This is a genomic window from Vibrio sp. G-C-1 (genome assembly GCF_021728015.1).
Lineage (GTDB): Bacteria > Pseudomonadota > Gammaproteobacteria > Enterobacterales > Vibrionaceae > Vibrio > Vibrio splendidus.
Window position 1 is genome coordinate 1 of record NZ_JAKKCR010000004.1, and the last position, 57,382, is coordinate 57,382.

Below are 57,382 nucleotides of genomic sequence, written 5' to 3' on the forward strand. Positions count from 1 at the left end.
TTATTCACGGCAAAGACGATCGCACCCGTCGTTACCGCGGCAATTCCGGCGACAATCGCCACATTTTTCACGTTCAATCTCATGGGAGTTCCTTTAGAGTGATTGATGCTGATAACGTGGTGTATAGAGATGAAAATGACCAGTGCCTTTAACCTGTTAGGTTAAGAGTTAAACCTATTAGGTTACCCGTCATCGCTTGGGGTAGATTTTTCCTTGTTCCCACTTGCCCAAACCCGGTGATTTGAGGATGTAATCCGCGAACTTTTTGCGCCCTAGATGCTCCCTATCGACGCAGCTTTGCAGCCCCAAAATGGCCTCTATGGGGATATCGAAATAGTCCGCAATGTACTTGGCATTACGCCGTGAGCTGACCGCACCGACGTACACATATTTGGATTCATCGAGTACTGTTTTAGGCACTTCTTGCCCACGCTGAAACGTCGCGTGCATCACCAAGCCAAAGCCGCGGCCACCCGTCCAGAGCTCACCGGCTAATCCATCGAGCTTTGAGGGCGTGTTGGTGAATTTGGCCAACTCTTCGATCACGCAATGCAGCTTTTTCGGATGCTGGCCATCGCCTAATGACCAGACCATGTTGGCAAACAGCTCGAGGTTCTCACGGGTTCGCTCTTGCTCGACCAGGGCCAATCGAAACGCGGTCTTTTTCTTACGGGCAAACCACGCTTTCTGGTAGAACTCATCAAAGCTGTGGCACGCGTGCACGCGGCCGCCTTTGAGCGGCGCCTCGATGTGCTCACTGTACGGATCGAACATCACCACTTGAGACTGACGCTCGATGAAATTGAGCTGACGAATGGCGGTGGTCTTGCAGCTGCCCGTAGTGCCCATGTAACAAACGTGCTCCGCATTGTGGGCGTTATTCTTGTTCACTGGATTGGGGAGCTTCACTGTCCACCTCCTGAGGAGTATCAGGCTCAGTTGTCTCCTGAGCCTGTTTGAGTTGGCGCACTTGTTTGGCGCAGCCGCCAATCAAGGTCATAGAAGCCATGGCAAACACAAACTCGCCTTGGTACTGGCCGAACCATTTCAATCCGGCGGGACCGTACTTCTGCAGCATGGGTGATGCAGCGTCTAACCACTGGTTACCGGCTCGGGTGTCGATTTCAAATGGCACATCAAACACACTGCCGACGGTCATCTCCACCACACCTAAGCCGTAAGAAAGCATCATGCGCGCGTCTTCTTCCCCGAAACCCAATGGCTCCGGCGAAGCGTCTTGCGTCTCTGACGGCTCGGCCTCGTCTTGCTCTCGGGCTTCACGTAAGGTTTCTACGGCTTCAACGGCTTGTTGGTCGCGTTCATCCAGTTCGTTCTCCACGGGCGTGAATGGGGCTTCATTGCTCATGAGTGACTCCTTTTTTCTTCGTTAAACCAAACCACAACAACGCGCAGGTGCTTAACAGCAACAAGAATGACCAGCCTAACCGGGTGTTAACCGGCACGGGTTGGTTCTCGTTGGGTTTGTCGGGATTGCTTGAGCCCTTATCGGGCTTGGTTTCGTTCGGTTTTAAAGGGGTGTTTGGATCGGGTTTCTTATTGGCACTGTCTTTATAATCAGTAGTGGCTTTATCTGGACTCGACACCATGTGGTTGTGCAACCAGTCTTGAAACGGTTTACCCGCACTTTGATTGGTTTTGCAACTGGGGCAAATGGTATAGAGCTGACCGAGACGGCGCTTATTCTTAGGCGGCTCGCCCCCTTCGATGAGCTTGTGCTCGCCGACGGCGTGCACGGTACAGATCTCATCGCACCCATGCGTTGGGCAGGCGATGTAACCTTTGACGGGATTCTTACTGGCCATGCTTGGCCTCCAGTTCGCTCAAACGAAGATGGAAATTGTTCATGAGGGATTTCAGCAAGTGGATGGTCGTCGCCACCTGTTGGCTGGCTTCTTCGGCCGCTTGGATCGCGACAAGGGGTTTCTTAAAGGTGGGAACGGTGCTCCAGTCTGGCGCCGCTTGGGTCAGCGTTTGTTCAACGAGCTCAAGCTCGCTGACCAATTGTTGGTAGCGCGGTTGATGCATTGTCATTGTGTTATCCTCTGTCTCTCGACGTTGGTGTGTCCCTGTCTCTCGACGTTAACTAATAGATTATAACAATTAAAATGTAAAACTTAATAGGTTTAAGTAATTAAAATGTGCACTTCGATTTCGCCTTGGCTTTCCTAACAGGCCGTCGCGCAGCGACTCACTGGCCGTTGCTGTGCCAGCATTTTCGGTGTTTATCGCCATGCTACAACACCTCTCGCGCCTCTAGGCTCCAGCTCGCTGGCGAGCTCGATGAGCCGCTTCCTTATAAGTTATCCCCGTTTTTCACGGGGTAACAGTAACTCTCCCTTACATCTATCTTTAGATAGATCATTAGTCTTTAGACTATGCGTTGTGATCTCAAAGACTGAATTCATGGAGTAGTTAACGCCATAAAACACCGGTTAATGAAACGGTTATCCACAACGAGGAATTCACGGTCTTAAATCGATGAGATTGGATAGGAATAGAGACGAAAAACCCCGAAAAATCGGGGTTCAGGCGGATCGAGGGACAGTTTGAGCTTTGATCTTAAGGCACAGGGCTGTAATGACGTTGAGTGCTACGACGGGCAAACTTACGCAGTAACGTGATCGGTGTGAGGAGGTAACGGATGTGTACGCCAGTTGAGGCGGCCATTTTCTTGAGGTTCTTAGTCGCAGCTTGTTTGGCATTCGCGTAGGCCACGTTTAAACCGAGATCGCGAAAATACTTGTCGGTGATGCGCTTGATGGACGCCAAGCCGTACCAATCGCCATTGATGTTCTCTCGTGGCTGCTTTGAAGTGATCCAACCTCGGTCTTTCGCGTAACTCACGCACTGTTTGACGCGCCATTCCGGTAAGCCAGTGCCTTTGGCCACATTCGCCCACGTACGCAATAAGAATCCTTTCGCCGTCACTACACCCACTTTACAGGTGCGAAACTCCAACTCACTCACCAAGTAGTCCATCACTCGGCCTATATCGGTTAAGTATTGGCGCTGTGTTGATTTGCCCGAACGAGACAACAGATAGTCATATTGTGAGGGGTTCTCCAACAGCTTTCTCCAGCGATCACGATTGAGCGCGGCCAATGGCCGCGCACTTCGTTTGTGTGGGGAACGTTGATGCTGATTCGTCTTCATCACTCTTTGACGCGCTTTAGGGTCTATTGTTATGGTTTTTGAACAACGGTTTTTGACGTTCAACGATTTGTCTCAGCGACACAATCACCAATCTGACACTCGACGTTAGCTTGCCTTGTTTGGCCGCTTGCTCAGCTGCCGCTAATGTCTCATCCAGTTTCGATTCTTGGTTATTCATCCCACCTCCAAACATTGATATCTCTGCTCTACCTCACCCTATATGAAACTATTTCGTATTTAAAATGCGTTTTAGGGATGGAAATAGGGAGAGTTCTAGCTTTTAATCATCTCAAAGGACGTGGACGAACATGCAAGTTATTAACTACACAAATGCACTTTTGAATCGAGTCAAAGCCAAGTACGAACTGACCTCAGAGTACCAATTGGCGAAGAAACTCAAGGTTAGTGATACTAGACTCTATAACTGGAGAAGAGGTATCGCGGGGATGGATTGGGACGTGGCGTTCCACATCGCTGATATCTTGGGTGAAAGTGATCAAAATGTCGTGTTTGGCTTGCTGCCTAACAAACAGAAAAATAGAAGAGTAATCAAGGTGTTAAGAGATAACACACCCGATTGAAAAGGTACGTTTTTACTTTAACCCCACGTACATAATACGCACTGAGATTGTAAGCCCCAGATAGTAATGTCACTATTTTCCAAAGTTATTCTTGTCATCGTTTCCTCTTAAACCCTTAATACAACTGGTGCCTCAAGCATATTGAGTTCACCAGCATTCTCTAAATGCTCTTTTAACCCAATCATTATATGTGTCGCCAACATCTACATGATTCGTTTATATAAAGCCGATTAACGAGAACATTTGTTCCGTCTGTCTGCTTACATCTTTTTTGTACTAATGATTCACCGCGCTGTGTGTAAACCTTGTGGGCAATTGCTGTCGTTTCTTTTTCAGATTTTACACACGCCACCGTGTTTCTTGTTGGCTGCTCACGTTGAATTCTGTTTTGTGTTATCCAGTAAGCCAGTTAAGTTTTATCACACGAGCTCACCTGTAAGTTTTAACGCTGAGTTTTTAAACCCAATTTACAGCTCGCTCTAAGTTTGTGCTTGTTGGTTAGATTATTGGATTACTCCGTGTGTTTCTCAGATCCACGTTATGTCATGAACAGACTTGTTCACACACTCTTAAGCAAATTGTTATGCTTAAATTTGGTTTAGCTCGGCACGCATCTGCTGCATTAATTTTTGAGCTGTATTTTTAGTTTGGTCCCCTAAAGCTTTTAGCTCACCTTGATACTGTTGGGACAATTCATTATTTTGAGAAAGAACTATTTCTGTAAACTTACCCATAAACTCATTAGCTTTATCCATAGACAATTTAGTGAGAGCTTCAAGCCTAGTAAAAGTCTCGATCATTTCATCAGTAGCCGTTAACTTAAGTTTATTCGACTCACTCTGCAGCTTTAACACATCTGAAAGTCCTTCTTGCATGAATGATGAGATTTGAGAACTAAACCTTGTGATCACCTCACGCTCTTGGTCTTTATCACCGCGCTGAGTTGCCGCTAGATAATCATTCAGGTACTTATCAAAAACTGGCTGCATTCGTGCAGGCATATCGACTTGATGCTTTTTACCAAATTCATCGAGGTTTTCGACATAGGCTTCATATTGAGTGGCTTTAAGTTCAAAAACCTTCTTTCTTCTATCTGCATCCAAAGTTAACTCATGCTTTAACTTCGCCAATGCTTTGTCATGGCTTTGCTTATTAAAATACGCAAACAGCCCCCAAAAGACATTAACAACACCAAACACCCATGCGAAGTAATCTGGATTATCTTGAATGATGCTATAAATTGTTTCCATACTTCCTCTTTAGGCATAACAGTTACTAGACAGAAAACTCTGGATTTCAATACAAAACTTTCTGTCTAGTTAATTTTTTGAGAAAGAATTATATCCATTAACCCCCCTTATAACAGTGGTTTAAATCATTAACAGTAAAACAGGGGGCTTAAAATGTAGAAAGGACTACTTTCCGAAGAAAATAGCGCTTTATCTGTGAATTATCGCACCATGGCGCGCATGCCTAGCGTGTCGACCACAACAGAACCGACTACAATCCAATAAGTGTTAGGGATGTTCTGCAGTGCATTGAAGCCTTGTTCTACATATGGCGCGTAATTGGGAATAAAAGACAAAATGAATGGAACGAACGCTCTCATAGACAACAAAGTGTTTCGATAAAACGAGCTCAAAAAAGTGACACTGCAACATAACTGCCCTCCACTTTAATTGATGAACAGTAACAGTGGCCTCGTGACTAGTTGTCACAGCAAGCCAGAAAACTTGCACACACCACTCTGATGACAACAAACCGAGCCTCTTTAAATTTAACTGTATAAATATACAGTTAAATTATTACCCCCGTAAAAACAGTACTTATTGAGCAAATAACATTCAGAATCAAGGCTCTGCGTTCAGATTTTAAACTTACATTTGGTTAAATGAATCTCTTTACTGTATAACCTGAGCTCTGCGTTAGTTTTAGGTATACCGATTCCACCTAGGGTAATACTCAAAGAGAATCTTCGACTGCGCCAACTCTAAGGCATTGCGCATTACATTAGAATCACGTGTACGGGTTAGTATCATGAGTGACAAAGCATTCCGAAAACTCAACATATTCCTTTCGATTTTTTGCCTAGCAATCACGCTAGTGTCGTTGATCTCTTTTAATACGCTCATGAATAAGAGCTACGTTATTACACCCGACAAATACCCTACACGCGTTAACACAGACAGAGACCACGATGGTGGCACCGTAGGCTCATTACATAAGTTAGAAGATGGAATTGAGTTACAGTGTGACTTTGAACGGACCTATAGCTTACCCTTCTGTGAAATTGAATTCGTTATATCGACACAAGGTAAAGGGCTCGATCTCTCAACGTTCGATTCGGTCACCATTAATATGGATTACCAAGGCCAAGAAGACCCAAGGTTTCGCTTCTACATTCGTAATTACGACAAGAATTACAGCGTGAAAGGTGATGCTATGTCGAATAAGTTCAATCGCTTAGACTTCTCGTTACCAGATAAAAACCACATCGACTTAAATTACTTCAACGTACCTTTTTGGTGGATTGATCATTACAACCAACCTATTACTAGTAGCGCGGTAGACATCACAAACGCGGTGTCTGTTGAGCTCGGGCTTGGAGCCAGCACGCTAGATGGACACCATTCACTTAAGATCTCGAGCATTGTTTTCCACGGTAAAATCATCAGCAAAGCTTTGTTAGGTGAACTCTTAATTGGATTATGGGTGACCTATGCCATCTGTTATGTAGGTTGTGCGTTACACATCGCACAGCGAAGCAAAACGCGTGCAGCAGAGCAACAACGCTATTTAACCCAAGAAATTGAAGAGTTAAAGGTAAAAGCAACAACCGATCCGTTGACCGGATGTAGAAACCGAACCGAAGCGTTAGATACCTTCTATGATTTCGAATGGTTGGCGCAACAAGGAAAAACGATTCACATCGCGTTGTTTGATTTGGACCATTTTAAGCAGATCAATGATCAACATGGCCATGAAGTGGGTGACAAAGTACTTATTCAGTTTGTCGCAACTGCGAACGAGAGCCTTGGTGAGCAGTATTTACTTTATCGCTGGGGTGGTGAGGAGTTTCTACTCGTTTGCCTGGAACAAACTGCGCTACAGTGTAACGAATCTATCGATAATTTTTACCTAGCAATGGACCAAAGACCTTGGCCTAAAGCGCTTAAAGTAACGACTTCGACTGGAGTAACGCAGCTTAAGGAGCATGAATCGATACGTACGGCCATCAAACGTGCAGACAAAGCGCTCTACCAAGCGAAAGACAACGGACGAAACCAAGTCGTTACGTTTGATTAAGGCTCGCTAGACCGGACTGCAGCTACACATTCAACTCTCAGCCACTACTCAATCAACACGCCATTAATATCCTGTCGATATCTACTCTCCACTTAAGCACCCGTTAAATTTTTAACCGCAGACCAAACAACCTCATAAGCTTTAGTGTCTCATCAGCATTCTAATCGATTCGTATGCCTATAAGCGCGCTCTCGCCATCTGCTATAACACCATCTGTAATAAGACCGTTTGCTATAACACCATCGATAGCATTCTCAGGTTGATACGTATCGTTCCTGAATCGCTCTATAAACCGCTCCCTACGCCTCTAAGCTTCCTAAACACTTGTTCTTAAAGACGCGTATTTGGCTAGTAAAGCGTGCTCTAACCTGTGGTCAGTCACTCGTGGTATCGGTTTTAAACATTACCGTCGTCACTTATCTCGCACTGTTTTTAGATGAAATCCTCATTTATCTGCTTCTGAACATTCATGCACTCGTATCCGCTAAAAATAGAAGTCACAACGTCACTAGCCTTAAAAAACACCATATATTTAAGCACTTAGATGTGGTGACATAAATGCTGACACCTAAAATGGCGATTGTTTTACTTTCAGACCTTGCTGTAATTTAATTACAACTCAAAGCCAAGGAAAGCCTGAAACGTGGATTACTCCGACATAACTCACTGAATAAAAGGAATTTAATGGTTTTGGATAGGTCGGGAATTTAGGGTAGCTAAAGAGTTGGTATGTACGAGATAATATACTAGAGGGTAATATATTTAGTTATAGTGCACTAAGGGGTTAAAAAAGAAGGGCTGATGCCCTACTCTTCTTTATTACTCATTTCTTCACGAATTTGCTCAGCAACAATTTTAATCGCTTGTCCTGTGCTGATGCCCTGAGTCATCATTTCTTGAATTCGTTCAACAGCTTTCTGTTGTTCTTCGTGAGAAAGGGTTGGTAAGTCGTTTAGCATGCTCTGCTCCTTTATTTAGGAGCAGCACTATATAAGGACTGTTAGTAACTAGCAAGGAAATTGATTGATGCACCCATTGCATTTTCGTTTGTGTAGTTTGCACTTAGATCTAACTGGAACAAGTTGAGTGGCGAGATACCAATACCGGCTGTGACTGTTCCTTCTGAATCAGAGTAAGCCAGGTTCTTGTAGTACCCTCCCCTTAACTTAAGCTGACGCAGAAGATCGACTTCGGTACCAACACGAATCATCTGTTCGTTATCAGCAAACGAAGTAAACTTCTCAGCTTCATTCAAATCATAATCAACACTCAACGTAAAGTAGTCAGAAACGATACCCGCCCCAACAGTGTAAACAGGCTCTAATTTGTAGGCGTATTTGCCCCCAACTGAATGTCCGGGAACGATTTCTTTTGTAGAGTCTTTTGTCTCGATGTCTCGAGAGATTAAGTTAGTCGCTGCGAATCCAACTCTAAACGGGCCAAAAAACCACAGTGCGCCAGCATCAACGTTAAACGTCGTGTCACCATCACCATTTTCTCTTACGTCAGATAAGTCATAGTCGTTTACTGACGCAACATAGTTGTACGTGTAGATACGCTGGAGTTTTGGAGAGATGCCAAATGATAAGTGCTGCCCCATAAAAGTTTGATACTTCGCTAAGGATATACCAACTTCAGCGACTCCAATTGAAACCGCTTCTACTGCCGAACGCTGCAAATTGTCCGTGTCACTGCCTGCCGTATACACGTCTGGTGTTACAAAACTTTCAGTGTACGCTTTGCCAAATATATTCGCAGCGACAAATTGATTTGGCAGCGCAAAAGCTACAACGCCACCTAAGTCAAAGTTCGCTTGATTACCATCAAGTTTCTTCAATCCATCTGTAATATCACTGCCTGAAGCATCAAGCACTGCATCGATGTTCGATTTCATGTCATCTGGGTCGTTATAGCTACCACCAAAACTTGGCGTGATCATACCCATATCATCGTTACGACGATAAATGGCAACAAGTGCAGGGTTATAGAATGGAGCGGTTAGGAAGTTTGCTGAAACAACACCAACACCACCCATCGCATCACCACGCGCTTCAATGGCGTAGTTTGCTGCTGAAAGAGGAAGACTGGCGAATGCAATTGATGCTGCGAGTAGTTTAGTCGTATTTTTCATGCCGTTTATCTTTGTTAGATCCCTTACATAGTTAACGGCTCAATTCTAAATTACTTTAACTCTTCTTCGCTAGAAATATCATAAGTTTTACTGATAGTTTGTGCTTGTTCTATCGCTATGTCACCTTGCCAGCGTGAATGCACCATTGAAACCGCCAAAACGTAGCGATCATTGGGAAGTTCTTCGCCAGTGAGGTTCATTGGATAATCAGATTCATAGCTCTTGCCCCACACCTGCTCATAGTGTTCATCGACGTAATCGTACAAACCAATTTCGAGCTTAGGAAGCGGACAATAAGGATTCAGCAGTTCTTTTTTATCGATGCGCCACGTGTCTTTTGATGCCCAACGAACTTGCTGTCGAAAAGCAACGTCAGCAAGAATAATCCAAGTACTCCATGAATTACCGCCATCGCCTTTCACACTTAAACGATACAGGCCTGACTCAAGTTGAGATGCTAAATTGTAACGCTTGCGGTATAGGCTCACCGATGCGTTGTTTACCACTTCACTGTCTTTGGTCAGTTCACTGTCCGATGAAACAATCTTATCGACCCATTTCTCGAAGGTAATATCTTGAATGTTGTTTTCGGATTCAACATCAATCGATACGCGAAAAGTATCTCGGCCAGGGCTTTGAATGATGTGTCTTTTAACGACGACTGAACTGATCCAATCTGGGAGTGTTTTTCTGGTGAGGGTTTTACCACAATCTTTGTTCAATGCTTGATCGAACAGCTCATTGAGGTGATCTTCTCGTGATTGAGAAGAGTTGATTTGCCAAACTTCCACTAGTGAATCAAACATCTGAGGTAAGTCATTATCCAACAGGTGTTTATGAACTTGAGTTAGAGTATCGCTACTCTTAAACCAATCTGCAGCTTGCGCGGTATTCACCACGCAAGACAACATTAATAGTGGAAGTAAGGCTTTTTTCATTACGCTTTCATCTTGTAACCAACGCCACGTAGCGTTTCGATTTCTAGACCCGGCAGTTTCTGTCTTAGTTGCAGAACGTGCGTGTCTACCGTACGTGTTGTTGGGAAATGGTTGTAACCCCATACATGGTCAAGCAGCTCATCACGAGTGAATACACGGCCAAGGTTGCTTGCCAAAAATAGCAGTAGGTCGAACTCAGTGCGCGTTAACGTGACTTCCAGTTCATTGAAAAACACTTCACGTGTCGCTTTATCGATAACCAGATTTTGAGCCATCACTTTTGATGCGTCTTGATCTTCAGCATCAGGCAGGCGTAACTGCGCGCGAATTCGAGCAAACAATTCAGCTTCTGCGAAAGGCTTAGTTAGGTAGTCGTTTGCACCTGAGTCTAGGCCCGCAACTTTGTCTTTTACTGTGACGAGAGCCGTTAGCAAAATAACTGGGATGTCTTTCTTTTTCTTCCAACCTGGAAGTGAATCTACTGAGTCACCATCAGGAAGCTGACGGTCTAGAATCACTAGGTCCGCTTGTTCCCAGTAGCCTTCAACTTCAGAGATCAGTTCTGCATGCAAACATTCATATCCAGCTTGCTCAAGGCTAACTAATAAACCGTCAGCTAAATTTTTATCATCTTCAACGAGAAGCAATGTCTGTTTCACAAGGTATCTCCAAAATAAATGTTGTTGGGGGGCCGATAAGCGTCATGTGACCGCCCATTTTTCCGACCATAGATTCCACTATCGTCAGACCTAAACCGAGTCCACTCTTACTTACGAATGGCTTTCTTAGTTGCCCCCAATCTTTGCGGGACAAGTCTCCATTATCTATAACTTTGAATGTCAGCTTCTTGTCAGAAGTATTCAGTTCTAGTATCACTGGTGCGACACCGTATTTAACGGCGTTTCTGATCAGGTTGTCGATGCACGTTCCTAACCAATATACGTTTATTTTTGCAGCAATGTCTTTGTTTACACGGAGTTCAATACCCGGTGCAAATTCTTCTTCAACTTTGTATTGAAGCCACTCTTCAACGCTTGGTACCCACTCTGTTGCGAGCGGTTGGTTGTCTGATTGCAAATAGTCTTTACTTGCTTCTGCCAACTGTCTTAAACGGCGAGTATCTTCACACAACCTACGAAACTCATCATATACCGATTCTGGTAAGTGTTCGAACTCGCGTCTGAACCCTTCAACCGTCAATGACAAACTTGCAATCGGCGTTCTTAATTCGTGCGTTAGGATTTGAAGCACCAGCATGCGGCTCTTCATCTCTTGTTTCTTACTGTTCCAACGGTAAACTGCCCACCCCAAAACAAGCATGATGTTGGCGAGCACCAAGATAAACATGGCGACTTGCAGAAGCTCTGAATGATCTTCTATTTCCCAACATACATTACCGCGCTGAACAAAACAGCTTTTGCCTTCTGAAGATAAACTGAACGATAATCCAGAAAGTGTCGCGTTTTCATTCCAGTCTGATTCTTTGTACAGGTAATATCTGTCGCCGCGTTTTACCCACATTTCGTCAAGCTCGACAAACATGCTCGCACCAGCTAACAGTGCCGTGATGGCCTCACTGTCCATGTTTTGTAAACGAGATAACAGTTCATCATGCTCAGTATTTGGACGCTCTTGAATATGCATAAAGCGTTTCAAAGAGTCGAACTTGTCAGGATACTTCTCTACGTATCGCGCCGCATAAGAACCACCACCTGGGTGAATCAAGCCACTACGGCTGAACCAACGATCAGAAAGCTTGGTTCCTTTACACATTGCACGAGTAAAGACCAAAGGCTCGGTGATCAACGGGCTTAGCGGTAATTTCCCGCTACAGGTTTTTGATAACTGGTATAAGCGCTGTATGTCTTTTAATGGGTACTCTGCGGTTTGTGGCAGCATAGAAGACGGCATGATCAAACGTGTTGGATAATCAGCCTGCAACAATCGAATATCATAAGATTCGATTGCGGTTTCATGATCAAAGAGTTTGGTGAAATTATCGATACGCTCAGGTAAAGAGTCAGCAAGCGCGTTTGCAGACACAGATAATGTAGCGATAAAAAGAGTAAATGTTCTTTTGATGATCACAAACCAACGCAAATTCATATAGATCAAACAAATATATACCATTCGCTATCAAAGATAAATTTTTAACCGCATGAAAAACAGTGGGAATGGTGAGTTATAGCGATAAATCCCATCATATTAGGATTGTGTTGCACAGGCGCACTCGCAAGCTGATTGATGAATCCAGCCATCATTCGAATGGGTTTTCTTGCCCTGTTTGTTGTGAATTTTGGTTAAAACACGTTCTGAGGATCAAAAAAAGGAGCTCAAATGAGCTCCTTATCGAGTTATTACAGATTTCTTAGAGGTGATCTCTATAGATGTTCTAGAATGCCTAGACAGCTCTGTTTAGCATCACCAAACAGCATCTGCGTATTCTCTTTGAAGAACAGTGGGTTTTGCACACCAGCGTAACCTGTGTTCATCGAACGTTTGAATACGATAACATTCTGAGCATTCCAAACTTCAAGTACTGGCATACCAGCAATTGGGCTGTTTGGATCTTCAAGTGCTGCAGGGTTCACGGTGTCATTTGCACCAATAACCAATACAGTATCTGTCTCATCGAAGTCGTCATTGATTTCGTCCATTTCAAGAACGATATCGTAAGGCACTTTTGCTTCAGCAAGCAGTACATTCATGTGACCCGGTAACCTACCAGCCACTGGGTGGATACCAAATCGAACTTTGATGCCCTGCGCTCTTAGCTTGTCAGTGATTTCATGCACTGGGTATTGAGCTTGAGCTACTGCCATGCCGTACCCTGGAGTGATGATGACTGACTTTGAGTTTTTCAGCATGTCTGCCACATCTTCAGCTGATGTTTCGCGGTGTTCACCCTGCTCTTCATCGCCGTCAGACACAACGACGTCTTGGCCGAATCCACCAGCGATAACACTAATGAACGAACGGTTCATCGCCTTACACATGATGTAAGACAGAATCGCACCTGATGAACCTACCAACGCACCCGTTACGATAAGCAGATCGTTCGCAAGCATGAAACCTGCTGCCGCTGCTGCCCAACCAGAGTACGAGTTCAGCATAGAAACAACCACTGGCATATCTGCGCCGCCAATCGATGCCACTAGGTGGTAACCGAATGCGAATGCGATAAGAGTCATCACCATTAATGCGAACATGCTGCCGTCAGCTTTAACGAACATGATCATGAGCAATGTAGAAGCAACGATAGCCGCTAGGTTCCACTTATGCTTATGAGGGATGTTCAGTGCCGACGAAGAGATAACGCCGCGAAGCTTACCAAATGCAACAATAGAACCGGTGAAGGTTACCGCACCGATAAACACGCCTAGGAACACTTCCACTAAGTGGATAACGTGCTCTGCATGCGTTGCCGCTTCTGGTGCATCAATGTAGCTGTTGTAACCAACAAGTACCGCCGCCATACCTACGAAGCTGTGCAGAATTGCCACCAGCTCTGGCATTTCTGTCATTTCTACTTTCTTCGCGAAGTGGATACCAATACCACCACCGATCACCATAGCAATGATGATCCACACAATTCCAGCAGAATGAGGGCCAAAGATCGTCGCGATCAGCGCGATTGCCATACCAGTGATACCGTAATAGTTACCTGCACGTGCAGATTCCTGTTTCGATAACCCGGCCAAGCTCATTATAAAGAATACAGCAGCAACAATATAAGCTGCTTGTACTAATCCTTCAGACATCTGTTACTCCTTAGTCTTTACGGAACATTTCAAGCATACGTTTGGTCACGGTAAAGCCACCAAAGATATTGATACTTGCAATTAATACGGCAATAAATGATAAGAATGTGACGACGCCACTTCCTTGTCCTATCTGTAACAGTGCACCTACTACAATGATCCCTGAAATCGCGTTAGTTACGGACATCAGAGGTGTATGCAGTGAATGGCTTACATTCCAAACTACGTAATAACCCACCACACAAGCGAGAACAAAAACGGTAAAGTGAGATAAGAACGCAGCAGGAGCAACCGAAGCTATCCAAGCGAAAGCACCTACAGCAACTGCCATACCCGCCGCTTTCTTAATTGGAGAGACAGGTTCTTGAACTTTTGGTTCAGGTCTCACCGCTTTAGGCTTAGCTTGTTGTTGTGGTTGAGCAGAAACTTGAATTGGTGGAGCTGGCCAAGTCACTTCGCCCTCTTTAACCACCGTTACGCCACGTAAGACGACATCTTCAAAGTCGATATTGATGTTGCCATCTTTCTCTTTGCAAAGCAGTTTCAGCAGGTTAACTAAGTTAGTCGCATATAGCTGAGATGATTGAGTCGGCAGTCGACCAACCATATCGGTGTAACCAACCACTTTCACACCATTAGCGGTTGTGATCACTTGATCTGCAACCGTGTATTCACAGTTACCGCCATTCGCAGCGGCAAGATCCACAATGACGCTACCTGCACTCATGCTGTCTACCATCTCTTTGGTAATCAGCTTAGGTGCCGGGCGACCTGGGATAAGTGCCGTTGTAATAATGATATCGACGTCTTTTGCTTGAGCCGCATAAAGCTCTTCCGCTTTCTTGTTGAATGCTTCAGACATCTCTTTTGCGTAGCCATCACCCGCGCTGGTATCTTCCTTGAAATCGACTTCCAAGAATTCAGCGCCCATAGATTCGACTTGCTCTTTTACTTCAGGACGAACATCGAATGAACGAACGATCGCACCCAAGCTACCTGCAGCGCCAATCGCCGCTAGGCCAGCAACACCCGCACCAGCAACCAATACTTTCGCTGGTGGAACTTTACCTGCCGCCGTAATTTGACCCGTGAAGAATCGACCAAACTCATGCGCGGCTTCAACAACGGCACGATAACCGGCAATGTTTGCCATAGAACTCAATGCATCTAGCGCCTGAGCTCTCGAAATTCGTGGAACAGAATCCATGGCCATCACGTTGATGCTACGAGTAGACAATTGTTCCATTAATTCAGGATTTTGAGCAGGCCAAATAAAGCTGACCAATGTTGCGCCATCTTTAAGTAGATCGATTTCGTTTTTAGACTCGTCAACGATCGGAGCGTTAACTTTAAAGATAATATCGGATTTCCAAGCTTCATCTGCGGTAACAACTTTTGCTCCAGCTTGTTCATAAGCTGCATCTTCAAAACTTGCTAACGCACCTGCTTGTGATTCAACACAAACTTCAAACCCTAATTTTAGAAGCTGTTCTACCGATTTCGGCGAAGCAGCGACTCGCGTTTCACCTGCGAGTGTTTCTCTTGGTACACCAATTTGCATAGCTATTCCTTGACTATTGGCACGAATGACTTATTCGTTTGTATCTAACGACAACTAATACTTCAAGCGTTTTGTTCAAAGAACAGGAAAAGTTATTACTTATAACGATTTGGATGGAATTTGAGCGCTTCATTTGAAGAAATGACGACCGTCTCGAACTAAGAGGTCAAACCACTTGCAAATAATCCTTTAAATAACAACTTACTAGCTGTTCTTTGTCCCTAAAACTAAAAAGAGCTTTCAGCATATACACTGAAAGCTCTCTAAATTATGACCAACATCAATTCTAACCCTATTTGGTTAGCTAAATATATTGTCGCCCATTTGGTCGATGAACATCTGCGATTTTTTTAGCATCAATTCATCGGCATCTTGTTTGTTTGAAACAACATCTGAACGAATAAAACGATGAGTTTTGATTTCACCGTCGAATTCTTTCTCGATTCGCCCAGCAACACGGTATTGACCAGATTCTGCAATGGCATCTTGATAGATATTGAAACCTTTATATTCGACTGGCTCAATCTCTACTTTTTGTTCGGTTTTTTCTTTGCCACCAAATAATCTAGAAAAGAATCCCACGTTTTTTACTCCTTAAATGACCGTATTAACCCTAAACTATCACGACTGTTTACGGTTCAACAATGGCTTTTCATACCATTGCAATTCTACGTCATCATCAAAATTGTGTTGACTAAATATAACGGGCACATTGTCGTCACGTTCGCGTCTTCTATCGTCAATAATCATACTTTCAGCATTCTTGACCGCGATCTCACTATTTCGTTTATAGAGTACCAATTTGTCTTCTGGCAATGCCGAAAGAAAATCGATATCGAAACGAATATAGATGGGCTTAAGTTGACCTAAAGCCAAACACGCGAGATCAGCCAACTGTTCGTTGTTATAACTAGACACATATTCCTCGGTAGCCAAAACCTGACCCACCAGAGTTTCCATATAGTTGTGAACATCAACACTAATTTGCATACCACACCTCCATTTGTAGCTATCACGACAGATCGAGTTCTAACCTGATTGGCAACGACCTACATATTGTTACCTTACTATACCCTACTCATTACTACAGATTTACTAACTGCATGTTAACTAACTATAACGACTAATTAATTTCTCATATATACTGTGTAGTTGGTTCTATGGTTAATAGCAACTCAAATACATATAAAAATGGTTGCATCATTAGCGACCTATGACTATGTTTTTGCTCTGATTTAAGCAAAAAGCTTGGCATTCGCTTGTTTAACCGTATCCTACGTATAAAATTAAATTACAAGATCATCAGTATAATTAGGCTCACCACGTAAATGGCATCTTCTTTTGTAACGTCGAGCATGTTTCGATTTTGCTTCCCTCTATTTTTATTGGCAATTTTATTCGCTGGTATGAACAACGTCATTCTCGTGACGGATTCAAACCTAGGGTTTGCTAGCAACCTTCCATATATCTTATTGAGCGTTGCCGTTTTGCTATGCCATACATTCAGACAAGGACGCATGGCCATGGTGTCATTAACCATGCTAGTAGCCTACCTGATCATCCAAGTTCGCTTGCAAACCCCTTTGAACACTGGAACCACCTTATTAGAGCTGTCGTTACTTGCGGCATTAGTACCGGTCACTTGCTTATTGGTGTATGCCTTCCCAGATAACGGTGTCAATTCAAAGTCGATGCTCCTCTACGCCATCGTTCTCGTGCTGTTTATGGTTTGGGCGCAATTGATCGTTTCTCATTTCCATGCTGGCGGTTTTGAATCATGGAGTGAAGGCCTACTGTTCATTGTTAGAGACTTCTCCAAACTGCCTTTTGTTTTGGTGTTGTATAGCCTTTGCTTGCTTGGCCTTACAGCCATCCTAGTGCTGGTGTACAACCGTTCTATTGATGTTGTCGTTTATAGCACTATCTTGCTGTCCTCTTGTACGTTCATCTTCTTTGACGTGCAGTACATCTCTAGCACTATGTTCTCCTTATCAGGCACGCTGATCATCGTCTATGTGATGTCTGCTAGCCACGATATGGCTTTTAATGACCAACTGACTAACATCCCAGGTCGACACGCCTTAGAAGTCGATATGAAGCACTTAGGCCGTAAATATTCGATGGCGATGGTTGATATCGACCACTTCAAGACATTTAACGATACCTATGGCCATGACATTGGCGACGATGTGCTGAAACTGGTGGCTCGTATTCTTAGAGAAACCACCGGTGGTGCGAAAGCGTATCGCTATGGTGGAGAAGAGTTCACGATTATTTTTAAAGGCAAATACAAGGAACAGGCTAAAGAGCACCTTCAAGTTCTGATTTCAGAGATCCAAAACTACGACATGACCATTCGTAATAGCCACGAGCGTCCTGATGACCATGAAGTGGGTATCAAAAATCGTGGTCAGAACGGGAAACCATCGGAAATGGTGAATGTGACGGTGAGTATTGGGCTGTCTGATAGTACAACCACCAAGCATCCTGAAGAAGTATTGAAGCTTGCTGACAAGGCACTCTACAAAGCGAAAGAAACCGGCCGAAACAAGCTGTGTGTTAATAGCTAAACGTAAGTGTCGATAGCTTAAGTGTCGATAACTCGACTAGAGGGAGCTTAATCTTGGTTAAAGAAAATAACTAAGCTCCCGCCTTTCAAACTGCTTCCGTAATTGATCGTAAACCCTATTCCCACATTATCGACCCAGTCATTAAACAGATTTGGGTTAAGCAACCAACCTACGCTGCCCTCGTAGTAAGATGTTGTCCCCATAGAAGCCACGGTGTCACCACCTATATCAATTCTTCTTATACTCGAGTACATCGATGTGATGTTTTTATCCCAACGAACTAGATCATAGAAAATCTTGGCTTCATTGGCGATATACCAACCTTCAGGGTGACCAATATCGCCGTTATTGGCTTCTCCCCATCCGAAGCCATTAAAGTAATGCCAACTGGTACTGAGTTTGTATCTTCCCCAATCATTTTTGTCTTCAAAGGTCAGCTTGATCTTGGGCTCAATTATGTATGCCCATGCATCGGTATTGTAATAGACCCCGTCCAACTGTTCTTGAATAGGCTCAAGTAATGGAGATCGATATTCGAAGTCATTGCGGTAATAAGAAATATGATTACCAATTGCAGAGCTGAAACTCCAATATTCGTCTAACTGAGATACATTCGCGAATTCCACGTAGCCAGACACTACCGACTCTTTTTGCAAATCAGATTTTGTTGTTGAAGCATATTCAACATCTTTCTCGATCCGTAATGCCGACAACCGTAGAGTGACTTCTTGATGGTTATCTTCAATATATTCAGGAAGCTCGAATGTGTACGGAAGGCTGATTGAAGCAATATCTTTTCTTCGACTCACCGAATCGTTCGAACCAATCTCTTCATTATCTAAACGAAAAACTTTGTTTGGGTCAAAGTTATTAATACCAAACGTAAACACGTCAGTATCATTGAGCAGAACGCTTGTTGCGAAGGTTTGCTCTAGTTCCTTTCTGAAAAGATCAGACACGGAGTTGGCATTAGCGGTGGTTGGCACTACCGTTAAAAATAGAGGAGCCGCGGTTAAAAATAGAGGAACCGCTAGCGTCCAACATGTGCTAGTCACATAAAATGACTTTGAATCTGGCATTTCTCTTATCACTTAAAGTACTTCCTAGCTAAAACGCCAGTAAAGTATAAATTCAAATATTTCAAAGAGCTCACCAACTAACGAGCAAGCTCCAAAATGTTGCGTTGTATGAAGGTATTTCTGCCACTTTGTTTCGCTTGGTAAAGCGCTTGATCGACCTTTTCGTAAATAGAGGCGGTAGATTCTCCCCCATCAGGCACGAATGAGAGCACACCTTGTGACGCTGTCACTCTATCGGAAGCCGTTGAGTGATCATGGGCGTAATTCATTTCATGTAGAGCTTCTTTGACTCGAGTCGCATGTACCTTAGCGGCTTCACTGTCTGTATCGCTAAGAATCAAAACAAACTCTTCACCGCCATAGCGACCGACAAACTCTCCCGCACGCACAAAAAGCTGCTTCAAGGTACTGGCAAGCCCTTGCAAACACTTATCCCCTTGAATATGACCGTAATTATCGTTGTAAGGCTTAAAGAAGTCTACATCAAGAAGTATGACAGTCATGGGTATATTACGTCTTCCGTGCCACGCAATGCTCTCTTCAAGTTTAGTATCCATATATCGACGGTTATACAATTTAGTCAGACCATCTTCATTGGCTTGTTGCTGCAGGAGAATATTCAGTTCTTCGAGCTTGGCGGTACTCTGTTTTAACTCTCGTCTCATGTGCGCAATACGCTGCATCGCAATCAACTTAGAGTTCAAAACAACTTTGTTTACCGGTTTGATTAGATAATCATCACCACCAGCATCAATCGCTTTCGCGATCATCTCCGGCTCTTCATGACCACTCAAAAAGATGATGGGAACCCATTCTGGGAATTGGCCACGAACCTCATTAGCCACTTCAAATCCATCCATGTCTGGCATGCTAATATCAAGTAACACGAGTTCAGGATCAAAATCAGAATAAACATTCAGGGCTTCTTTTCCGCTACCAACAGCTTCTACAACATGACCCAATTGCTTGAGTCGAATAGCGAGTTGCATCCTGTCTAGTTGAACGTCATCAACCAGCAATATGCGCATCGAAGATCCCTTTTCTATCATCACATCACCTTTATCTAGTGTTGAATATTCAAAGTAGCTCAAATTTGGGCTTAAATCATGCCCTAATCTCTATATTATATTGACTTTTTTACAGATCTTTTTAGCATTGTTTCTTTTTAAAGAGAAATACTATGTCAGACGCTACAAACAACGAAGTACAAGAAATCGATTTAACCACTATCTCACCAGAGCTTCGCCAAGTTATCGAATTTGATGAAGTGCCTAAAGAGATGCACAACATGGTTACTTCTATTCATGAGGTGTCTGAAGAAGCAGTGCGTGAAACTTGGAGCAGTCTTCCAGCAAGCGCACAAAATGTTTTGGACAACTTTGAGCAATTCCACGCTCTAATCTCTGTTAGCCAAGCTTTCGCTGGCGTAAACATGATGGAGGAGTTCCCTACTCTTAAACTTCCAGAAGGCATGTCTGATGAAGAAAAAGAAGAGTACCGAGCTCAACTGCTTGACCAAATTTTACATAACTGTGTAAAAGACATGGCTAAGCAAATCAAGAAAGCGCGCCGTGATGCTATCTTGAAGCGTGATTTCAAAGAAGTTTTCATCCGCTAAGCTATTCATCGCACCTAAATTTAGGTTGAATGCTTAACGAAAAATTAATGATTAAGCCGTATGTTATTTAAAACATGCGGCTTTTTTGTACCTGCAGCTTTTTCTGTTCGTTGCTTGAGAGCTTCGCTCACAATATGTTTGTGTTTTTGCCACTGAAGCTCTTGTCAGTGTCGCTTTTGACATTCGACAAATAAGCAATATGCCTTAACACTCATACAGTGTGGCGCAAAACTGGCAGTTATACCGTAAAAAAAATGACGCATGTATCCATTCATGGAATCAAGATCAATATTCATGTCGCGGAGAAGTATTCATATTGCAGACAAGCAGTAAGCATCACTGACAAACGTTAAACTCGCTGACAAGCAGTAAGCATCGCTGACAAACGTTAAATTCGCAGACAAGCAGTAAGCATCGCTGACAAACGTCAAACTCGCTGAAAAGCAGTAAACATAGAAAAGACAATGATCGAACTTATCTCACTCATTGCCTCAAAGGTCGTGCTTGAATCAGTGCGTGACGGCAATATCTCGCTGGGCGACACTCACGCCTTTAATTTGAGCGTAGACTTGCTGACCGATTTCCAAACTCAACTCGTCCAGAGCCCACAAGGTTATAGTGGCCCACAAGTAACAACCAGGCTCTAGCTCCAGTTCTACTGCAACACTCTGCTTGTTTGAGCCTTGCTGGTGCGTCTCTACGCTTTTAATGGTCACAGGGAGGATATTACGTATAGAAGTGCCTTGCGGCTGTTCTAGCGTGATAGAGACATCATTTGCCCTAACTTGTAACCTTACCGCAGCTCCAATGTCGCTCGACACCTTCTGAACCCACAACGATGTCGATTTACCAAGCTTCAGTCGAGACAACGCGTAATCGTCATTGTGCTCAGCCAACGTCCCCTCAAACAATGAACTTTGTTCTGAGAATGATTGCCACGGCTGCATGGCTCTTGAAGCCCACACTTCTTCCGTCACACCCGACGAAATGACTTTGCCTTGCTCTATGATCACAAGGTGATTCGCTAAGCGTAGGATCTCATTAAGGCTGTGCGTCACGTAGATGATTGGAATATTCACTGTTTCAGAGAGGTTTTCCAGAAACGGCATCACTTCACGCTTACGAGGTAAGTCGAGAGAGGCCAATGGCTCATCCATCAACAAAATACTCGGCTTAGACAACAAAGCACGTCCAATTGCCACACGTTGCTTCTCACCGCCAGACAGGCGAGCTGGATAGCGATCAAGCAATGAGTCCAAAGACAACAGCGAGACTATTTGCTCAAAGTGCGCTTTGTCAGCACCTTTCATGCCGTACTTAAGATTCGCCGCGACTTTCATGTGCGGGAACAATCGCGATTCTTGGAACACATAACCAACGTTGCGTTTGTGGGTTGGCAAATTAATGCCATTACGACTATCAAACAGAGTGGTTCCAGATACGCTGATCAAGCCTTTGTCTGGCTGTTTAAGGCCACTAATCGCATTGATTAGGGAGGTTTTCCCCGCACCAGAACGACCAAAAATCGCTGTAATTCCGCTGCTAGGGAGTTCTAAGTCGATATCGAAAAAGGTTTCACCAAGCTGCTGTTGATATTGAAGGATCAAAGCACTCATGCGTTCCCTCCCAAGCGTTTTGCTGACTTTTTGTTGAGCCACTCAGATAGCATTAATGAACCAAGCGCTATCACAATTGAAATGACACACAAACGCGCCGCTTCCATTTCTGCGCCAGGGGTTTCAATAAAGGTATACATGGCCAATGGAATGGTTTGAGTTTCACCGGGAATATTTGAAACGAAGCTGATGGTCGCACCAAACTCACCTAGGCTTCTTGCGAATGAAAGCATGGTGCCGGTAATGATCCCAGGGATCATCAAAGGTAAAGTGATGGTGAAAAACACACGAAGAGGTGAAGCGCCCAATGTGGCTGCGGCCTCTTCCAGTTTACTGTCTACGGTTTCTAGGCTCAGACGAATAGAGCGAACCATCAATGGCAGCGCGACAACAACACACGCGAGTGCCGCGCCCTTCCAGCTAAAACTGAATACGATACCAAACACGTCATTAAGCCAAGAGCCAATAACGCCTTGTCTGCCCATCATCACTAGCAACAAGTAACCGATGACCACAGGTGGAAGCACCAAAGGCAAATGGACAATACTTTCTACAATGCTTTTGCCCACAAATTGTTTCTTAGCAAGCAACCATGCCAAGCCGATGCCGATAGGAATAAGCCACAAGATGGCAAACCCAGCGACTTTCAAGCTCAGCATTAAGGCTTGGTATTCGTATTCCGATAAATACATCATTTAACGCACTTCAAATCCAAAACTGTTCAAGGTGTTCTTCGCTTTTTCGCTATTTAGGAAAGTATAAAACTCTTCTGCGACGACTTTATCGCTCAATTTCGCTACAGGGTAACGTATTGGCGTATGTAAATTTGATGGGAACGTCGACACGAGGTTCACTTCTTTAGAAAGCAACGCATCTGTTTTGTAGACAATACCAAGCTTAGCTTCACTACGCTCTACCAAAGCCAATGCCATTCGAACATTGTTACTTGGTGCCAATCGAGTCTTCACGTCGTCCCAGACACCTAACGTTTCTAGCGCTTCTTTCGCATAGATACCTGCAGGAACCGACATAGTGTTGCCAACCGCAAGTCTTTCATTCGTTAGTAGTTTAGCCCATTGGTCACCGTTTGCTAGATCCAAAGATATTGGTGTCTCTTTCGGGGAAATCAACACCAATTCGTTTTCGCACAAGTTTGTGACATTGTCACTAGAAACCAATTGACGATCGACTAAATGCGTCATCCATTTTTCGTTTGCCGAGATAAAGATGTCTGCTGGCGCGCCTCTTTCGATTTGGCGCACCAAAGATGACGTGCTCGCATAAACTGGAATAACATCGACAGAATGATCTTTCTCAAACTCTTCGACCAACAAGTTAACCGCATTCGTCATCGACGATGCAGCGTAAACTCGTAGCTTTTCCGCAGCCAAAAGATGACTAGAACTCAATGCCGAAGTTAAGGCGATGGTTAAAAGGATGACTCGCTTTTTCATTGTGATCACTTATCTATTGTTCGTTTCAGTTCTTGAGATCGCTTTTAAGTCAGACTCAACGGTTTAACGAAAGCTAAAGCTATTAACTCAGCTAAAGCTTTTAACTCTGACTGAAGCTATTAAGTCAGACATAAACTTTTGAATTCAGGCTAAAGCTTTTAAATTCAGACCTAAATGGTTAATTCCGGCCAAAGCAAGTCAAGATTTAAATGCTCTTCGATGGCATCAGCGATTCGATTGATACCCAGCTCTTTAAGCTGTTCATGGTCAATCGCTGTTACATCGTCGGCTCCTGCCCATTCGCAAATAAGCGACAACGCATCGCTGTTATCGAATACGCCATGCAGGTAAGTACCAAAAATCGAGTTATCTTGATTCACAGCGCCATCAAGGCTGCCTGATTCTAACTGAACCGGTAATGCTATTTCTTTGACATCAGTCCTACCTACGTGGATCTCATACCCTTTTACTTGTGCTGTTTTGCCATCAAGTGTCATGGTGCCACGCACGTTTGTTAAGGTTTTCTGTTGTGTTAGCGTCGTTTCAGTATCGAGATACCCTAACCCTTCGCTGCTTCCTGGCTCACCTTCAACGCCATCTGGATCGTGGATGATATTTCCTAGCATTTGGTAACCACCACAAATACCCATCACTTTGCCGCCCAAGCGTAAATGACGCTGAATATCTTTATCCCAGCCTTGTTGTTTTAGGTAATCCAAATCTGCTCTTACCGATTTTGTACCCGGCAAGATAATCAAATCTGCATTGTTTACACGTTCACCTTTACCGACATAACGTAAATCAATGGAAGGATTAAGTCTTAACGCGTCGAAGTCCGTATGGTTGCTGATTCGGGTTAGCACTGGCACCACGACTTTAAGTTTAGCTTCTCCGTCAGACTCTTGGGCTGAGGTAATGGCATCTTCCGCTTCTAGGTTAAAACCATGCAGATATGGCAATACACCAATCACAGGCTTGCCGGTTTTCTCTTCTAACCAATCAAGTCCAGATTGAAGTAACGCGATATCGCCTCTAAAGCGGTTTATCACAAAGCCTTTTACGCGAGCTTGTTCGGACTCAGATAACAACTCTAATGTGCCGTAGAGGTGCGCAAAAACGCCACCACGGTCAATATCGGCAACAATGATCACCGGGATGTCCGCTTTCTCAGCAAATCCCATGTTAGCGATATCATTTTCGCGAAGATTGATTTCGGCTGGGCTACCCGCACCTTCAATCATCACGCTTTCGTATTCTTCAGAAAGTCGGTCAAACGAATCAATAACGGTATCCATCGCCACTTTCTTGTAATCATGATAGCCCGTAGCTTCCATATTACTGATCGCTCGGCCTTGCAGAATAACTTGTGCGCCAGTATCTGAATTGGGTTTTAGCAATACCGGATTCATGTGAACAGTAGGTTCAATGTTACAAGCTTGCGCCTGAACCGCTTGAGCGCGACCAATTTCGCCGCCATCTTTTGTCACCGCACTGTTTAACGCCATGTTTTGTGGCTTAAAAGGTGCCACTTTGATTCCTTTCCTTGCCAAAACACGGCATAAACCTGCCACCAAAACACTTTTTCCGGCATCTGACGTTGTTCCTTGAACCATAAGGGCGTTTAACGGTGATCGCATCTGTACTTAAATCCTTAATTTCTTAATTTCTTAATTTTCAATTTATAGCTGTAGGCAATATTTCTCTGCCTCCATCTTAACGTCATTGCCGAGTAGATGCTCAATAAAATGAATGGAAAATGAATGTGTTACTCAGTCTGGATTCAACCCCAGTGTTGTTTAATAGCTCCATCGAAACGAAGCTTATGAACGATAAGCAGCGCATCAGCAAATAAAACGTACTAACGAAAAGAAACGTTTCAAATTCAGAAAAACGTTTCTACTAAAAACAACATTAAGGGATTCACCATGAAAACAACTGTATTAGCTATCGCATCTACTATTATCCTTGCCCCTACTTTTGCAATGGCTAGTGACCACCACAGCAGCAATAACAACAACAGCAATAGCAAGCACGAGAGCGCTATCGCTTACACAGGGCCGATTGAAACCGTTTCTGTTGCTACACTACTTGCAGACACAAGCATGTTCGCAGAGCAAGAAGCGATTGTAGATGGCAAGATTGTTCGTCAGCTAAAGAATGATACATTTGTCTTCTCTGATGGACAGAGTGAAATTCAAATCGAATTGGATGATGATATCCGCCTAGCACAACCGCTAACTGCTGATACTAAAGTACGTATCTTCGGCGAATACGAAGGCGGCAAGACACCGGAAATCGAAGTGGATCATATCCAAGTTCTATAAGCGATAAATATAAAACATACTGACTTCAAATAATTGGCCTGCATATTGCAGGCTTTTTTGTATTATACTGCCGAAAAATACAATTTATATGGAGTCACCATGCTAGGTTGCACGAATAAGACTGTCCTTTTAGGACTAGCTGCACTGTGTTCATTCTCTGCGTCTGCAAACAACTTTAACTACAACACATTCGAGCTACGCATGGGGGCTAGCCCTAGTACGTTTGGTGGTGAGTTCACAACACTATTTACTCAAAATGCTCATTTTATCGGTCGTATTGATAGTGGTTTCGAAAGTGACTGGGATGCTGCAGCTGGTGTTGGCTTTAATGGTCCGATTGGACAGTTTGCCGATATCTATGGCCAGATGCTGTTACACAACATCGAGCGAAACGATGAAAACGACATTAAAACGGAAGTAAACATCGGCGTAAAAGCCTGGATCATTGCAAATGTTGAAGTCAACGCACGCCTTGGTCAACTGATTGATAACGATAACAGCAACTCAATTGTTGGTTTTGGTGCTCGTTTTCACTCAACCGATCAACTTTCTGTTGGTGTAGATCTGCGAAACAACGGTACTTATGGTCATCAAATCTTAATGTCTGCTCGATTCGGCTTCTAAACTGAATCAGCTGCCTAGGTTTTATTGATAAGCTAAGGTTTCGTCACTAAGTAATAAATAGCTGTACAAATTACATAGAAAAGCCCCGAACACATTAATGTTCGGGGCTTTTTTGTTTGTTAGTTTCGCTGGCTTTTAGTCGTTCACGCCCTAAGCCAGCGACTTACTTTATAAATTAACCATCAGCATCTTTTTCTGATGATCTAAGTACTCTTCATAAGTACCTTGGAAACTAACCAGTTGCTTGTCTTTCACATCAATAACGTGTGTCGCCAAAGAAGAAACGAACTCACGGTCATGGCTTACGAAGATAAGTGTGCCAGTGTAAACCTTCAACGCATCGTTAAGCGCTTGAATTGCTTCCATGTCCATGTGGTTCGTTGGTTCGTCCATTACAAGCACGTTGATGTCTTGCATCATTAGCTTGCCGAATAACAGACGGTTCTTCTCACCACCTGAACAGTTACGCGCTTTCTTGTTCGCGTCATCAGCAGTAAACAATAGACGACCTAGAATGCCACGTACCATAAGGTCATCGTGCTTCACTGTGCGCCATTGAGAGATCCAATCGAAGATGCTCAGGTCGTTGTCAAAGTCAGTCGTGCTATCTTGTGGGCAGTAGCCTACCGATGCGTTTTCAGACCATTTAACGATACCTTCGTTTTGCTCTAGTTCTTGAACTAGGCAACGTAGCAGCGTGGTTTTACCCACACCGTTCTCACCGATAACAGCAAGACGTGTGCCCGCTTCAAGCAGCAAGTTCCCACCAGCAAACAGTGTTTCGCCATCGAAGCCGTGACTAAGCTCTTTAAGTTCAAGCGCTTGACGGTGCAATTTCTTGCCTTCACCAAAATCAATTGATGGGCTCATACGGCTCGATGATTTCACTTCATCAAGCGTGATTTTGTCCATTTTCTTAGCACGTGAACTTGCTTGCTTCGCTTTAGATGCGTTTGCACCAAAACGGTTAACGAAATCTTGAAGTTCGCTAATTTCAGCGGCTTTCTTAGCGTTGTTTGCTAGAAGTTGGTCACGAATCAAACCAGAAGCTTCTAGGAAGTACTCGTAGTTACCAGGGTAAACACGTAGCTCACCGTAGTCGATATCAGCCATGTGCGTACACACAGAGTTCAGGAAGTGTCTATCATGCGAAATGATGATCATTGTACATTTACGCTGGTTTAGCTCTTCAGCAAGCCAGTTGATCGTGTGAATGTCCAAGTTGTTGGTTGGTTCATCAAGAAGCAGAATATCTGGGTTTGCAAATAGAGCTTGCGCCAGAAGCACACGCAGTTTCCAACCTGGAGCAACTTGCTGCATTAGGCCGAAATGGAACTCTTCTTCGATACCCGCTTGAATTAGGATATCACCTGCACGGCTTTCAGCTGTGTAGCCATCCATTTCAGCGAATTCACTTTCAAGTTCAGCGACTTTCATACCATCGTCTTCGCTCATTTCTGGCAAAGAGTAAATACGGTCACGTTCTTGTTTTACTTCCCACAGTTTTCTGTCACCCATGATCACAACGTCGATAACGCTGTATTGTTCAAAAGCGAACTGATCTTGGCTTAGCACACCCAGTTTTTCTCCTGGAGTGATAGAAACGTTGCCCGAGCTTGGCGTTAATGCACCACTTAGGATTTTCATGAACGTTGACTTGCCGCAACCATTGGCGCCGATCAAACCATAGCGGTTGCCGTTACCAAATTTAGCAGAGATGTTTTCAAACAGCGGCTCTGCGCCAAATTGCATTGTGATGTTCGCGGTAGATATCAAAGAACTAATTCCTAAGCGTGTACTGACAGATAATTATTAGGCTATTTCAAGAACCAAAATAAGAAGTACGAAAGTATGGATTAAACAAAAATCGAAGCGCGGATTATATAGAGATCTCGATCACGTTGTCGAGGCCAAACCGTAAACGAATCGTAAACATAGACCATTTAGATGCTTTTCATACGTTATTAACGTGTAAATAGAAAAATCCCCACCAGTTGAACTGACGGGGATTCTATTTATCGACACTAAAGTGTTCTGTTAAAGCTATCTCTCTTCAAGTCTAAAAACCCTGATTATGAGACGAAGTGCTATTTAGTAATTTTCTTTTGAACGTACTTTTGGCTTACATCCACTACCGCAACATCTCTAAAGAAACTTCTACCCAATAGAATAGGGAAAGAAAGATGCGTTCGGTCTGCTAACGTAAACTCAGTTTTGTCTTTCAGATCGCCGATTTGAATTGAAGCTACGACAACAGCACGTCGTTGTGTGCCTTCCGCGCTCGACTGCTTGATCTTAACCCAACGCTCTACCGGTAAACTGATCTCTTTGGTTGTGATACCGTCATGTTCAATTTTAAACTTAACCCAATCTTTTCCGTCACGCTCAAAATCAACGATATCTACAGCACTGATCGAAGATGTTGTTGCGCCTGTATCAATACGAGCTTTAAATGCTTCTTTCAAACCAGGAACAAACACCCACTCTTCTTCACCAAGAATCAGTTTTCCATCATCCGTTTTTAACGGTTTTGCTGGTGGCTTTTCAACTGGCTCAGGTTTAACTTCTGGCTCAGTTGGTTTTACTTCTTCAGGCTTCTCTGTAGGTTCCGTTACTTTCTCGCCTTCAGTTGCGTCAGTCTTTGAAGAGTCATCCACAACAGGTTGTTCTACTTGAGGCTTTTGCTCTGGCTCGACAGGAACTTGAGTCGTCGTCGAACAAGCAAACAGGCCACCACTTAGCATTAAAACTACAATCGCTTTCCAATTATACATTCAGTCACCTTTTATTTCGAAACGTTAGCTATCGCTTTAGCTACATAAGGAATATGGGATTCAGAAAGGCCTGCGATATTGATGCGTCCGTCACCAACACCATAGACTCCATATTCTTCACGTAATTGATTCATTTGAGTTTCTTTAAAGCCTAGTACACTAAACATACCTTTATGGCTTTCAATGAAGTCAAAGTGTGACGTGTTGTAAGTATTTCGCAATTCATCACATAAACTTTGGCGCAGATTTAACAAACGTTGCTGCATTTCACTCAATTCTTGCTTCCAAATCGATGTTAGCTCTTGATTCTGAAGAATTGTTTTAACCAACGCGGCACCGTGATCAGGCGGCATCGTGTAAGTTGAACGAGCAAGCGTTAGAAGCTTACCTTTTGCGTTACCAACGTGTTCGCTGTTCTTACCAATCACAATCGCTGCACCCGTTCTTTCACGGTACAAACCGAAGTTTTTTGAACAAGACGTAGTAATCAGCATCTCTTCTACGTTGTTAGCCATATGTTGAAGACCTTTCGCGTCTTCTTCTAGGCCATCGCCAAAGCCTTGGTAGGCAATATCAACGAACGGTAAGAAACCATTCTTCTGAGATAACTTGGTGATTTCCTGCCACGCTTCAAAGTTGATATCCGCACCCGTTGGGTTATGGCAGCAACCATGCAGTAGTACCACGTCTGATGGACCCGCTTTTGAAAGGTCATCCAACATTCTTGCAGTATCAACTTGCTTCGTTTCAGGACTGAAGTAATTGTAGTATCGAACTTTTAAGCCCGCTGCTTCCATCACCGGTTTATGGTTAACGTAGCTTGGGTTTGAGATCCAAACGGTGGTGTCTGGTTGAGAGACTTTCATTAAATCGCCCAACATACGAAGTGCACCGCTTGCACCTGGTGTTTGAATCGCAGCAACGCGATCCATTGCTGAAGTCCCTTTAAGCAGCAGATCAACCATGCTCTGGTTAAACTCTTCACAGCCTGCTAGGCCAACGTAAGCTTTGGTTTTCTGAGTATCGACAACAATGTCTTGAGCCATAGAAACGGCTTTCATGATCGGTGTTTCGCCTTGGTCGTTTTTGTAAACGCCAATGCCTAAATCGACTTTGTCAGTACGAGGATCGCCGCGGTAAGCGACAGAAAGAGATAAAATTGGATCTAAAGTTGGTTTTGGTAGATGTGAAAACATGAAAGTCACAACCCTTTGAAATTCAAGTATTGAATTTCACGTTAACATTTTCGTACTAAAATCAGAAACATTTTTTAATAGAAGAGCTTAGTTACCAGAAGTAATCAGAGATTGGTCATTTTAAGCCAAGATAAAGTGAACATTTCGGGTGTTTAATGACCAATCACAAAATAAACGGGCTTATTGTTAAGTCTTTTGTTACGACTTCAATTAAGTGTTCTGTTTGAATTGCCTCGGTGTCATTCCAGACCACGCCTTAAACCGAGTACTAAAGTTAGCGGCATTGGGATAACCCACTATCTCGCCAATATGTTGAATCGACCAATCACTCGACTTCAGCAAGCGTGCTGCATACTCCATCCTCATACGCATGATATGAGTCATAGGGCTATGTGAATAATAACGTTGGCACAAACGATGGAAATGGGGCTCTGAACACGGGAATAAGCCTGCCAGCTCATGAACGTTCCATTCCTTGTGGAGCTGCTTTTGTACGTTATCGAACACTCGTCTTAAACGAATCAAATTGCGTGACTGTTGCTGCGGTACCGGCGCATTAATCATGTATTCTATTTGAGCCACACTATAATTAGCAATTGCTCCTCCTAAATCGATGGGTAAGGCAATACTTCTGAGCAAGGTATGAATGCAGGACGACACCACCTCAGCTGCTGGCGAAAGGGTGTAGTTAACTTCATCACTCACGACACCCTCCCATTTTTTATCTGGCGAGAGAAAGATCCATGCAATTTGCCATGTTTCTTCTTCAATCCCGAATCCATTCTCAATGCCCGCAGGCACGGTAATACACGACCCTGGCTCTAGAATGTAGCGACACGCCCCACTTTCCAACCAACCTTTGCCCCTAACCGTATATAGCAGCATGTGCTTTTGTTGGTTTTTCCTATGCACTGAAAAGAAATCTCGACACGACGCCGTCCCACACTGAACGATACCGAGCTCTTCGAATGCCAATACATGGCTTTGGTCGACAAACTCTTGATGCGTGTTTTCAGAAATCTCATACCGTTCTTGCTTCTCATTCATTCAATTGATAGCTCGCATAAATTTCCAAACCACTAAACTAGATAGTTTGGCAAAAGTTTGTGATGAACAGGAACAATACAGGCAAAACAAATGCCGATAAACTTCTCGCATATTAACCACAGGGGAAATGCGATGCTCTCGACATATCGTCATTTGGACAAAGATTTTTGGCAAAAACTTTTGCACATCGGTTTGCCTGTCTCACTGCAAACCATGTTGTTTTCATTACTAGGCGTGGTCGATATTTTTATGGTCAATCAGCTTGGTGATTCTGCAACCGCCGCTGTTGGCGTTGGCAACCGCATCTTCTTCTTCAACTTGATCATGGTATCGGGGATTAGCGGAGCTGTGAGCGTGCTAGCTTCACAATATTTTGGCGCCGGTAATTTCAACGGAATTCGACGTACACTAGCGCAATCATGGGCACTGTCGATCTTTGCCATCATCCCCTTTGTTTTCATCTATACATTGGCTCCTGAATCAGTGGTGTCTGTGGTGGCCTCAGACCCTGATTACGTCCGATTGGCAACGGATTACCTTTGGATAACAGGAGCCAGCCTTATTGGTACCGCGATCGTAGTGCCGCTAGAAAGCGCACTGCGATCGGTCGGCGAAGCCAAGCTGCCCACCAAGATCAGCATCTGGGCAATCATCGTTAATGCGATTCTCAACGCATTGCTGATCTTTGGTTTGTTTGGATTTCCAGAACTGGGCGTAGTTGGTGCGGCTATTGGCACCACGGTGTCTCGATTCTTTCAGACGATCGCGCTGCTTATCATGACGAAGAAACACTATGTGCATCTATTCCCGACATTAAGCAATTGGCGAGATGCGATATTACCTAAGCATAGAAAGAAGTACTTCACGATAGCGATACCTATGTTGATTCATGACACGGCTTGGGCGGGTGGCATTCTGATTTATAACGTTATTGTTGGTCAGATGGGCGTTGGCGAGCTTGCGATCATTTCACTGTTATCACCAGTAGAAAGCATCTTGATCTCGGCGTTCATGGGCTTTGCCGTCGCTGCTTCGATCATTTTAGGCAACGAGATCGGCGCGAAGAACTATCAACGTGTTGAGAATACCGCTTGGGGATATGTTTTGGTCAGCTGTGGGCTTGCTGCTCTGTTAGCCTTGATGTGCTGGTTTGCTAAACCCGCGATCGTGTACATGATCGAGCTTACACACTTAGAGTTCAAAGACACGGCAGTCAACGTTACCTTAGTCATGGCACTCGGCATGATACTGAGAGTCTTCAATATGGTTGGCATTGGCGGCGTGCTGAAAAGTGGTGGAGACATCAACTACAGCATCTTCATCGATCTGTTTGGCCAATGGGCGATTGGTATTCCCCTTGCCTACTTTACTGCGCTAGTGTTGGGTTGGCCGTTAGAATGGGTTTTGATGATTGTGTTACTCGAAGAGCTAGCCAAAATAGTTCTGACGAGCCAACGGATTCAATCTAAGAAATGGATAAATAATCTAATCGACGAGCCTGAGCATATTCCTATTTAGACAGGCGCCAAACCGACACTTACGTTCGGGCGATAGATTCAAAAGAACTCACCCCCAAGGGCTGATTTGTAGCATTGCGCTAACGATGAAGCCCTTTTTTCTGTTTCTGTTTACGAGAATACTGAATCAGAACAAATCTTATAAGTCAGTAAACCGATGGATGATTTGGTTTGAACTACCACGCCAATCTAACATTGGATCCGCTTTATCTTGCTCGAAGCGACCATCAATCAAGGTATCAACGTATTCCAATACTTGCTTCTGCTTTTCATCAAGCTCATCTAGCTCGTAGCCCGTCCACATCCAGATGTCTTTGCCTTCACATTCTGCTTTCACACGCTGAACAAGCTTAAGCACTTCAGACACGTTTGCCGGATGCATTGGGTCACCACCAGAAAGTGATAAACCACGACGCTTGATTCGCGGATCATTGAGATCAGCGATAATTTGGTCTTGCAGTTCTTGAGTAAACAAATGCCCAGAGTCCAATCTTTGTGTCGACTGGTTATAACACCCGCGACACTGGTGCACACAACCCGACACAAACAAAGTGCAGCGTGTTCCTGGGCCGTTTACAACGTCGATTGGGTGATATTGATGGTAATTCATAAGGCAGTATTGAAACTCGTTATTGCTTAATAGTTTGAAGGAAGTGCTGTAACAACTGAAACGAAAGAATTGGTATCGACATAGCGCCGATACCAATCTTATTTCTTGAAACGTAGCTCTTCTAAGTTAACTCGCTAAAGATCGCAGATCTTAACTAAGATCCTTCGTTAGATTAAAGATGCTTTACGCGGCGTTTAACTTCTTCTTGTTTACCGAAGTTAAATGGTCGTGCATCTGGGCTACCAAGGTAACCACAAACGCGGCGCGTTACCGACACTTTGGTTGAGTCATGGTTGCCACACTTAGGACACGTAAAGCCCTTACTTGTACAGTCGAACTCACCGTTGTAACCACATTCGTAGCACTCATCAATCGGCGTGTTGGTGCCGTAGTAAGGAACACGTGTGTAGCTGTAGTCCCATACGTTTTCTAGCGCTTCGATGTTCTTCTGCATGTTCGGGAATTCTCCGTAACAGATGAAACCACCGCTTGAGATTTCTGGATAAGGCATCTCGAAATCGATCTTGTCGTATGGGTTCACTTTCTTCTGCACATCTAAGTGGAAACTGTTGGTGTAGTAACCACGGTCTGTTACGCCATCAATCACACCAAACTCTTTGGTGTCGATGCTACAGAAACGGCTACATAGGTTTTCACTTGGTGTGCCGTATAGACTGAATGCGTAACCTGTCTCTTTCGTCCAAGATTCCACTTCACGCTTCATGTATTCCACCAGCTCAAGCGCTTTAGCACGCATTTCGCCGTCGTCGTACAGGTGAACGTCTGTGCCGTAAAGCGCAGTCATTGCTTCGTGGATACCGATGTAACCAAGAGAAACCGATGCACGACCGTTCTTGAAGATATCAGCAATGGAGTCGTCAGCTTTCAAGCGAACGCCACAAGCACCTTCCATGTAAAGGATTGGAGCAACGCGCGCTTTCACGTTTTCTAGACGCGAGATACGAGTTTCTAAAGCGCGACGAGCCAGCTTCAGTTTTTCATCAAGCAGTTCGTAGAACTTAGTCATATCACGCTGCGCGTTAATCGCAATACGTGGCAAGTTCAAGCTAACAACACCTAAGTTGTTACGGCCTTCGTGAATCAACTCACCATTTTCTTCGTAAGTATTCAAGAAGCTACGGCAACCCATAGGCGTTTTAAATGACCCTGTCACTTCTACTACTTTGTCGTAGTTAAGAATGTCCGGGTACATACGCTTAGACGCACACTCAAGCGCTAGTTGCTTGATGTCGTAGTTCGGATCTTGCTTCTGGTGGTTCAAACCATCTTTGATTGCAAACACCAATTTAGGGAACACGGCTGTTTTACGGTTCTTACCCAAACCTGCGATGCGGTTTTTCAAGATAGATTGCTGGATAAGTTTCGAACCCCAGCTTTCGCCTAGACCAAAACCAAACGTAACGAATGGAGTTTGGCCATTAGCCGTGTGTAGCGTATTTACTTCGTATTCCAAAGATTGGAACGCGTCGTAACACTCTTTCTCTGTACGAGAGATAGCAAAAGCTTCTGGGCTATGAATGTCCCACTCTTTCGCTAGTGATAAATGCTTCTCGTAGCTCGCCATAACGTAAGGCTCTAAAACCTCATCGATACGGTTAATCGTAGTACCGCCATAAATGTGGCTCGCGACTTGCGCGATGATCTGTGCGGTTACTGCTGTTGCTGTAGAAATAGACTTAGGCGTGTCGATCTCCGCGTTACCCATCTTGAAGCCATGCGTTAACATGCCTTTCAGATCGATAAGCATACAGTTAAACATTGGGAAGAACGGTGCGTAGTCTAGATCGTGGTAATGAATGTCACCACACTCGTGAGCTTGTACGATGTCACGCGGCAAAATGTGAGTTTTTGCATAGTGTTTAGCCACGATACCCGCCAGTAAGTCACGCTGAGTTGGGATAACTTTACCGTCTTTGTTGGCATTCTCATTGATCAGATCAACATTGCTTTCTTCGATCAAGCCTTCGATCTCACGAGTTAAAGCACTTTGCTTTTCACGTGCGATGTCACGGTCATGACGATATTCAATGTAGGCACGAGCCAGAGACTTATAAGGTCCCTGCATTAGCTCGTTCTCGACCAAAGTCTGAATTTCAGAAATATGAACTTCATCGTAGTCTTCGAGCTTCAACTCAACTGCTAATGCCACATTCAGAGCATAAATAGCAATTTCCTTATCGGCTTTGTCTGATGCTGCTTCCACTGCAGCTTGGATACGATCTCTACTGAATGGAGCTCTTGAGCCATCACGCTTGATTACGATTGATTTCACCACTTCTCCTTACTCTTGAGGTATTCACAGACTTATCCACAAACACACTATATAGAGCGATTTATCGTTTAACTAACACTAGATATTGTGGCGTATTTAACGAGAACCACCAACTTTGAGTATTGATTTGGATCAATAAAACGCGCACGCTGAACAAGATAAATCCAATATTATTACGTGAGTTCTCAAGTCGAAAAGAAACAATGTAACAATAAAAAAACTGCTAAAAAGAGTTGAATTTTTGGTAAGTGTTGTAGGATAACGGCTCAACTATATTGGACACCAAAATTAGGGATATTTGGGATGAAACGACTTCAAAAGTGGATAATGTTAGCTTGCTTACTCAGTAGCCAGACATTTGCTGAACCTTTGACCATATCCAGTTGGAATATCGAATGGTTATCAACCAACGAGGCTGTGAATAAGTTTTCTTCCAAACGAAACCAAGCAGATTTCGATAAACTCGAACAGTATTTCCAATCCTTAGATACGGATGTGGTCGCCTTTCAAGAAGTCGACGACGTCAATGACATTCAGCGCATCGCTGGCGATCAATACAAAATCTTGATGTCTGACCGCGCATTGCCCAAAAACAGTAACCGACAATTCAAAGAAGTGAACCAATATACGGGCTTCGCGGTTCGTAAAGGAATCGCTCTCACTGACTACGCTGACTTTCCTCTGGAAACGAGTGCTAACAGCAAGCTCAGATTTGCCAGTTATATGGTTGTGGAAACGGATTCAAATCCAATTCACATGTTGTCAGTGCACTTAAAGGCCGGATGCAGCGGCGCTTACAAGTCGAACCGTGACTGTTCAAGGCTCAAAGACCAAGCTCAACAACTGAATAAGTGGATACAGCAAAGAGAACGTAAAGGCGAAGACTACGCGATTCTGGGCGACTTTAACCATAACCTCTCCTACTCACGAGATTGGATGTGGAAAGATATGGCGCAAAATACCGATGCTCAGTTGGCAACAAGAAAAACTCGAGCAGATTGTAAGGTGCGCTCAAACCGCAATAACCATCGCACGCATCAATTTCGTTCGGTGATTGACCATATTGTGGTGAGCAAGTCCTTAGATGCCTCTCCTGCAAAGCAAAAGGTGTTTGAAACGCAAGATGTGCTGGACTACAAACTCAGTGATCACTGCCCAGTTTCAACAACGATCAAACAGTAAGTTATAGATAACTGCAGATTGTAGATAAGTGCAAATAATTGAAAACAGTAGATATAGAACGAGGCTGACTGGCTTTTTACTTAAAGCGGGTCAGCCTCTCTATTTGGTCAGATAAGAGCGAATCCTATCAGCCATGCAAGAAATGGTAGGCGCACTGCTAGCAGTTTTTATTGGTTCGACCCGCCAGCCACATCCCCACCAGCATACTTAAGACGAATAGCCATACCGTAGGGTTACCGCCACTAAGGCTGGTTACTGCAGGCCCTGGGCAAAAGCCTGCAATCCCCCAACCTAAACCAAACGCTGTAGAGCCAAGAATCAGCTTTCTGTCGATTAGTGGATTGTTACTGCTATCTAAATGTTCGCCATTGACGGCTTGAGAGCGCTTCTTAATGACCAGATGATAAAACGGAGCGAAGATCAATAGCGCGCCACCCATAACGAATGCCAAGCTAATGTCCCAGTTACCGGTAATGTCTAAGAAGCCGAGTACCTTGTTAGGATCAACCATGCCTGAAATGATCATTCCAACCCCAAACAGAAGACCTGCGAGCAAGCCGATAACGATAGTAAATGAAGAGTTTTTCATTATGCCCCCAAGCCAATCAGGTTTTTAACCAACACTGTTGCCATCGCGACACCCATAAATACACAGGTCGCGACAATTGAACGTTTAGATAAACGAGCCATTCCGACAATGCCATGACCGCTAGTACAACCGTTCGCCATCTTGGTACCGAAGCCCACCAATAGTCCGGCTATGATTACCACCGCGAAGTTGATCTCTTTTAATTGCGGAAGTTGGTAGCCCGTTGGAATCAATAACCAACCGCTTGCGACCATTCCGACAACAAAGGCAAGTCGCCAATGTTTTTCGGTTTTCTCTGTGTTGGTATCCGAGCTGGATTCAGATCCTGATTCTAATCTTTTGTTGTTTCTAGAAGGCAATAATCGGCTAACGATTCCGCTGATCCCCGCAACTCGCCCGATCCCCAACATCAGAATAATTGCCGACGCGCCTAGTAGCATGCCACCAAAAAATGCATCCCAAGGTATTAAACTCATCATTGACCTCTCCCATCCACAAACTTAAATTTAACTCGTCGCACTTCAAATTAGGTCTTACTAATAAATATAAATTAGAGTTTACTAATAAATATAAATTAGTCAATGCTAATGTAATGGCGTTATGTTTCGATTTGTAAGTTTGGAATTTAGAAGCGTCCCCCATGAAAAAAGCCCCTAGGCGTTAACCTAAGGGCTTATGATTTGATTCGGTTTATTGTGTCAGTTACTTAGTCTTGTTCTTTTCAGCTATCCACTGCGACATGTACTTGGTACTCGCCATGCTGTGGTGCTTGAGCATCGAACCAAAGAAGTTATCCAGTCGATGAGATTCAAGTTCAGACTCTAACGCAGTTAATCGCTCAATCAATTTGTCACCCAGTTGATTCTGCTCGTAGTGCGTTTCAAGGATCGAATGACATTGGCTTTGTGCCTTCAGCCACTTCTCTTCATCTTTATAGAGGGCAACGGCAGCTTCAACAAACTCGTCGATATCGTCTTCAACTGCGCCAGGCCATTGCAATTCACCTTGCGGTAACATGCCTTCACTACCAATTTCGCTCGTCACATTCGGAGTTTGTAACTTCATCGCATCAAGCAACTTGCCTTTAATGCCCGCGCCAAATCGTAGAGGTGCAACACACACACGTGCTTGCTCCATCACTTCTTGAGCGTCTTTAGCCCAACCTTTGATATGGAAACCGGTTTTAGGGTTGTGTAATGCAGTCGCTTTTGGTGGCGGATACGATCCATAAATATGAAGTTCAGTGTCAGGCAGCTGCTTGCGGATCTTCGGCCAAATCTTCTGTAACTGAAGCACTGCATCCCAGTTCGGTGCGTGTCTAAAGTTACCTATCGTCATGAAATGCTTACGTTCTTCAAAGCTTTTCGTGCTTTCAGGTAGAGTATTGAGATCAACCATGAACGGCAAGTGATGAAGCAGTTTAGGATCGACATTGAATTCAGATTGAAGCAGCTCCATCTCATAGCTTGAAATGATCAATGAAAGATCACAGCGTAAAATCGCAGCAATTTCACGTTTCGCCAAGTCACTGTATAAATGAGCTTTGGTCAGTTCAGTCTCTTTCTTAACGGCTTCGTGGCGTGCATTACGTAGAAACTGCAAGTCTTCGGTATCCAATAACTTAAATGCATTCGGACATACCTTCTCCACACGCCAGCCAAATTGCTCTTCCATCATAAAACGGTCGAACATCACGATATCGGGTTGCAGCTCTTCTATGTACTGGTCAAAGCTGTCGCAATTCAACTGTATAGATTGGCTCGTGATGCCCTCTTCAGAGAGATCAATCATGTGCTCGGTTTCTTGAGCTGGCGTTGCGAACTCAACGGACCAACCTTGCCTCTTAAATAGACGTAAAAGAGACATCATGTGGCTGCCAGCCGCCGATGAATTCGGTTCTGGCCAAACGTAGCCAATTGCTAAAACTTTCTTCAAAACACTTCCTAAGAAATAACAAAAGGGACTGTAGAAGTCCCTAATTAAACGTAAGTCGATTTATACCGCTGATTATAATGGGTTCTAAGAACTCAGCGATCAGATTCGCTCACCTACATTGCGAGCTATCATAAGCACTTCATCAGCAGAATACAGGTTTGAAATCGTGGTTTCGACTTCAGCGCCTAATGTCGACTGATACAGTTTTTGTGCAAAGTTATCCGCTCTAGTGGTAACCAGAACATGCTTTAGTGCCGAACCTTGCTGCGCTAGCTGCTGCTTCACTTGCGGCAGAGATTCAAGAATCAGCTTTCTACCCAATCCTTGACCTTGAGCGCTTGGCAATACGGCAAGTTGTTCTAGTTCTAAAACAGCTTCCGGTCTAAAGCCACTTTTCTGAACCCAAATAATGTAGCCAACAATTTCACCTTCGCTTTCAGCAACAAAGTTAAGAAAGCGTGGTGAAGCGATTAAGTTACATTGTAACCACTCTCGCGAATATTGCTGTCGAACAAAGGCTGCTTGATGAACCAAAGCCGCCCCATCGAGGTCGGCTTTCTTCATAAGGCGCACTTTACTCAAAACACTTTATCCATAACACGTCGCTCATTAGCGTTATTCAGTCGCTGAGTTTGGGTGCGTTTTACAGTGTAAAATGGCTCTTTCTAGAAGCTCTAAAGCAGATTTGTCGGCTTCCGGAAGCTTAGCATCTGATTGACCCAGCGGTTCAACACGGCTGCCCCATTTAATATGGCCAGCACCCCAAGTTAAACCCGCGCCAAATGCTGCAACAAGAATGTTGTCGTTAGGCTTAACGAAACCTTGCTCTAGCGACTCACATAATGCAATTGGCACAGTTGCAGCCGATGTGTTGCCGTAGTTTTGGATGTTAACAAACGCTTTTTCGCGATCGATACCCGCCATATCACACAGAGTTTGGATGATTCGGATGTTGGCTTGGTGCGGGATCACAACGTCGATATTGTCGGTTGAGATACCTGTGCGGCTCAAGACTGTGTGTGCCGCTGCGCCCATGCCTTTCACTGCGCGTTTGAAGATCTCTTTACCAACGAAATCGAAGTCCCAGTAACCGTTGTCAGCCGCAAAGCGGTCCATAGAAGTACCGAATTTTGGTACCGCTAGAATATCGCGGCCTTCGGCGTCACAACCGATTTGAGCTTCTTGTAAACCCACTTGCTCTTCAGTACGTGATAGAACCACAGCGCCAGCGCCGTCACCGAAAAGAACCGCAGTGTCACGCTTGGTCCAATCAATGAAGAATGACAGACGCTCAGCACCCACAACGATGGCGTTGCGGTAATTACCAGCCTGAATCAATCGAGTTGCCGTTTCAACGCCGTAGATGAAGCCAGTACACGCTGCGTTAAGGTCGAAAGCCGCTGCACTCTTAATGCCTAAGTTCTGTTGAACCTTAGATGCGGTATTTGGAATAAGGGAATCTGGGCTGCACGTCGCGATGATCACGAGATCGATATCTTCGGCTGTTAGGCCAGCACACGCCATGGCATGTTTCGCTGCAACAGTCGCTAGCTCAGAGGTATTTACATGACTGATACGACGGTTTTCGATACCAGTTCGAGTTCGAATCCACTCGTCAGACGTATCAATGAAAGTGCTTAGATCATCATTGGACAGCACGGCTGGTGGTAGACACTTTCCCCAGCCAGTAATTTCGGCGTAAAATTTTGTCATCATTTACCTGTTTATTGTTTGTTTTTATTTAAGTATCGTATTCTAGTTTTAAACAGTATAAGCGCTCCGTGCGTGATTCGTAAATCGCGTTAGCAACGGAGTTACAATAAAAAGAGAAAGTTATGTCTACATTCAACACACGATGCCCTTCTTGTAATGGCGTAAACCGAGTTCCTTCAGAAAGAATTTCAGAAAGCCCAACTTGTGGTAAATGCAAAACAGCATTGCTCGATGGCGCTCCAGTCGAAGGAACGTCACTTAATTTCCAATCTATCTTGAACAGTTCACAGCCTGTGGTTGTCGATTTCTGGGCGACATGGTGTAACCCATGCGTGGGTTTTGCACCTGTGTTCAGCGACGTTGCAAAAGAGCGCTCTGGAGATGTTCGATTCGTTAAGATTGATACTGAAGCTCAGCAACAGCTTGCCGCGATGTACCAAATCAGAAGCATTCCCACGGTGATGGTGTTTAAAGATGGCAAACGTGTCGATACGATTAACGGTGCGTTACCAAAAGGCCAATTTGATCAATGGCTTAATCAAGCTCTAACCAAGTAACACTATTATTTAAGCTATTGATTAAGCGATTTAATTGGCTTTGGCTTTATTCTAAGTAAGCACACAAAAATAGGTTAGAGAGTCTTACCAAATCAAGACTATCTAACCTACTGTTTTATTCGTGGTTATCACTTCGCTTCTTGAGTTAAACCACAGCTTCGCCTTTCGCTTGAATACTAGATGCTTGCTTACCTAACCCGTATTCCTCTTTGATTTGGTCTGCGACTTTTTCAGCAATCATAATGGTTGGCGCATTGGTGTTTGCCCCAATCAGTGTCGGCATCACAGAAGCATCAATGACTCTTAAGTTATCCAATCCATAAACTTTAAGATCGTTATCTACCACGGCTAATAAATCACTGTTAGGGCCCATTTTACAGGTCCCGACCGGGTGATACTGAGTATCTGCACGGTTGCGAATATCTTGCTCGATAGCCTTGTCATCACTGGCGTCCACTGGGTAGAAAGCATTGCCACGGATGTCATCAAACGCCGAACTCTCTAACATTTGATACTGCTTCTTCCAGCCCTTAATCATGATCTCCATATCTTCAGGATGACTGAAAAACGCAGGATCGATCTTAGGCGGATCATAAGGATCATTACTATTGAGCGTTACGCTGCCGTTGCTTTTCGGACGCAACAAGGTGACATGAGAGGTAAAACCATGACTGGTATGGATTTTTCTTGCATGGTCATCGACAACAGCGACCACAAATACAAACTCTAAATCCGGCACCGCGATATGATCTTCTGAACAAAGAAAACCTATCCCCTCTGCAAAATTACTGCTCATCTTGCCACGGCGTTCTTTGTGCCATAGCGGCAGAGCTTTGGTCATTTCAGAGGCCATTTGTAGCGAGATACCAAAAGTTTCACGCTTTTCACTGCACTTGTACGAATGCACCAAGTCGATATGGTCTTGGAGGTTCTTGCCCACTCCAGGCAACTCATGAACCTGTTCGATGTCATGCGCCTCCAAATCGTCTTTAGCACCGACACCAGACAGTAATAACAACTGGGGAGAACCAAATGCACCAGCAGATAGAATCACCTCTTTGTTGGATCTGATCTGATAACGCTGTCCGTCCGAGCCATATTCAACGCCAACCGCTTGCTTACCTTCAAACAAGACCTTATGCGTGGTGGCTTTAGTAACGACCGTGAGATTCGATCGTGAAAGGTTTGGCGTTAAGTAAGCCTTGGCAGCGCTGCATCGTTCACCATTCAGCTGAGTGACCTGGGTCGGCATCGCGCCAAACTGAGCAGCACCGTTAATGTCTTCGTTACGAGGTACACCTATAGACTCACACGCCGTTAAATAACGTTCCAGCATAGGGCTTGGCGATCTAAGGTTTGCCACATTAAGAGGACCACCTTGACCATGAAACTCATCTTGATGAACTTCGTTGTTTTCGGCTTTCTTAAAATAAGGCAGACACGAATCATAGTTCCAGCCTGTGTTTCCCAAGCTTTCCCATGTATCGTAGTCATAGCGGTGCCCACGAGCGTACATCATGGCATTGATAGAACTAGACCCACCAAGTGTCTTACCTCTCGGTTGGTAACCTTTGCGGCCGTTCAAACCCGGCTGTTCAACCGTTTCGAAGGCCCAATTATTGAGTTTGGTTGGCATCATCGCAACCACGCCAACCGGTGTATGAATGAATGGGCTCGTGTCTTTACCGCCCGCTTCTAACAAGCAAACAGTGACATTAGGATCTTCCGACAACCGAGAAGCCATGACACACCCCGCAGAACCACCGCCAACAACAATAAAATCATAACTATCCATTAGTCATCTCCGCTATTTCTAGTGGGTGCAATTCGCGCTTCAATATTTTGCCGGTTGCTGTCATGGGTAAGGCTTTGCGAATGAATACCTTACGCGGATATTTGTAATCGGCCAATTGCTCACGACACCATGTAATCAGATCTGCACTATCACATTGCGTATGTTCGTGAAGCACCACATGAGCGTGAATCTCCTCGCCTAGGCGATCATGATGTTCACCCACAACCGCGACCATTTCGACATCAGGATGACACATCAATACTTCTTCGATTTCGCGCGGATACACGTTGTAACCCCCACGGATGATCATGTCTTTAACGCGGTCAACAATGAACAAGTTGCCGTGCTCATCGGTGCGTCCAATATCTCCTGTTAGGAACCAACCGTCTCTTATCGCTTCTGCTGTCGCCTCTGGCCTTTGATAGTAGCCTTTCATGACACTTGGACTCTTGATGCAGACTTCACCCAATTCACCCATTGCAACAGAGTTGCCTTGTATATCAGTAATCTTGATAAGGTGACCACACAAAGGTTGCCCCACACTGCCAGACAATCGGTCACCATCAATATGATTAAAGGTCGCAACTGGCGCTGTTTCTGATAAACCATAGCCTTCTAATACTGGAAGCTCAAAGCGAGACTCAAACTGTCGAATAACCTCAAGTGGCATAGAAGCACCGCCAGAAACACCCAACCTCAAGCTGTGTTTAACCTGTTCAGAGCGTTTGCTTGTGTTTTCTAAGCTATCAGGAGACTCCTCTCTCGCCTTTAATAGCGCGATATACATAGTAGGAACGCCCGCAAACACGCTGACTTTGTGGTTAATGATCTGGTCGATCACCAGTGACGGTTCGAAACGCGGAATCAACACCATGGTCGACCCTGTTAGCACACTCGCGTTCATCATGACCGTCTGGCCGAAGCTATGGAATAAAGGCAGTGTGGCCATTGTGGTGTCGCTGTACTCCAATCGCATTAGATACTGTGACGACATCGCGTTGGTTTGCATATTGGTGTGAGAAAGCTCTGCTCCTTTTGGCTGACCTGTCGTACCTGAAGTATAAAGAATCACAGCGGTATCATCACCATGGCAAGCCACAGACTCAAAAGGAATCAAAGGTTGTGCTAACCAGTCAGCGATTGATTCATGCTGCTCGTTTGTTTCTGGAGTCGTGTCTGTACTTGTTGGGATAGGCATCTCGACAAAGTATTCACAGTGGTTTGCCTGTTCGAAACCTTGTAAACCATAGCGACCAATTGGAAGCTCTTCACTACCCTCAAAGCATAAATAAGCTTTCGCATCAGAGTCATTGAGGTGATAAGCGATCTCTCTTGCTTTAAATAACACGTTCAAAGGCACCACGACGCAGCCTGCTTTTAGAATCCCATAATAGGCAATCGGGAAATACGTGACATTCGGACACGACAACGCGACCTTATCTCCTTTCTTGAGCCCCAGCCTCTTTAAATTAGCGGCGACGTTTCCAGAAAGTTGTTCCAACTGAGAAAAGCTGACTTCATCCGTCCCCATTCGTAGAGCGACTTTCTTTGGGAAAAGCGAAGCGCTGCGCTCCAAGTTAACAGCAAGATTGTGCATCCATGATCTCCTTATTCGGCTTAGACCTATTAATCACGGTCACCGTAGACGTTGTTGTATTTTGTTTCGAATATGTGTTTAACCTATGTTCATTTGTTCTTTGCTTTCGTTTCTAATCTATTGTTATTTCAACCCTATGCACACGTGTCCGTGTACGGCTTATTAAATTACAACATTTTGATAACATTCTGCAAAGGTTGCAAAAAGACAAAAAACGGTGATATTCGGACATAATTGCAACACAGCCGACGAAAAGATGTTCGTGGTTAAGATAGAATAAGGACACTCAACAAGAGGCATATTATGGAATACACCGCAGTTTACGAACCGGATATGCAGGCATTTGGTATTCTTGATCTTCAGCTATTGTCTCGATATTTTTCATCATCCTTGACGGTCGATACGTTATTGAAAGGCAGTAACATCGATGAGTTCCAGCTCAATACGCCAGATACCCACATCACGCTCGCACAAAAATTAGCGGTGTTCAGTAACGCGCTTGAGAGTTCCAACGTTGAGGGGTTAGGACTAAAAGTTGGACAGGAAGCCCGATTCAGTGATTTTGGTGTGTTGGGTTACGCAGTGTTCAGCAGTGAGACACTGTTAGACGCTCTTTTAATGGGCTTCAAATATCTTCGTCTTGCGGGCCCTGTTCTCAAGAAGACCATGTCCGTTGAACATCAAACCGGATACTTTCGCGCTGAGCAACTTATCGAGCTCGACTCTTTGTTGCCTTTCTGTTGTGAGTATTGGTTTTCCGCTATTCAAAGTTTATGTGAAGAAGTGCTACAACAGCCGTTTCCCTCTCTTGTGATCCGCTTCCCTTACCCTAAACCTTCCTATGGCGATCTCTATCAGGAGATTTTCCGTTGCCGTGTAGAGTTTGATTGCGAGCAGCTTGAGTGGCAGTTCGATGCAACACGCCTATATTCACCTTTACCAACGGCTAACCCAATCACGTTACAAATGTGTTTGAAATCTTGTGACGACATGTTGGCTAGAGTGAGCGCGCCCACCAGCCTTAAAGAGAAGATCTCACAAATGTTTATTGAAAGGCCTGGCTGTTACCCTTCCATTGAGGCGCTATCCACAGAATTAGGAATGTCTTCTAGAACACTACGTAGACATCTTAAAGCTGCAGACACGAGCTATCAGAAAATATTGGATCACGTGCGATTTCACCTCTCTAGGCACTATCTTTCATCGACGCATATGAGTATTGAAGAGATCTCCGATAGAGTGGGTTTTTCGGACAGTGCGAACTTTCGGCATGCCTTTCGTAAGTGGAGCGGAAGCTCTCCAAGGCAATACCGTAAAGAAGTGGTCTAACACGATTAAACGCCCTAAGTTAAAATCTGATGAATACAACGAATCTCTCTCCGTCTTTCAAATTAAATAGTCGTTTGAACAACGCTTTATCGGCTATTTAACCGCAGAAAATATCGCGAAAACATGAAATATCACAACGGTATTTTAGCCAACAAACACGATAAATTTCTTTTATCTTAACGACCATTTTTATTCGTTTTACCCAATTCAGTTTCTCCCCCATAGTCGCGGAAAATTCATCGTTTCTTTTACTATTTAGAGGCTCCTGCATTGGACAACATCCAACCAACAACTCGCATAACTGTTCCTGTTATTGCATTGTCTTTTTACGCGATCGCTTCAGGCTACTTAATGAGTTCATTACCATTAATGCTGTCTGAATATGGCTTAGACAGCAATCTATCGAGTTGGTTGGCGAGTGCCTTTTATGCAGGTCTTTTAGCGGGTACGTTATTGATTGAGCGTGCGATCGCTCGCGTTGGTCACAAAGACGCGTTCGTCATTGCACTTAGCGTATTTATCGCCACGATTCTTGTATTACCGTTGGCGCCACATCAATCAGTTTGGTTGTTGGCTCGTTTCGTCGCGGGTGTCTCAGTCGCTGGGATCTTTGTGATTGTGGAATCTTGGCTAATGAGCGGTGAAGAATCTCAACGTGCGAAACGTTTAGGGGTTTACATGTGTTCGTTATATGGCGGTTCGGCCGTTGGTCAACTTGGCATCGGATACCTTGGTATTACAGGTGGCGTGCCTTTCATTGCAATGTTCACCCTGCTGTTTGGAGCAATCATTGTATTGATGTACGGACAAGCAACAGCACCACAAATTCACGATGCGCAGTCTTTATCACTGAAACAAATCAGTAAGCTAAGCCACAGCGCTTTGATTGGCTGTATTGTATCCGGGTTAACACTTGGGTCTATTTATGGCTTGATGCCTGTAGAACTCGCTCAGCGCAACATCGCACACCAAGACATTGGCGGTTTGATGGCGTTAGTGATTATGGGTGGTATGGCCGTTCAACCGATGGTGACGTGGTTATCTCATCACATAGGACAAGTGTTATTAATGGCTCTGTTCTGCCTACTAGGGGTTGCAAGCATTGGTGTGCTCACTATCAACCATGATTTTTACGTTCTTGGTATGAGCTTGTTTGTGTTAGGTATGGCGACATTTGCACTTTACCCAATTGCGATTAACTTGGGTTGTCGCAATTTAGACCCGAGCTACTTAGTTTCAGTGACTCAAGTTATGTTGTTGTGTTACAGCATCGGCTCTGTAGCAGGGCCATTGGTTGCGGATAGCTTTATGGATTCACAAGCAGGATTATTCACTTACCTGTTCGCGTCTCTACTCGCTACAACCATCTACATGCTAATTGCTAGCCTAAAGCGTTCTCCTCTACAGATTGCAGGCGAGTAAATCAAATAGGCAGGCACAAGAACGGTATCACTAGGGCTCTTAGTTATGACTTCCCGTCTAAATTAAGAGCCCTTTTTGTTTTATGTCGTCTGGAGGAAAGAGCGACAAAAAACCAATAACAAATAGCAATAACAAATAGCAATAAAATCTATTATTTCAAATGGTTAAGGTTGAAATACGTAACCTTCACCAGTAATCGTGATGATTAATCCGTCTCCGAATAGTGATCTTATTTCAGATATCGCAACAATCACAGATGAGTTGGTCACTTTCTCACTTTCCCAGCCAATCTTCTTTAATTGGCCAACACTGAACAATTCACCTCGATGTCGATTCATAAATAAAATGATCTTTCGGTACGCTAAAGGCATGGTAGCCAGTACGTAACCATTTTCAACATTGCGAATGAGTTTGGTGTTGAGTTCAACAATTTTACCGTTTAGTTCAAGTACTACGTTGTTTTCAGAGTGGTTCGTTTCTATTGCAGGATAAGAGTCCATTTTTATATCATTCCCTTACTATATAGCCAGCGACAAAGTCAGATTCATTCATATTTATATAACGTCGCTTATAAGTGGACGTTTTAGAATTGACGATAATCAATGGAACTCGTACGGTAAAGAGATTAAATTTTTATTATTAATATATTAACAGGATATCAATAGAAGATTATTTATTACTCCATGACATACCCTTCGTTGGAAACAGTTTGTATACAACGGCAGTCAAGAATCCTCCTTATCTCGTAAATAGCAACCAACACAGATGCAGATGTCACCGTTTTACCTGCCCAGCCTACACGCTTCAAAATTTGCTTGCTCACCACTTGGCCTCTGTTCAAGTAAAGATAGAAAAGTACTTTACGATGAGGCTCAGCAAGCGTTCCTATTATTGAACCACAACCCTGCTTGCGTACGATTTTAGTGCCTGATTGAAACTCTTTATTGTTTAAAATGAGCTTCGACGGAAGAGCTAAATCATCCGTCTCACTGATAACTTGGTGCATTAATTCCTCGTGTTGCATAAGCAGTCGTCTCTGAGATATTTCCAATACTATCGAATAGAGCAAAAATACTAAATTGATAGATAGCTCAATACAGTAATATTACTGCAAAGCTTGATCTTGCGTAATTGATCGAGGAAATAAGCAAGGCTAACCAAGAAGTCGATGGCTTTTTCGATACTGGCTGGGTGACAGACCAAAATGCTTTTTGAAACGATGTGAAAAGTTATAAGGATCTTTGTAGCCCAATCGATTAGCAATCATAGAGACTGACCAATCTTGATATTTCAGCAAACTGGTGGCTTTATCCATGCGTAATTGAATCAATTTACTGCGTGGTGAGAGGTTGAATAGCGTCTTGGTGACTCTATTTAGCTGCTCTTCACTGATGAACACCCTTTCGGCCATCCCTGCCACTGTCCATGGCTGGTGCAGACTGCTTTCAATCTCGTTATAGAGCGCTTGAACACGTGCGGTGGTGCTGGTCGATTTGGGTTCAAACCCCGTCAACGTTCGGATGATTTCACTCAAAAGCAACTTACGGTAACTGGCTCTACCGCCTATCTCAAAGTAAACCAAGTTCATTAATGACCAGATCTGCTCACACTCTCCGAACGGCACTATCCCCTGACCTAAACTTGCTATGTGCTGCCATTGCTGCGTATCAGGCGTCAGCATCCACGCCATTTTCCAATAATTATATTGAGGATCGAGTTCAAAACGAAATGGGGTTTCGGCAGGAAGAACCACCAGCGTATAAGGCGTAATCGCTTGTACCGAGGTTGAAGTGGTTAGAATTCCACCCCCTTCTTGAGTAAAAATCAACGTATGAATATTGACGGATTCTCGCTAAACCCAATAACCATCGTATAGCTTTGCCATACCGCCCATATAGACACCAAAGCTTTTCATCTCTGGGATATCTTCAACGGTCAAAAAACGTTCTTTGCACTGTTCGGCAAGAAAAACGTCATCGTGCCAAGTGGATTTTGGCTTCATTGATTCAATGACGGATTCGCACAGGTTTTGTTGTTTTTTAAACATGTTGTTACTTCGCTCAAAACACTATAGTTCTGCCATAAATCGGAGAGCTTATGACAACTAACATCAACCCTAACTCATCTATGAATAACAAGCCAGAGAGCATCTTACCTCGTATCGTTAAACTTGGTTTACCTGTTGCTTTGCAAAGTGCGCTTGTCGCTATTCTTGCCCTTGCTGACGTATTAATGGTCAGTGATTATGGTATGGAAGCAGCTGCAGCTGTGGGAATTGCGTCAAAATGGCACTTCGTTGCTATTATGATTATGGCAGGGTTGGCCTCAGCAAACGGCACATTAGTCGCTCAATACTGGGGAAAGAATGACCGAAAAAGCGCACGAACAGTATCCTCGATTGCGATGATATTTGGCTTAAAAGTTCTGTTGCCTGTTACTGCAATCATCACTCTTGGTTCTCAGTTTTTAATGATGTTGCAAACCAGCGATCAAACCGTGATTGAACTTGGCGCGACTTACCTATGGTATGGCTTCCCTGTTCTACTTCTGACTCACATTGTTGTCGTGGTAGAAGCAAGCATGCGCTCGTCAGGTGACACCGTAACTCCGCTATTATTAGGCGGCGTTACCATCGCACTCAACATAGCGCTTAACTTCATTCTTATTAAAGGTGCTTTCGGCATTCCAGCAATGGGCGTAGCAGGTGCGGCATTGGCAACAACCTTAGCGCGATTGATTCAAGTGGGCTTAATGTTTAGCTACATGCGTATGCGTAAACATTGGCTATTAACGACGCCGAGTTCACCACATCGCCCGTCATTGTGGTTGTCTTACCGTCGCATTGCTTTGCCGTTGACGATGAATGCTGTGTTATGGGCAATGGGCACCATGGCATATCAAATGATTTTCGGTCACATGGGCACGACTGAGCTTGCAGTGTTCTCGATGCTCGCACCATTTGAATCGCTGTGTTACTCGATCTTCTTTGGTATCTCAGTGGCGTGTTCTGTTTTGTTAGGCCATTCATTAGGCCGTGATGAATTTGATGACGCGATGAGCATGGGTCTAACATTCATTAAAGCCGTCGTTGGTTTTGGCGCGGTCGTTGGGTTGCTACTGTTTATGGGTAAAGAACATGTTCTATCATGGCTAAACCTTTCTACCGATGCATTGTACCCACTCGCTGCACCTGCAATGACTATTATGTGTTTTGCAGTAGTCATTCGTATGCTCAACATGGTGATCATTAACGGTATTATTCGCGCTGGTGGTGATAACGCTTTTTGCCTGCGAATGGATTTCATCGCGATGTGGATGGTGGGTATTCCAGTATGTGTTTACGGTGCGTTTGTCGCTGGATGGGATTTCAAATACATCTATGGTCTGATGTTGGTAGAAGAAGTGGTGAAGTTAGCTATATGCTCGCACCGATACTTGAGCCGACGCTGGATCAACAACCTCACAGTGACCTACGACGAGCCTCAAGCGGCATAAGTTACCGGTCTAGCTGTCTACCTGACTAACCTAGCTACCTAACTGCATTCCAGCTTAGATAGAAGTGTATCTACATCAAAAAGGTCTGAATAATCAGACCTTTTTTGTTTCGATTACTTTCACATTACACATACTTTCACACAGTAAACGATGTGTTACTTCTTATTCATTCGGATATGGCGGTTCGACACATTCGGCAATGGCTTCTCTGGCACTTTCCGCTTCTCATGTATCAAATGTCGTATCGCTAAAATCGGATGCTTGAGTAGCATTCTTGGACCAGCATATCGCATCACTAAACGCATCTGCTCTTTAGGATCAGGCTTATAGCAATGAATTGGACACTTATTGCAGGTTGGCTTCGCCTCGCCATAAGGACAGCGATCAAGTCGTGTTTCGGCATAACGCAACAGTTGCTCGCACTCTTCACATAACGCGTTGCCCAAACGAACAGCACCGTGATGATCTTTACAATAGATGTGCACCATAGCAATAACAGTTTTGTACTCGGTTGCGAGTTCGCCTTGCAGAATGTTGTTATGCTGAAACATGATTAATTACCCAGTGATAGACCGTACAGGTTGAGATTGACGCTTTCATTGATCGCCTCTTCAACTCGCTCAAACACAAAACCCAACTTAGTCAGCAGTGCGATGCTTCGAATATTATCAGAGGTCGTGATGGCAACTAAATGATCGATATCAGCATTATGTTGAGCTTGTTCAATTATCGCTTGTGCCGCTTCCTTTGCATAACCTTGCCCATATACTGCAGGTACAAAACCATAACCAATATCATACGCCTCTAGTGTGTCTCTTTTAATCAAACCACAGACACCGATTGGCGTTGAAGACTCTTTAATCTCGACCATCAGTAAACACACCCCCTTCTCTCTATACATCTTAAGAATGTTGTTTTCGATGTATTCAACAGCCTTGCCAGTATCTGTAATTTCCTTGTCTCCGATGTAACGTAAGAAATCTTCTGAGCTATATAATCGCTGAATAAACGCCGCATCTTGAGGTGCGATCATTCTTAATCGTAAGCGTGCGGTTTCGACTGCCTGCATAGTGATATTTTCCTTGCTGGATAGCATGTAAATATTGAGTTCTAGATCTAAAATGATTATCCTCCACCGCATAAACTAAATACAAGGCTATGCAGCAATGAACCGTAAGAAAAAAATCAATCAAATTCTAAAGAAAAGACAGAAACAGGCGACGTCTAAACTGCATGGTAGCAACAAGCCTCGCTATATTTCTAAAGCTGACCGCGCAAAAATGGAAGCTGAAGAGCTAGCGAAAGCCGCTCAAGAGCAAGCTGAAGGCACAGTTGAAGCTTCTGTTGAATCGGAAGAAGCTGGTATCGAAACTAAAGAGACAAAAGCTGCAGAGTAAGTTTTAAACTCGCAGTACTCTTGCCCAGCACTCTGAACCAAAACTCAGACTAGAGCCAACGGACAAGAACAAAAAAAGCAGCCTCTATTTGGGCTGCTTTTTTGATCGTGTTTTTGAACGAGCTGTTTATTAGCTAACGGTTTATTAGCTAACTTATTTTAGCCACTTAACCTTTGAAAGGCTCAACTTCCCAGCGAGCAAATGGCGCTTTTGCATTAATCCCTGCTCTTCCCCAACGGTCTACGGAATCAACAACAAGAATTCGCTCATTCGGTACCAGTGACTTAATCAACGTCGTTGGCTTTTTCGCTGTGACTAACCAGAGTGCATCGTCTTCTGAAAACATGGCTTTGAGTTTCGCTTTGTCTTGCTCTGTCCATTCCAGTTCAGCTTTGAACATGCGCTCTTCAACAAAAAGTTGGCTACCAGAAGCAAAATCTTCCAAGCTTTCTGAAAGCAACAATACTGAATCTACGTCGTTATCCAATAACACCGCTTGTTGCTTGTTAATCAGTTCACGAACATCAAGCATCACGCGTTGTAGGTTGCTATCAATGGTCTCAGCTTGCGCCGGCCACAACAACTTAAAGTCATCAGCCACAATTGCCGCCATACGCGTTAGATTGGTTGGGTTTAACCACGCGTATTTAGACACTTCACCATTTGATAACGTCAGCGCAGCGACACCTTGCGCACGCGGTGTAATCGCTTGAGCAGCATCAACCTCAACCAAACGGATGTTGCCTTGTCTTGCGTATACAAATGTAGGATCAGCTTGCCAGATCGATGACAGCGTTAGTGCAACAGTCGCCTTTTCACCTGACTTAAGCACCTTACTTGCGCCCTTAGTGCCAAACCAATTAGGCAAGCGATCAATACCGTAGCGTTTTGGTGGTAGGTATTCAGTCGTAATGTCTGTGCCTTTGGTCAGCTCAGTCGCCAACGCGTAGGTCACCGGCGTACTGGTTAGGATATCTTCAGCATTAACATTGAGAGACACCATTGAGCCAACCAACAACAGACTACTAAGTGCACTCACTTGAGACGCTGTTTTCACTGAGATTGAGATACGATTCATTAAAGAAGTCATGGTTATGCCTTTCTTATAATTCGGTATAGCGTCGCCGCTAGGAAAAAGGTCGCAGAAACGATGATGATTGAAGCGCCTGATGGCACTGGCAGTTTTAGCTCCATAGGCAATACTGTTCCGACCAAACACGCGATGGTTGCCAGCAACGCAGAAAGCAAAACAAAGCTGCCCATGCGTTTAGTCAACAATCGAGCCGTCGCGCCAGGGATGAGCAACAATGCCCCAACAAGAACCGCCCCCACGATCTTCACTGCTGCAATCGTCACTAAGGTGATCATCATGACAAACAAGTAGTCATAAAAGCTGGTGTTATAGCCACGAACCTTGGCAATATCAGGGCTAATACAAGTGAGAAGAATACGGTTGAACGTCGGTATCAAGAGCAAAATGATGAGTGCGCAGCTGCCTGCGAGGATTGCTAAGTCTTGATCTGTTACCGTGAGAATCGAGCCAAACAGCACGTTTTCAAGCATGTGAATGTTGATCTTACGCGCCACGTACATCAACAATGCCGCGCCGACCGCTAAAGCGAGCGCAAGGAAAACGCCGACTAAAGTATCGTATGGCACATTGGTTCTGTTTCTTACAAAATGAAGAAGCAAAGCAAAGATCATACAGAAACTAAACAGACCAATAATTGGGTTTTCTGGTGGCTCACCAAGCAAAACACCGATAGCAATACCGGTTAATGCGGCGTGACCTACCGCTTCAGAGAAGAAAGCCAGACGCTTTGCAATCACCAAAGTACCAAGACCACCTAATAACGGGCCGAGTAATAACGCCGCAACCAAGGCATTCACCATGAACGCGTACATGAAGCTGTCTGATAACCAACCCGCTTCAACGCCACTTATGGCAAGTTGTCGTAACCAATCCATTACGCAACCTCCTTCGATTTAACGATAGCTACGCCACTGCTGTAGTGCTGGAACAAGCTTTCAATCTTACTTGGGTGTAGTACCTGTTCATGTGGACCACTATCCACCAAGAATCGATTCACAACATGTACATTAGCCTCTAGGCGACGCACTGCGGTTACATCATGGTGAACGGCAAGAATCGTACGGCCTTCATCAACACATTCATGGATTAAAGATTCAAGATAACGAACGCCCTGCTCGTCCATACCGGTCGTTGGTTCGTCCAACACCAACAAACTTGGGTTATCCAATAGCGCTTGAGCAAACAACACACGTTGTTGTTCACCACCCGACAACTGTCCCATTCGGCGATCGCTACGTGTCGCCATACCGACGCGATCCAATTGTGCTAATGCAAGATCCAATTGCTTGGACTTACGACGCCAAAATAGCGGAATTCGAGTTTGGTTAAGCAACACGAAATCCATGACCGTCAAAGGCAAGCTCGATTCGAAGGTCGCTTTTTGAGGAACGTAACCAATACTTGGCTTTTCTGGCCAATGAATATTGATTTGCCCAGAGAAAGGCGTCAAACCAAGAACAGATCGCAGCAAAGAGGTTTTGCCACCGCCGTTTGGCCCCATGATCACATGGCACTGACCCGCTTTAAGTTCTAATGAGATATCGTCAAGTATGACGTTATTGTCGTATTGCAGACCGAGCTGATTAATTGAAATTGATGGACCTAACATTATGCGTTCCCGCTCTTCGCTTGGTTAGCCGCAGCAAATTTCATGGCTTCGATTAACGTCTCGAGGTTCTTCTTCATCTCAACTTCGACTTTGTCGTCTTCATATTCGCCGTGCGTCATGTGAGAAAAACGGTAAAGCTGAACACCTGTTTCCGCTTCAATGGTGTCAACAAAGCGGTTTGGCATGTTGAGCTCATAGAACAGAACATCAATGCCCGAAGCGCGGATCTTTTCGATCGTATCTTGTAGCTGGCTCGCACTTGGCTCAACACCGTGTGCTGGCTCAATCACCGCGGCGACATCAACACCAAACTCTTGCAGAATGTACCCATAAGCATTGTGCGTGGTCGCTACTTTCATGCCTGAAGTATCGAGTTCACCTAATGACAACATCGCATCACGCTTCATAAAACGAAATTGCTTGGCGTATTTACGTGCGTTCTTGCGATAAAACGTAGCGTTGTCTGGGTCGAGCTTAGAGACTTCGCTCGCGATGGTGTAAACCTTTTGAATCGTTGTAGAAAGGCCAACAAACGTGTGTGGATTCACCGCGCCTTGGCCAACAGACTGGCCTAATGCGGGAAGTAGAGGCACTTCTTTGTTTGCTTCGATAACCACTAAGTCATCACGTTGCGCGGCTGAAATCACTTTAAGCGCGAAGTCATCGTGACCAATACCGTTTACCACGATTGCATCCATTTGGCTCAATCGCTTCAAATCATTCGGTTGTGGTAAGTAGTTATGCGGATTAAACCCAGCATCAACTAATGGAAGAATGTTCACTTTGTCACCCACCACCGCTTTTACATAGCTGTAGTAAGGCTGAAGGGTTATACCAATCGTTAGCTTGTCGCTATCGATCTTATATTCTTTTGCCAATGCATTGGGTGTCATTAACACCGCCAATAACGACATCAATAGAGTCATAATTCGCATAGTAATTCTCTTATTATTAGTGAGCATTTTTATAAGCCGGATTGTTTAATGAGAAGAAGCATCATGCAGGTCAACTTCTGATTCATTGACGACCATTTTCCAGCCATCAGATTCCAGTGTGTTCTCATCAAAATTAGTCGGTTGACTTGCTACGCCACCAAAGAAAATCCAGATTTCAGGAGAGACACTGTTGGCGTTCAAAATAAAGGAGTCAGCGAAGCCGTGTTCGGTTGGCGTAGCTTGTTCACTTGGTGCAGTATCTTCACTTGATGTAGCTTGTTCACTTGGTGTAGAAAAGTAATAACCACGCTCGTCCAATAACCAAGTATGAGAACCTTTGCGCTTCCAACTCTGGTCTTCTACAAATGGCGCGACCCATTCATCTTTAAGTGACGCAACACTTGGCCATTCGCCGTCTGAGTCCATACGCAGGTCACGAATCTCTTCATGCGCTAAACGTAGCTCTGATAACATCGCCAAGTTTTCTTGCTCGACATCGGTCACTAAGATTTGATGATCAAGTACCGCTTTGATATGCGATTCTGCTTGATGAAATGGGA

Annotated in this window: 58 protein-coding genes and 1 pseudogene (1 of these 59 cut by a window edge); 13 read left to right on the top strand and 46 right to left on the bottom strand. The window is 44.2% G+C overall.

From position 1 onward, the window contains the following. Positions 1 to 189: 189 nt before the first annotated feature. The 6 genes from L3V36_RS07310 to L3V36_RS07335 form a co-directional block, all read right to left on the bottom strand. Positions 190 to 909 (bottom strand): type IV secretory system conjugative DNA transfer family protein, encoded by a 720-nt coding sequence (locus L3V36_RS07310; RefSeq protein ID WP_237296634.1) that lies wholly within the window; start codon positions 907 to 909, stop codon positions 190 to 192. Next, the gene (locus L3V36_RS07315) at positions 878 to 1,366 is read right to left on the bottom strand and encodes a hypothetical protein (RefSeq protein ID WP_237296636.1); all 489 of its coding nucleotides are present in this window, start codon (positions 1,364 to 1,366) and stop codon (positions 878 to 880) included. The genes L3V36_RS07310 and L3V36_RS07315 overlap by 32 nt, the downstream gene beginning before the upstream one ends. After that, positions 1,356 to 1,823 (bottom strand): hypothetical protein, encoded by a 468-nt coding sequence (locus tag L3V36_RS07320; protein ID WP_237296638.1) that lies wholly within the window; start codon positions 1,821 to 1,823, stop codon positions 1,356 to 1,358. The genes L3V36_RS07315 and L3V36_RS07320 overlap by 11 nt, the downstream gene beginning before the upstream one ends. Continuing rightward, positions 1,813 to 2,052, bottom strand: a complete 240-nt coding sequence (locus L3V36_RS07325) for a hypothetical protein (RefSeq protein WP_237296640.1) — start codon at positions 2,050 to 2,052, stop codon at positions 1,813 to 1,815. The genes L3V36_RS07320 and L3V36_RS07325 overlap by 11 nt, the downstream gene beginning before the upstream one ends. A gap of 528 nt (positions 2,053 to 2,580) precedes the next feature. Further along, entirely contained in the window at positions 2,581 to 3,174 is a 594-nt protein-coding gene (locus L3V36_RS07330; RefSeq protein WP_017082186.1) for a hypothetical protein, read from the bottom strand. Between the two features lie 16 nt (positions 3,175 to 3,190). Further along, positions 3,191 to 3,352 carry a hypothetical protein gene (locus tag L3V36_RS07335; protein ID WP_017093600.1) on the bottom strand — a complete coding sequence of 54 codons (162 nt, stop codon included), beginning with the start codon at positions 3,350 to 3,352 and terminating at the stop codon, positions 3,191 to 3,193. A gap of 130 nt (positions 3,353 to 3,482) precedes the next feature. Here L3V36_RS07335 and L3V36_RS07340 point away from each other — a divergent pair, with 130 nt between their 5' ends. Beyond that, on the top strand, positions 3,483 to 3,755 hold the full coding sequence (locus tag L3V36_RS07340; protein WP_017082184.1) for a helix-turn-helix transcriptional regulator: 273 nt from the start codon (positions 3,483 to 3,485) through the stop codon (positions 3,753 to 3,755). 587 nt (positions 3,756 to 4,342) lie between these two features. Here the strand turns inward: L3V36_RS07340 and L3V36_RS07345 are convergent. Continuing rightward, positions 4,343 to 5,005, bottom strand: coding sequence for a hypothetical protein (locus L3V36_RS07345; RefSeq protein WP_102499921.1), 663 nt, complete (start codon positions 5,003 to 5,005; stop codon positions 4,343 to 4,345). A 200-nt stretch (positions 5,006 to 5,205) separates the two neighbouring features. Continuing rightward, positions 5,206 to 5,373, bottom strand: a complete 168-nt coding sequence (locus tag L3V36_RS07350) for a hypothetical protein (RefSeq protein WP_208775641.1) — start codon at positions 5,371 to 5,373, stop codon at positions 5,206 to 5,208. Between the two features lie 380 nt (positions 5,374 to 5,753). Here L3V36_RS07350 and L3V36_RS07355 point away from each other — a divergent pair, with 380 nt between their 5' ends. Then, positions 5,754 to 7,061: a GGDEF domain-containing protein gene (locus L3V36_RS07355; protein WP_102447405.1), complete on the top strand. Its 1,308-nt coding sequence runs from the start codon at positions 5,754 to 5,756 to the stop codon at positions 7,059 to 7,061. 806 nt (positions 7,062 to 7,867) lie between these two features. On the opposite strand, the gene L3V36_RS07360 is transcribed toward L3V36_RS07355, so the two are convergent. The 9 genes from L3V36_RS07360 to L3V36_RS07400 all read right to left on the bottom strand — a co-directional run bounded on the left by L3V36_RS07360 (position 7,868) and on the right by L3V36_RS07400 (position 16,442). Further along, positions 7,868 to 8,020: a YoaH family protein gene (locus L3V36_RS07360; RefSeq protein ID WP_017073513.1), complete on the bottom strand. Its 153-nt coding sequence runs from the start codon at positions 8,018 to 8,020 to the stop codon at positions 7,868 to 7,870. A gap of 41 nt (positions 8,021 to 8,061) precedes the next feature. Beyond that, entirely contained in the window at positions 8,062 to 9,192 is a 1,131-nt protein-coding gene (locus L3V36_RS07365) for a conjugal transfer protein TraF (protein WP_017084893.1), read from the bottom strand. A 50-nt stretch (positions 9,193 to 9,242) separates the two neighbouring features. Continuing rightward, positions 9,243 to 10,130: a DUF2861 family protein gene (locus L3V36_RS07370; protein WP_102447406.1), complete on the bottom strand. Its 888-nt coding sequence runs from the start codon at positions 10,128 to 10,130 to the stop codon at positions 9,243 to 9,245. Next, positions 10,130 to 10,789, bottom strand: a complete 660-nt coding sequence (gene vxrB, locus L3V36_RS07375) for a response regulator transcription factor VxrB (RefSeq protein ID WP_009845363.1) — start codon at positions 10,787 to 10,789, stop codon at positions 10,130 to 10,132. The genes L3V36_RS07370 and vxrB overlap by 1 nt, the downstream gene beginning before the upstream one ends. Beyond that, complete coding sequence (vxrA, locus tag L3V36_RS07380; protein ID WP_004731017.1) at positions 10,764 to 12,236, bottom strand: sensor histidine kinase VxrA; 1,473 nt, start codon at positions 12,234 to 12,236, stop codon at positions 10,764 to 10,766. Before vxrA ends, vxrB begins: the two co-directional genes overlap by 26 nt. 275 nt (positions 12,237 to 12,511) lie before the next feature. After that, on the bottom strand, positions 12,512 to 13,891 hold the full coding sequence (gene pntB, locus L3V36_RS07385) for a Re/Si-specific NAD(P)(+) transhydrogenase subunit beta (protein ID WP_017079246.1): 1,380 nt from the start codon (positions 13,889 to 13,891) through the stop codon (positions 12,512 to 12,514). Positions 13,892 to 13,901: 10 nt separating this feature from the next. Further along, positions 13,902 to 15,452, bottom strand: a complete 1,551-nt coding sequence (gene pntA / locus L3V36_RS07390; protein ID WP_004731020.1) for a Re/Si-specific NAD(P)(+) transhydrogenase subunit alpha — start codon at positions 15,450 to 15,452, stop codon at positions 13,902 to 13,904. Positions 15,453 to 15,752: 300 nt separating this feature from the next. Continuing rightward, complete coding sequence (locus tag L3V36_RS07395; RefSeq protein WP_004731023.1) at positions 15,753 to 16,034, bottom strand: HlyU family transcriptional regulator; 282 nt, start codon at positions 16,032 to 16,034, stop codon at positions 15,753 to 15,755. A gap of 39 nt (positions 16,035 to 16,073) precedes the next feature. After that, positions 16,074 to 16,442, bottom strand: a complete 369-nt coding sequence (locus L3V36_RS07400; RefSeq protein ID WP_004731025.1) for a late competence development ComFB family protein — start codon at positions 16,440 to 16,442, stop codon at positions 16,074 to 16,076. A gap of 338 nt (positions 16,443 to 16,780) precedes the next feature. Between L3V36_RS07400 and L3V36_RS07405 the strand changes: the two genes are divergently transcribed. Beyond that, positions 16,781 to 18,022 carry a GGDEF domain-containing protein gene (locus tag L3V36_RS07405; protein WP_017087579.1) on the top strand — a complete coding sequence of 414 codons (1,242 nt, stop codon included), beginning with the start codon at positions 16,781 to 16,783 and terminating at the stop codon, positions 18,020 to 18,022. Between the two features lie 47 nt (positions 18,023 to 18,069). On the opposite strand, the gene L3V36_RS07410 is transcribed toward L3V36_RS07405, so the two are convergent. Together L3V36_RS07410 and L3V36_RS07415 are read right to left on the bottom strand one after the other, a co-directional pair. Next, a complete protein-coding gene (locus L3V36_RS07410; protein ID WP_102456961.1) occupies positions 18,070 to 19,101 on the bottom strand; it encodes a Solitary outer membrane autotransporter beta-barrel domain in 1,032 nt (343 codons plus the stop codon). A gap of 77 nt (positions 19,102 to 19,178) precedes the next feature. Continuing rightward, the gene (locus tag L3V36_RS07415; protein ID WP_017087061.1) at positions 19,179 to 20,150 is read right to left on the bottom strand and encodes a diguanylate cyclase; all 972 of its coding nucleotides are present in this window, start codon (positions 20,148 to 20,150) and stop codon (positions 19,179 to 19,181) included. Positions 20,151 to 20,281: 131 nt separating this feature from the next. Between L3V36_RS07415 and L3V36_RS07420 the strand changes: the two genes are divergently transcribed. Next, positions 20,282 to 20,719, top strand: a complete 438-nt coding sequence (locus L3V36_RS07420; RefSeq protein ID WP_004731036.1) for a DUF3069 domain-containing protein — start codon at positions 20,282 to 20,284, stop codon at positions 20,717 to 20,719. 509 nt (positions 20,720 to 21,228) lie between these two features. On the opposite strand, the gene modC is transcribed toward L3V36_RS07420, so the two are convergent. From modC to L3V36_RS07440, 4 genes are all read right to left on the bottom strand, one after another. Continuing rightward, positions 21,229 to 22,335 carry a molybdenum ABC transporter ATP-binding protein ModC gene (gene modC, locus L3V36_RS07425; RefSeq protein WP_004731038.1) on the bottom strand — a complete coding sequence of 369 codons (1,107 nt, stop codon included), beginning with the start codon at positions 22,333 to 22,335 and terminating at the stop codon, positions 21,229 to 21,231. Next, positions 22,332 to 23,030, bottom strand: a complete 699-nt coding sequence (modB, locus tag L3V36_RS07430) for a molybdate ABC transporter permease subunit (RefSeq protein WP_004731040.1) — start codon at positions 23,028 to 23,030, stop codon at positions 22,332 to 22,334. The genes modC and modB overlap by 4 nt, the downstream gene beginning before the upstream one ends. Next, positions 23,031 to 23,789 (bottom strand): molybdate ABC transporter substrate-binding protein, encoded by a 759-nt coding sequence (gene modA, locus L3V36_RS07435; RefSeq protein WP_208775639.1) that lies wholly within the window; start codon positions 23,787 to 23,789, stop codon positions 23,031 to 23,033. Positions 23,790 to 23,959: 170 nt separating this feature from the next. Next, positions 23,960 to 25,426: a cobyric acid synthase gene (locus L3V36_RS07440; RefSeq protein ID WP_208775638.1), complete on the bottom strand. Its 1,467-nt coding sequence runs from the start codon at positions 25,424 to 25,426 to the stop codon at positions 23,960 to 23,962. A gap of 288 nt (positions 25,427 to 25,714) precedes the next feature. Here L3V36_RS07440 and L3V36_RS07445 point away from each other — a divergent pair, with 288 nt between their 5' ends. Both L3V36_RS07445 and L3V36_RS07450 read left to right on the top strand, forming a co-directional pair. Beyond that, positions 25,715 to 26,113: a NirD/YgiW/YdeI family stress tolerance protein gene (locus L3V36_RS07445; protein WP_017095730.1), complete on the top strand. Its 399-nt coding sequence runs from the start codon at positions 25,715 to 25,717 to the stop codon at positions 26,111 to 26,113. A 99-nt stretch (positions 26,114 to 26,212) separates the two neighbouring features. After that, complete coding sequence (locus L3V36_RS07450) at positions 26,213 to 26,737, top strand: hypothetical protein (RefSeq protein WP_017087055.1); 525 nt, start codon at positions 26,213 to 26,215, stop codon at positions 26,735 to 26,737. 168 nt (positions 26,738 to 26,905) lie between these two features. Here L3V36_RS07450 and L3V36_RS07455 read toward each other — a convergent pair whose 3' ends face one another. The 4 genes from L3V36_RS07455 to L3V36_RS07470 all read right to left on the bottom strand — a co-directional run bounded on the left by L3V36_RS07455 (position 26,906) and on the right by L3V36_RS07470 (position 31,754). Next, entirely contained in the window at positions 26,906 to 28,513 is a 1,608-nt protein-coding gene (locus L3V36_RS07455; RefSeq protein WP_076648427.1) for an ABC-F family ATPase, read from the bottom strand. 311 nt (positions 28,514 to 28,824) lie between these two features. Further along, complete coding sequence (locus tag L3V36_RS07460; protein WP_017081072.1) at positions 28,825 to 29,511, bottom strand: RimK/LysX family protein; 687 nt, start codon at positions 29,509 to 29,511, stop codon at positions 28,825 to 28,827. 11 nt (positions 29,512 to 29,522) lie between these two features. Continuing rightward, the gene (locus tag L3V36_RS07465; RefSeq protein WP_004731055.1) at positions 29,523 to 30,707 is read right to left on the bottom strand and encodes an amino acid aminotransferase; all 1,185 of its coding nucleotides are present in this window, start codon (positions 30,705 to 30,707) and stop codon (positions 29,523 to 29,525) included. Between the two features lie 210 nt (positions 30,708 to 30,917). Continuing rightward, positions 30,918 to 31,754 carry an AraC family transcriptional regulator gene (locus tag L3V36_RS07470; protein ID WP_102447410.1) on the bottom strand — a complete coding sequence of 279 codons (837 nt, stop codon included), beginning with the start codon at positions 31,752 to 31,754 and terminating at the stop codon, positions 30,918 to 30,920. Between the two features lie 90 nt (positions 31,755 to 31,844). Here L3V36_RS07470 and L3V36_RS07475 point away from each other — a divergent pair, with 90 nt between their 5' ends. Then, a complete protein-coding gene (locus L3V36_RS07475) occupies positions 31,845 to 33,272 on the top strand; it encodes an MATE family efflux transporter (RefSeq protein WP_102447411.1) in 1,428 nt (475 codons plus the stop codon). Positions 33,273 to 33,410: 138 nt separating this feature from the next. Here the strand turns inward: L3V36_RS07475 and nrdG are convergent, their stop codons facing one another. Together nrdG and nrdD are read right to left on the bottom strand one after the other, a co-directional pair. Then, on the bottom strand, positions 33,411 to 33,881 hold the full coding sequence (gene nrdG, locus L3V36_RS07480; RefSeq protein WP_017090409.1) for an anaerobic ribonucleoside-triphosphate reductase-activating protein: 471 nt from the start codon (positions 33,879 to 33,881) through the stop codon (positions 33,411 to 33,413). Between the two features lie 172 nt (positions 33,882 to 34,053). After that, a complete protein-coding gene (nrdD, locus tag L3V36_RS07485; RefSeq protein WP_065607057.1) occupies positions 34,054 to 36,174 on the bottom strand; it encodes an anaerobic ribonucleoside-triphosphate reductase in 2,121 nt (706 codons plus the stop codon). Between the two features lie 303 nt (positions 36,175 to 36,477). On the opposite strand from nrdD, the gene L3V36_RS07490 reads away from it, so the two are divergent. Next, a complete protein-coding gene (locus L3V36_RS07490; protein ID WP_208775637.1) occupies positions 36,478 to 37,356 on the top strand; it encodes an endonuclease/exonuclease/phosphatase family protein in 879 nt (292 codons plus the stop codon). Between the two features lie 157 nt (positions 37,357 to 37,513). On the opposite strand, the gene L3V36_RS07495 is transcribed toward L3V36_RS07490, so the two are convergent. From L3V36_RS07495 to L3V36_RS07515, 5 genes are all read right to left on the bottom strand, one after another. Further along, positions 37,514 to 37,945 (bottom strand): YeeE/YedE family protein, encoded by a 432-nt coding sequence (locus tag L3V36_RS07495; protein WP_208775636.1) that lies wholly within the window; start codon positions 37,943 to 37,945, stop codon positions 37,514 to 37,516. Beyond that, a complete protein-coding gene (locus L3V36_RS07500) occupies positions 37,945 to 38,424 on the bottom strand; it encodes a YeeE/YedE family protein (protein WP_208775635.1) in 480 nt (159 codons plus the stop codon). Before L3V36_RS07500 ends, L3V36_RS07495 begins: the two co-directional genes overlap by 1 nt. Positions 38,425 to 38,647: 223 nt before the next feature. Further along, complete coding sequence (locus L3V36_RS07505; RefSeq protein ID WP_208775634.1) at positions 38,648 to 39,880, bottom strand: glycosyltransferase; 1,233 nt, start codon at positions 39,878 to 39,880, stop codon at positions 38,648 to 38,650. Between the two features lie 99 nt (positions 39,881 to 39,979). After that, positions 39,980 to 40,444 carry a GNAT family N-acetyltransferase gene (locus tag L3V36_RS07510; protein ID WP_208775633.1) on the bottom strand — a complete coding sequence of 155 codons (465 nt, stop codon included), beginning with the start codon at positions 40,442 to 40,444 and terminating at the stop codon, positions 39,980 to 39,982. Between the two features lie 51 nt (positions 40,445 to 40,495). Then, positions 40,496 to 41,593 carry a ketoacyl-ACP synthase III gene (locus L3V36_RS07515; protein WP_004731084.1) on the bottom strand — a complete coding sequence of 366 codons (1,098 nt, stop codon included), beginning with the start codon at positions 41,591 to 41,593 and terminating at the stop codon, positions 40,496 to 40,498. 122 nt (positions 41,594 to 41,715) lie between these two features. Between L3V36_RS07515 and trxC the strand changes: the two genes are divergently transcribed. Further along, on the top strand, positions 41,716 to 42,150 hold the full coding sequence (trxC, locus tag L3V36_RS07520) for a thioredoxin TrxC (RefSeq protein WP_050650372.1): 435 nt from the start codon (positions 41,716 to 41,718) through the stop codon (positions 42,148 to 42,150). Between the two features lie 145 nt (positions 42,151 to 42,295). Here the strand turns inward: trxC and L3V36_RS07525 are convergent, their stop codons facing one another. Then, positions 42,296 to 43,945, bottom strand: coding sequence for a GMC family oxidoreductase N-terminal domain-containing protein (locus tag L3V36_RS07525; protein WP_208775632.1), 1,650 nt, complete (start codon positions 43,943 to 43,945; stop codon positions 42,296 to 42,298). Next, entirely contained in the window at positions 43,938 to 45,542 is a 1,605-nt protein-coding gene (locus L3V36_RS07530; protein WP_208775631.1) for a long-chain fatty acid--CoA ligase, read from the bottom strand. The genes L3V36_RS07525 and L3V36_RS07530 overlap by 8 nt, the downstream gene beginning before the upstream one ends. 303 nt (positions 45,543 to 45,845) lie before the next feature. On the opposite strand from L3V36_RS07530, the gene L3V36_RS07535 reads away from it, so the two are divergent. Together L3V36_RS07535 and L3V36_RS07540 are read left to right on the top strand one after the other, a co-directional pair. Further along, positions 45,846 to 46,871: an AraC family transcriptional regulator gene (locus L3V36_RS07535; protein ID WP_208775630.1), complete on the top strand. Its 1,026-nt coding sequence runs from the start codon at positions 45,846 to 45,848 to the stop codon at positions 46,869 to 46,871. 270 nt (positions 46,872 to 47,141) lie between these two features. Further along, entirely contained in the window at positions 47,142 to 48,293 is a 1,152-nt protein-coding gene (locus tag L3V36_RS07540; RefSeq protein WP_017079268.1) for an MFS transporter, read from the top strand. Positions 48,294 to 48,457: 164 nt separating this feature from the next. Here L3V36_RS07540 and L3V36_RS07545 read toward each other — a convergent pair whose 3' ends face one another. The 3 genes and pseudogenes from L3V36_RS07545 to L3V36_RS07555 all read right to left on the bottom strand — a co-directional run bounded on the left by L3V36_RS07545 (position 48,458) and on the right by L3V36_RS07555 (position 50,340). Then, positions 48,458 to 48,793, bottom strand: a complete 336-nt coding sequence (locus tag L3V36_RS07545; RefSeq protein ID WP_017079269.1) for a winged helix-turn-helix domain-containing protein — start codon at positions 48,791 to 48,793, stop codon at positions 48,458 to 48,460. Positions 48,794 to 48,969: 176 nt separating this feature from the next. After that, positions 48,970 to 49,317: a winged helix-turn-helix domain-containing protein gene (locus L3V36_RS07550; protein WP_029406053.1), complete on the bottom strand. Its 348-nt coding sequence runs from the start codon at positions 49,315 to 49,317 to the stop codon at positions 48,970 to 48,972. 129 nt (positions 49,318 to 49,446) lie between these two features. Next, positions 49,447 to 50,340 (bottom strand): annotated as a pseudogene (locus L3V36_RS07555) (AraC family transcriptional regulator). Between the two features lie 50 nt (positions 50,341 to 50,390). On the opposite strand from L3V36_RS07555, the gene L3V36_RS07560 reads away from it, so the two are divergent. Next, positions 50,391 to 51,788, top strand: a complete 1,398-nt coding sequence (locus L3V36_RS07560) for an MATE family efflux transporter (protein ID WP_108189738.1) — start codon at positions 50,391 to 50,393, stop codon at positions 51,786 to 51,788. A gap of 155 nt (positions 51,789 to 51,943) precedes the next feature. Here the strand turns inward: L3V36_RS07560 and L3V36_RS07565 are convergent, their stop codons facing one another. Next, positions 51,944 to 52,339, bottom strand: a complete 396-nt coding sequence (locus L3V36_RS07565; protein WP_017095747.1) for a nitrous oxide-stimulated promoter family protein — start codon at positions 52,337 to 52,339, stop codon at positions 51,944 to 51,946. 2 nt (positions 52,340 to 52,341) lie between these two features. Beyond that, a complete protein-coding gene (locus L3V36_RS07570) occupies positions 52,342 to 52,857 on the bottom strand; it encodes a GNAT family N-acetyltransferase (protein WP_017095748.1) in 516 nt (171 codons plus the stop codon). A gap of 97 nt (positions 52,858 to 52,954) precedes the next feature. On the opposite strand from L3V36_RS07570, the gene L3V36_RS07575 reads away from it, so the two are divergent. Beyond that, the gene (locus L3V36_RS07575; RefSeq protein WP_208775629.1) at positions 52,955 to 53,185 is read left to right on the top strand and encodes a DUF2986 domain-containing protein; all 231 of its coding nucleotides are present in this window, start codon (positions 52,955 to 52,957) and stop codon (positions 53,183 to 53,185) included. 166 nt (positions 53,186 to 53,351) lie between these two features. Here L3V36_RS07575 and L3V36_RS07580 read toward each other — a convergent pair whose 3' ends face one another. The 5 genes in view from L3V36_RS07580 to L3V36_RS07600 are tightly spaced (at most 45 nt apart) and all read right to left on the bottom strand, a layout consistent with a single transcriptional unit that may run on beyond the window. Continuing rightward, entirely contained in the window at positions 53,352 to 54,275 is a 924-nt protein-coding gene (locus L3V36_RS07580) for an ABC transporter substrate-binding protein (RefSeq protein WP_151408484.1), read from the bottom strand. Positions 54,276 to 54,277: 2 nt separating this feature from the next. Next, positions 54,278 to 55,153, bottom strand: coding sequence for a metal ABC transporter permease (locus L3V36_RS07585; RefSeq protein ID WP_004731167.1), 876 nt, complete (start codon positions 55,151 to 55,153; stop codon positions 54,278 to 54,280). Continuing rightward, positions 55,153 to 55,887, bottom strand: coding sequence for a metal ABC transporter ATP-binding protein (locus tag L3V36_RS07590; RefSeq protein WP_102447420.1), 735 nt, complete (start codon positions 55,885 to 55,887; stop codon positions 55,153 to 55,155). Before L3V36_RS07590 ends, L3V36_RS07585 begins: the two co-directional genes overlap by 1 nt. Beyond that, positions 55,887 to 56,822: a zinc ABC transporter substrate-binding protein gene (locus L3V36_RS07595; RefSeq protein ID WP_029222654.1), complete on the bottom strand. Its 936-nt coding sequence runs from the start codon at positions 56,820 to 56,822 to the stop codon at positions 55,887 to 55,889. The genes L3V36_RS07590 and L3V36_RS07595 overlap by 1 nt, the downstream gene beginning before the upstream one ends. A gap of 45 nt (positions 56,823 to 56,867) precedes the next feature. Then, a protein-coding gene (locus L3V36_RS07600; RefSeq protein ID WP_102482662.1) for a hypothetical protein crosses the window boundary here: on the bottom strand, positions 56,868 to 57,382 show its 3' portion. Its footprint extends 97 nt past the window's final position; the window shows 515 of its 612 coding nt (coding positions 98–612); its start codon lies off the right edge, out of view; the stop codon is at positions 56,868 to 56,870.

What these genes read in the sequence shown, in the direction of transcription:
- pntA (WP_004731020.1), bottom strand. Translation starts at nt 15,452, where the DNA reads ATGCAAATTGGTGTACCAAGAGAAACACTCGCAGGTGAAACGCGAGTC.
- L3V36_RS07420 (WP_004731036.1), top strand. Translation starts at nt 20,282, where the DNA reads ATGTCAGACGCTACAAACAACGAAGTACAAGAAATCGATTTAACCACT.
- L3V36_RS07535 (WP_208775630.1), top strand. Translation starts at nt 45,846, where the DNA reads ATGGAATACACCGCAGTTTACGAACCGGATATGCAGGCATTTGGTATT.
- L3V36_RS07580 (WP_151408484.1), bottom strand. Translation starts at nt 54,275, where the DNA reads ATGACTTCTTTAATGAATCGTATCTCAATCTCAGTGAAAACAGCGTCT.
- L3V36_RS07595 (WP_029222654.1), bottom strand. Translation starts at nt 56,822, where the DNA reads ATGCGAATTATGACTCTATTGATGTCGTTATTGGCGGTGTTAATGACA.
- L3V36_RS07500 (WP_208775635.1), bottom strand. Translation starts at nt 38,424, where the DNA reads ATGATGAGTTTAATACCTTGGGATGCATTTTTTGGTGGCATGCTACTA.
- L3V36_RS07370 (WP_102447406.1), bottom strand. Translation starts at nt 10,130, where the DNA reads ATGAAAAAAGCCTTACTTCCACTATTAATGTTGTCTTGCGTGGTGAAT.
- L3V36_RS07490 (WP_208775637.1), top strand. Translation starts at nt 36,478, where the DNA reads ATGAAACGACTTCAAAAGTGGATAATGTTAGCTTGCTTACTCAGTAGC.
- vxrA (WP_004731017.1), bottom strand. Translation starts at nt 12,236, where the DNA reads ATGAATTTGCGTTGGTTTGTGATCATCAAAAGAACATTTACTCTTTTT.
- L3V36_RS07445 (WP_017095730.1), top strand. Translation starts at nt 25,715, where the DNA reads ATGAAAACAACTGTATTAGCTATCGCATCTACTATTATCCTTGCCCCT.
- L3V36_RS07345 (WP_102499921.1), bottom strand. Translation starts at nt 5,005, where the DNA reads ATGGAAACAATTTATAGCATCATTCAAGATAATCCAGATTACTTCGCA.
- L3V36_RS07560 (WP_108189738.1), top strand. Translation starts at nt 50,391, where the DNA reads ATGACAACTAACATCAACCCTAACTCATCTATGAATAACAAGCCAGAG.
- L3V36_RS07475 (WP_102447411.1), top strand. Translation starts at nt 31,845, where the DNA reads ATGCCGATAAACTTCTCGCATATTAACCACAGGGGAAATGCGATGCTC.
- trxC (WP_050650372.1), top strand. Translation starts at nt 41,716, where the DNA reads ATGTCTACATTCAACACACGATGCCCTTCTTGTAATGGCGTAAACCGA.
- L3V36_RS07545 (WP_017079269.1), bottom strand. Translation starts at nt 48,793, where the DNA reads ATGGACTCTTATCCTGCAATAGAAACGAACCACTCTGAAAACAACGTA.
- L3V36_RS07340 (WP_017082184.1), top strand. Translation starts at nt 3,483, where the DNA reads ATGCAAGTTATTAACTACACAAATGCACTTTTGAATCGAGTCAAAGCC.
- modC (WP_004731038.1), bottom strand. Translation starts at nt 22,335, where the DNA reads ATGAGTGCTTTGATCCTTCAATATCAACAGCAGCTTGGTGAAACCTTT.
- L3V36_RS07330 (WP_017082186.1), bottom strand. Translation starts at nt 3,174, where the DNA reads ATGAAGACGAATCAGCATCAACGTTCCCCACACAAACGAAGTGCGCGG.
- L3V36_RS07465 (WP_004731055.1), bottom strand. Translation starts at nt 30,707, where the DNA reads ATGTTTTCACATCTACCAAAACCAACTTTAGATCCAATTTTATCTCTT.
- L3V36_RS07515 (WP_004731084.1), bottom strand. Translation starts at nt 41,593, where the DNA reads ATGACAAAATTTTACGCCGAAATTACTGGCTGGGGAAAGTGTCTACCA.
- L3V36_RS07325 (WP_237296640.1), bottom strand. Translation starts at nt 2,052, where the DNA reads ATGACAATGCATCAACCGCGCTACCAACAATTGGTCAGCGAGCTTGAG.
- modB (WP_004731040.1), bottom strand. Translation starts at nt 23,030, where the DNA reads ATGATGTATTTATCGGAATACGAATACCAAGCCTTAATGCTGAGCTTG.
- L3V36_RS07360 (WP_017073513.1), bottom strand. Translation starts at nt 8,020, where the DNA reads ATGCTAAACGACTTACCAACCCTTTCTCACGAAGAACAACAGAAAGCT.
- nrdG (WP_017090409.1), bottom strand. Translation starts at nt 33,881, where the DNA reads ATGAATTACCATCAATATCACCCAATCGACGTTGTAAACGGCCCAGGA.
- L3V36_RS07470 (WP_102447410.1), bottom strand. Translation starts at nt 31,754, where the DNA reads ATGAATGAGAAGCAAGAACGGTATGAGATTTCTGAAAACACGCATCAA.
- L3V36_RS07400 (WP_004731025.1), bottom strand. Translation starts at nt 16,442, where the DNA reads ATGCAAATTAGTGTTGATGTTCACAACTATATGGAAACTCTGGTGGGT.
- pntB (WP_017079246.1), bottom strand. Translation starts at nt 13,891, where the DNA reads ATGTCTGAAGGATTAGTACAAGCAGCTTATATTGTTGCTGCTGTATTC.
- L3V36_RS07590 (WP_102447420.1), bottom strand. Translation starts at nt 55,887, where the DNA reads ATGTTAGGTCCATCAATTTCAATTAATCAGCTCGGTCTGCAATACGAC.
- L3V36_RS07315 (WP_237296636.1), bottom strand. Translation starts at nt 1,366, where the DNA reads ATGAGCAATGAAGCCCCATTCACGCCCGTGGAGAACGAACTGGATGAA.
- L3V36_RS07575 (WP_208775629.1), top strand. Translation starts at nt 52,955, where the DNA reads ATGAACCGTAAGAAAAAAATCAATCAAATTCTAAAGAAAAGACAGAAA.
- L3V36_RS07365 (WP_017084893.1), bottom strand. Translation starts at nt 9,192, where the DNA reads ATGAAAAATACGACTAAACTACTCGCAGCATCAATTGCATTCGCCAGT.
- L3V36_RS07320 (WP_237296638.1), bottom strand. Translation starts at nt 1,823, where the DNA reads ATGGCCAGTAAGAATCCCGTCAAAGGTTACATCGCCTGCCCAACGCAT.
- L3V36_RS07565 (WP_017095747.1), bottom strand. Translation starts at nt 52,339, where the DNA reads ATGTTTCAGCATAACAACATTCTGCAAGGCGAACTCGCAACCGAGTAC.
- modA (WP_208775639.1), bottom strand. Translation starts at nt 23,789, where the DNA reads ATGAAAAAGCGAGTCATCCTTTTAACCATCGCCTTAACTTCGGCATTG.
- L3V36_RS07530 (WP_208775631.1), bottom strand. Translation starts at nt 45,542, where the DNA reads ATGCACAATCTTGCTGTTAACTTGGAGCGCAGCGCTTCGCTTTTCCCA.
- L3V36_RS07440 (WP_208775638.1), bottom strand. Translation starts at nt 25,426, where the DNA reads ATGCGATCACCGTTAAACGCCCTTATGGTTCAAGGAACAACGTCAGAT.
- L3V36_RS07525 (WP_208775632.1), bottom strand. Translation starts at nt 43,945, where the DNA reads ATGGATAGTTATGATTTTATTGTTGTTGGCGGTGGTTCTGCGGGGTGT.
- L3V36_RS07460 (WP_017081072.1), bottom strand. Translation starts at nt 29,511, where the DNA reads ATGTATAATTGGAAAGCGATTGTAGTTTTAATGCTAAGTGGTGGCCTG.
- L3V36_RS07405 (WP_017087579.1), top strand. Translation starts at nt 16,781, where the DNA reads ATGGCATCTTCTTTTGTAACGTCGAGCATGTTTCGATTTTGCTTCCCT.
- L3V36_RS07495 (WP_208775636.1), bottom strand. Translation starts at nt 37,945, where the DNA reads ATGAAAAACTCTTCATTTACTATCGTTATCGGCTTGCTCGCAGGTCTT.
- L3V36_RS07570 (WP_017095748.1), bottom strand. Translation starts at nt 52,857, where the DNA reads ATGCAGGCAGTCGAAACCGCACGCTTACGATTAAGAATGATCGCACCT.
- L3V36_RS07415 (WP_017087061.1), bottom strand. Translation starts at nt 20,150, where the DNA reads ATGATAGAAAAGGGATCTTCGATGCGCATATTGCTGGTTGATGACGTT.
- L3V36_RS07335 (WP_017093600.1), bottom strand. Translation starts at nt 3,352, where the DNA reads ATGAATAACCAAGAATCGAAACTGGATGAGACATTAGCGGCAGCTGAG.
- L3V36_RS07550 (WP_029406053.1), bottom strand. Translation starts at nt 49,317, where the DNA reads ATGCAACACGAGGAATTAATGCACCAAGTTATCAGTGAGACGGATGAT.
- L3V36_RS07585 (WP_004731167.1), bottom strand. Translation starts at nt 55,153, where the DNA reads ATGGATTGGTTACGACAACTTGCCATAAGTGGCGTTGAAGCGGGTTGG.
- L3V36_RS07450 (WP_017087055.1), top strand. Translation starts at nt 26,213, where the DNA reads ATGCTAGGTTGCACGAATAAGACTGTCCTTTTAGGACTAGCTGCACTG.
- L3V36_RS07410 (WP_102456961.1), bottom strand. Translation starts at nt 19,101, where the DNA reads ATGCCAGATTCAAAGTCATTTTATGTGACTAGCACATGTTGGACGCTA.
- L3V36_RS07510 (WP_208775633.1), bottom strand. Translation starts at nt 40,444, where the DNA reads ATGAAGAAAGCCGACCTCGATGGGGCGGCTTTGGTTCATCAAGCAGCC.